Below are 57,671 nucleotides of genomic sequence, written 5' to 3' on the forward strand. Positions count from 1 at the left end.
ACGTGTATCGGATATGTCTGCATACCGTAAGCTGCTGGGTGAAACCCTGCTGCGCTTACCGGGTGTAAACGACACTCGTACATATGTTGTAATGGAAGAAGTGAAACAGACCAATAACCTGGTTATCAAAACGCGTTAATTGGCCCGGAGCCAGTCTGATTTCAATCAATACCAAGCGGCCTTGCGCCGCTTGTTTCGTTTTTGTGGCAGTCATACCGTTTTTTGTCTCAATTGCTGAAAAAGTCAGCATCCCATCATCTATTTGACATTGGGATGAATTATTTGTGTTATCAACCAACTACAATTACAGCTTGTTTGGTGGGGCCAAGCGTGCAGCGGGAGCGCGCAAAGTGAGTGAAAGTGTCAACGGGCGTGCATTCTGTGTTGTTCACATCGTTTTCCTACTTTGCTCCCACATTTTCTCAGGCAGGTAACATTACCTGTTAAGTGGTATAAAATAGGCCACAATGCCCAAGCCCCTTAAAGCGGCCTGGGTGATATATCAAACGCACATTCAGCTGGGTCACCCACAGGACGTTGATTACCCCCGGCTTACAGCCAGTATTAGCAAGACCGGAGAGAGTTTTTGAGGAAAGTTAGAGGCAAAACTCAGCCTATACGCCTGTCAGGCGGACAGCGCCTGCTGGAAAGTTTTTTGATCATCGGCATTCTTGCCGCTGTGTATCTCATGGTTGCCCTGGTCAGTTTTAATCCGGCCGATCCGTCCTGGTCACAAACGGCCTGGCAGGGTACGGTGCAAAATAAAGCCGGTGCATTTGGTGCCATGGTGGCCGACACCGCCTTTTTCACTTTTGGCTCGCTGGCGTACCCTTTACCGCTTGTTATGCTGGGAGTGACCTGGATCATGTTCCGTCGTCGCGGCGAACGGGAAGCGGCGGACTACATGATATACGGCACCCGCCTGTTAGGCTTGCTGTTACTGTTTCTGACCAGTTGTGGCCTTGCCGATCTGAACTTTGATGATATCTGGTATTTCTCCTCCGGCGGTGTTATCGGCGATGTGGTCGCCAACCTGACTCTGCCGCTGTTTAGCCTGCTTGGCACGACGCTGGTTCTGATGTTTTTATGGGCGGTAGGGTTTACCCTGCTGACCGGTATTTCCTGGCTGCGCGTGGTGGACGGCATCGGTGAGACAACCTTAGGGATGCTGGGCTGGCTGCTCAACAGAATCCGCGGCGAACAGCCACAGACACTGACGCCTTTTGCTGCTGATATTCCCGACGAAAGCCAGACGGCTTACGCCGCCAGGCTGGCGCACAATCCGAACGAGACAGACATAGACGAGGATGACGTATTACTGCGTCGTTCAGAACGTATTGCCTATACCCCAACGCCGCTGGCTGACACTCAGGTTTCGGATACGGCTGCTGAGAAACCCGCCCGGATCAACCCGGCTCGCCCTGAAGTTAAACCGCCGCCGGTACACGCGCCTGTGCGGTCAGAGCCAGCCATTGTGATGCCAGAGCGCAACAAGCCCGCTGCTGCCTCCGCCAGTCAGCCGCTGGGATCCAATCCCGATATCGCTGGCGTGACGATTGCGGATTTGCAGTCCCAGCTGGCTGAAAATGATGATTACAGCGTGTATGCCGCCGAGTCGGATGACACTCAGGCCGACACTCTTGCAGACAGTTATGAACAGCCTGGCCAGAACCAACTGAGCCAGCAGGACCCGTCCACTCATGACAGGGTGGATGAACCCGTTATCGGCGATCTGTCTCTGGTCGGGGAAGCGCCGGTGATGTCTGAGTACCAATCTGCGCCGGAGCAGGAGTACGCGGTCGCTGAATCTGATGACGATATGCCCTGGCAAGACGAACCCGTGCCGGATGCGGATATTGAGATCGGTGTCCACGATGGCATGTCTGAGCTGGAACGTGCTGGCATAGCCTCAGAAACTGAGGGCGAGGCCGATGACGCTGATGACCAAGAGTCTGATGAAGACGCTTTCCAGCGCAAGATCCGCGAAGCGCAGCAGGCACAGCAGCAGCAGGCCTACGCGGCGGGACTGGATAATCCGTTCCTGGTGAAAAAAGATGTCGATTTGCCTAAACCGACTTCACCGATGCCGACTTTGGATCTCCTGCAGCCGCCGACGCAAAATGTGCAGCCAACCAGCGAAGAAGAATTAAAGAATACCGCCCGTTTGGTGGAATCTAAGCTGGCGGATTACAAAATTAAAGCCAAGGTGGTCGGGATTTATCCCGGCCCGGTGATCACGCGCTATGAGCTGGATTTGGCACCCGGTGTCAAAGTGAGCCGCATCTCAGGGCTGGCGAAAGATCTGGCCCGTGCCTTGTCTGCCTATGCGGTGCGCGTGGTGGAAGTGATCCCGGGTAAGCCTTATATCGGTCTGGAATTGCCGAACGAGAGCCGCGAAACGGTTTATATGTCTGAAGTGCTGGGCAGTGAGCGCTTTATGAACATGCGCGGCCCGCTTCCTATCGTGCTGGGCTATGACATTGCCGGTGAGGCGGTTGCCGCTGATTTAAGTAAAATGCCTCACTTACTGGTGGCCGGTACCACAGGCTCTGGTAAATCTGTGGGGGTCAACGTGATGATCCTCAGCTTGCTGTACAAATGTAAGCCAGAGGATTGCCGTTTCATCATGATCGACCCGAAAATGTTGGAATTGTCTATTTACGAGGGCATTCCGCATCTGCTGACCGAAGTCGTCACTGACATGAAAGATGCCGGGAATGCGCTTCGCTGGTGTGTAGGGGAAATGGAACGCCGCTACAAACTGATGGCCGCGGTAGGGGTGCGAAACCTGGCCGGTTACAACGCCAAGCTGAAAGAAGCGGCTGCCGCTGGGCACCCTATTCACGATCCGCTGTGGAAACCCGGCGATAGTATGGACGAACATCCACCGCTGTTGGAGAAAATGCCAAGTATTGTGGTCATAGTGGATGAGTTTGCCGATCTCATGATGGTGGTCGGCAAGAAAGTGGAAGAGCTGATCGCTCGTCTGGCGCAGAAAGCGCGAGCCTCAGGTATTCACCTGGTGCTGGCGACTCAGCGTCCGTCGGTGGATGTGATTACCGGTCTGATCAAGGCCAATATTCCAAGCCGTATGGCGTTTACCGTTTCAACCAAGACAGATTCGCGGACTATTCTGGATCAGGGTGGGGCAGAATCGCTGCTGGGTATGGGTGACATGTTGTACCTGCCGGCAGGTCAGAGTCACACCATACGTGTTCACGGTGCCTTTGCATCCGATGATGATGTCCATAATGTGGTGAACGACTGGAAAGCCCGGGGTAAACCCCAGTATATCGACGGAATTCTGAACTCTGATCAGGGCTCGGAAGCCATGTTGCCAGGGGAAACCTCATCCGGCGGTGAGGATGATCTTGATCAGCTCTTTGACCAGGTCGCTGCCTTCGTGGCAGAGAGTCGTCGCGGATCCGTTTCTGGCGTACAACGCCGTTTCAAAATTGGCTATAACCGCGCCGCCCGTATTGTAGAACAGCTGGAAGCACACGGTATTGTCAGTCCTCCGGGCCATAATGGTAACCGCGAAGTGCTGGCGCCGGCTCCGGCAGGAGATTGATGTATGATGAAAAATCAGCAAATAACCAAAACCATTCAGGGCCTTGTTCTGGCCGCGGCACTTTTGCCCTCACTGGCCTTTGCCAGTGCCCAGCAGGAGTTGAGCCAGCGCCTGAATAAAGTCGATGCCTTCAGCGCCACATTCACTCAGAAGGTCACCAGCCCTGAAGGGGATTTGCTGGTTGAGGGGCAGGGTAATGTCTCGGTTCAGCGCCCGAATCTGTTCAGATGGCATGCCGACACGCCGGATGAAAATCTGCTGGTGTCTGACGGCCGCACACTCTGGTATTACACCCCTATGGTGGAGCAGGTGACGGCGATGAGACTGGACGATGCCACCGCGCAGACGCCTTTTGTTTTACTGATTCGCAACCAGAATCAGGATTGGGCGAAATACAACGTAGCCCAGACGGCGGATACGTTTACGCTGACGCCGAAAGACAGCGCCGCAGTGACCGGGAAGTTTGTGGTCACAGTCGGCCGGGATGGTCAGGTTCGTGGGTTTTCCGTGGAAGAGCAGGACGGCCAGCTCAGCCAGTTTCGCTTTGCCCAGTTTGCTCGTGGCAAGCAAGACAGTAAGCAATACAGTTTCACGCCACCTTCGGGCGTAGAGCTGGACGATAAGCGCTGATTGCGTTAAAAACGAGAAAGTCTTATTCAGGCGGTAGAGATACCGCCTTTTTCAGTAATGGATGGTCAGCGTGGATAATCTCAGCCTAAATTTTTCCTCGGATTTTCGCCCTCTGGCTGCGCGCATGCGTCCGCGTACGGTAGAGGAGTACATTGGCCAGCAACATATACTCGGTCAGGGCAAGCCGTTACGAAGAGCGCTGGAAGCCGGCCATCTTCACTCCATGATTCTCTGGGGGCCGCCCGGCACCGGTAAAACGACGCTGGCGGAAGTTGCGGCCCACTATGCCAATGCTGAAGTGGAGCGTGTGTCGGCGGTGACCTCGGGCGTCAAAGATATTCGTGCCGCCATAGATAAAGCGCGTCAGAATCAGCACGCCGGCCGGCGCACCATTTTGTTTGTCGATGAGGTGCACCGTTTCAATAAAAGCCAGCAGGATGCATTTTTGCCGCATATTGAAGATGGCACTGTGACCTTCATTGGCGCGACCACTGAAAATCCGTCTTTCGAGCTCAACAATGCACTGTTATCCCGCGCCCGGGTTTATAAGCTCAAATCCCTGACGACAGACGACATACTGACAGTCATCAGTCAGGCGATGGATGACGCAGAACGCGGCATCAGGGACGACAGCCTGACCTTTGCCCCGGATGTGAAAGAAAGCCTGGCGGCACTGGTTAATGGCGATGCGCGTATGGCGCTGAACTACCTGGAGCTGCTGGCGGATATGGCAGAGGCGCATCAGGGCAGTAAAGTCATCACCTTAGCGCTGCTGGCTGAAGTCGCCGGTGAGAAGATCACCCGTTTTGATAACAAAGGCGATCTCTGGTACGACATGATTTCCGCCGTTCATAAGTCAATTCGCGGATCCAGTCCGGATGGCGCCTTATACTGGTATGCCCGTATGCTGCAGGCAGGTTGTGATCCTCTTTATGTTGCCCGTCGTTTACTGGCCATCGCGTCTGAGGATGTCGGCAATGCCGACCCTCGTGGCATGCAAGTTGCGATTGCTGCCTGGGATTGTTTCACCCGTGTAGGCGCTTATGAAGGCGAAAGAGCGATAGCACAAGCCATTGTGTATCTCGCTTCTGCACCCAAAAGTAATGCGGTCTACACTGCATTTAATCAGGCAAAAGCGGATGCGGCCAATCTGCCCGACTACGAAGTCCCTCCGCATCTGAGAAATGCGCCAACCACACTGATGAAAGATCTGGGTTACGGTGCGGAGTACAGATATGCCCATGATGAACCTGGCGCTTATGCGGCAGGGGAGTGCTATCTGCCCCCTGAGCTACAGAGCAGGAAGTACTATCAGCCCTCTGAGCGTGGTTTAGAGAGTAAAATTGCTGAGAAGCTGGAATATCTGGCTTCCTTGGATGCAAAAAGCCCGCAGAAACGCTATCAATAATCAGGCTTTTTGGGTATCGTTTATCAACTTGCGTTAGTGATTCTAACGTATTCAGATTTCAACTTATTTAACCCGCGAACGGGTTAAATTTTGTGCAACATTCTATGACGAGCACAGGATTAGCATGCTAGATTCAAAACTTCTTCGAACTGAGCTGGACGCGACAGCAGAAAAATTAGCGCACCGTGGGTTTACCCTTGATGTAGAAACCCTTCGTTCCCTGGAAGAACAACGTAAGTCCATTCAGGTGAAAACGGAAGAACTGCAGTCCTTGCGTAATTCCCGCTCGAAGTTAATTGGTCAGCTGAAAGGCAAGGGCGAGCACGAAGAAGCCGATAAAGTCATGGCAGAAGTTGCCGGCCTGGGCTCTGAGCTGGATGAGGCCAAAAAAGCGCTGGCTGAAATTCAGTCTCAGCTCAGCGATATTGAACTGTCTATTCCTAACATCGCGGATGAGTCGGCGCCAATCGGAAAAGACGAAGACGAGAACGTCGAAATTTCACGCTGGGGCGAACCTAAGACTTACGATTTTGCTGTGAAAGATCACGTTGATCTGGGCGAGATGGCTGAAGGTCTGGACTTTGCCAGCGCGGTAAAACTCTCTGGCTCCCGTTTCATCGTAATGAAGGGCCAGTTCGCCCGTCTGCACCGTGCATTGGCGCAGTTCATGCTCGATCTCCACACCCAGGAGCATGGCTATACCGAAATGTATGTCCCTTACCTGGTCAATCAAGACAGCCTGTACGGTACGGGCCAGCTGCCGAAATTCGGCGAAGATCTGTTCAATACAAAGCCTGCGACCGAAGAAGGCGTGGGTATGTCGCTGATCCCGACCGCGGAAGTGCCGCTGACCAATATGGTTCGCGATACCATAGTTGACGAAGCTGAACTGCCAATCAAGATGACGGCGCATACGCCTTGCTTCCGCTCTGAAGCCGGTTCTTATGGTCGTGATACCCGCGGCCTGATTCGTATGCACCAGTTCGATAAAGTGGAACTGGTTCAGATCACCCGTCCGGAAGATTCCATGGCGGCGCTGGAAGAGCTGACCGGCCAGGCAGAGAAAGTGCTGCAACTGCTGGAACTGCCTTACCGTAAAGTGATTCTGTGTACTGGTGATATGGGCTTTGGCGCGATGAAGACGTACGATCTGGAAGTCTGGCTGCCGGCGCAGAATACTTACCGTGAGATCTCTTCCTGCTCTAATGTGGGCGATTTCCAGGCACGCCGGATGCAGGCACGTTTCCGCCGTAAAGGCGAGAAGAAGCCTGAGCTGGTACACACCCTGAACGGATCGGGTCTGGCCGTTGGCCGCACCATGGTCGCGGTGCTGGAAAACTACCAGCAGGCCGATGGCCGCATTGAGATCCCTGAAGTGCTGCGTCAGTACATGGGCGGCCTGACTCACATCGGTTAATCGCTGTGATGACAGTCAAAATGAAAAACCCAGCCTGAGCTGGGTTTTTTTATGTCTTTATCTGCCTTGACCGCGACCTGCCTTGAGCGCGGGATGGCACCTGTGTCAGAGGAAGGCGGGCGCATCGCTATCAAGCCTGAAGCTTGAGTTCGGTCTGACCGGCAGCTTCTGATTCAGCCTGTGCCAGCAAGGGCTGCAAACTGGCACTGATATCCAGCGGGAAATCTTCTATCGCCAGCGCATGGGCAATCTCGGTCAACTTGGCATCAAACAGATAGAAAATGTTATCCGACAAGCTGAGTGAGAACTTATACAGTGCCAGCCGGCATGCTTTGCTTGCACTGGCCGATTGCAGCAAAGTGGTCAGGTCATTCTCAAGCTGATCGGCCATTAATGACGGGCCGGGTATTTTGAGCATCAGGTTCATTTGTCCCAATCGGCGTTGCAGCAAATGCAGATGCCTGCGCAGTAATACTTCCTGCTTGCTGTTACCGGGATGAAACACCGCCACCGTTGAGCGGAACTGGGCCAGGGTATCCAATGCGTTCAGTGTGACCGGCCAGAATTGCTGATACTGCTCGAACAGGGTGCTTTTGTCTGCAATGAGCAGGCTGGTGGTTAAGTGGTCATCAATCAGATACATAACATGGCGAATGTTTTTGCCATGATTGGCCTGGTTACGTGACATAGAATACTGCGGCCACTCAGTGCTTAACTGCTGTAAATGCTGAGTCAGAATCCGGTACATGGGTTTTTGTTCAAGCCCGGCCTGACTGAGCAGAGTGTGACTCAGACTCAGGATGGCATTCTGCTCGGGGAAAACCGGCAGGGTTTCGCCACGACTTTTCATAAGATGGCTATGGGACAGGCGCCTGTGCTGACGCAGCAGCTGGATAAGCTGCCGAAGGCCAAGGATCTGGTCGAAGTGTGCTTCAGTCTGTGCCTGTTGCTGTTTGTTGTAGAAATACCAAGCCGTGAGTGCCAGCACAGTCAGTGTTAAACCGAGAATAATCCACATATCGACTCCCTAAATGCCAGTGAATGGCATGAATAAACTTTGTTGATCCTCTTTGACGTTTTGATTCTGTTTCTGAGTCAGCTTGCTTAAGCCTGGGTTGCAGTTTCTTAACGACCTAGCCATAACGCAAAAAGCGAGCCAGATTTGTTCTGGATTGATGTGTGAATCTATAACTGTATCTTCATGATAAATAAGGTTTATTTTTTCATGTTCAATCGGTTCTGTGCACCAGTTTGGTGCGTGATGATGATTTTGGTGCAAGCGAGGGTGCAAATGAAGCGGCAAGCAAAGGTGCGAGAGCAGTCAAGCTAATCCGGGCCGGATGAAGGATGTCAGCACAGTTGCGTCGCATGCTGGGTTTCGATCCGGAGCGATGTAAAGTGCAGACAAGAGTCGAAAAGAGTAAAAAGGCCAGCACACTGAGTGGCTGGCCTTTTATTGATATCTCACGCCACCGCCATAGGCGGTAAACAGAGTCAGATGGTTAGACTGTTAGTTTCTCGGTACCCGGGCATCAAGGGCCTCAAGTTTTTTCAAGGCATCCTGCGTCATCAGGGTCTGATAACTGATGTTGCTCGCACTGAGGCTTGAACCTTGCTGGAATGGATATTCCGGAATGGTTTTCAGGAATTCCATGACTTTTTGCTGTACTGGTACAAACAGCCACATGGTGTTTTCTGCATACCACTTCAGGTACATACCGGACTCCAGTGCCCCTTTCTGGTATGGGTCAGCCCGCAGGTTGATCACCAGAGGCCAGGCCGGTGTTTCGCGAACGGCGGTATTAATACCACCGGAAAGCGTGGCGAAGTGGATTTTCCAGTCTTGCCAGCGAACCGCATTCAGCTCACCGGTTGCACCAAAGTAGTAGATACTGTCACGCGGACCTTGCTCTGCTTTGCCTTCGAAGTAAGGCATAAAGTTATAGCCGTCAGCGTGAATTTTGAACTCTTTACCATTGGCGTTGTACCCTTTTTTCAACTTCTCGACCACGTCGGGTTCACCGGCAGCTGCCAGAAAGGTCGGCATCCAGTCTTCATGAGAGAAGATATCGTTATAAATCGTACCCGGCTTAATGACATTCGGCCATCTCACCACCAGTGGTACTCGCATACCGCCTTCCCAGGTGGTTCCTTTTTCACCATGGAAGGGGGTGGTACCGCCATCTGGCCAGGAAATGGTCTCGGCGCCATTATCGGTTGAGTACACAACGATAGTGTTGTCAGCAATCTTCAGCTCATCAAGCTTGTCCAGCAGCGTACCGACGGACTTGTCATGTTCAACCATGCCATCAGGGTACAGACCAATCCCCGTCGTGCCGACAGACTCAGGTTTTAAGTGCGTCCATACGTGCATACGCGTGGTGTTAAACCACATGAAGAAGGGCTTATCGCTCTTCACGGCGCGTTCCATGAAATCCAGACCAGCAGACATAAACTCTTCATCTGCAGTTTCCATCCGCTTACGGGTCAGCGGACCGGTATCTTCGACTTTACCGTCAGCGGTGGATTTTAAGACGCCGCGCGGGCCGTATTTTTTGCGAAACTCAGGATCTTTCGGATAGTAATAACCTTCAGGTTCTTCTTCCGCATTCAGGTGGTACAGGTTACCAAAAAATTCATCAAAACCGTGATTAGTAGGCAGGTGTTTGTCCTGATCACCCAGGTGGTTTTTACCAAACTGGCCGCTGACATATCCCTGTTCATGTAATAAATCAGCAATGGTTGGCGACCAGTCCGGAATACCGTGATCTGAACCCGGCATACCTATAGTTAATAAGCCGGTACGGAACGGGTGCTGCCCCAGAATAAATGACGCCCGACCGGCTGTACAAGACTGCTGGCCATAGGCATCGGTAAACATCGCGCCTTCTTTCGCGATGCGGTCAATATTCGGGGTTTTGTATCCCATAATACCGTGGTTATAGGCACTGATATTATGAACGCCAATATCATCTCCCCAAATCACGAGTATGTTGGGTTTTTCTGCTGCACTAACACTGGTTGCACAAAATGCAACCCCGAAAACAACCATAAGCTTTGTTATTTTTGACTTAAGAGAAATCAAAATAACCTCCTTTGTACGGCAAATGCCACGGGTTCAGAAACTTGGTTTATGTTTATATCGCAGTAAGTGTTGTTCTTTTGATGAAGGCTGATGTCCTAACGGTAACTTGTTGTGAATAATAAGTTTAATTGCTATACAGATATTAACCAGTCGAAAGTAAGTATTTTTTAATGAAGCAATGTTTTGTCACAAGCGCGCTTTTTTTTCTGAGCATACTGATGCTCTCTTTTGATGCTGTATCTCAGAATAATCTAGACACTCAGTGTGTAAATTGTCACAAAAAAGAAGTGCAACAATGGAAAGAGTCGCATCACTTTCATGCTATGGCTCAAGCAAATGCTGCTGATGTTTTGGCTGAATTTGACGGTATAACTTTTCAAAAAAATGAAACCGTTTTTCAATTGCGGCAAAGGGAAAAAGAATATCTGATTGATATTATTGAACCTTCAGGGCAGCGGGCCGAATATAAAGTGGCATACACTTTTGGCTATTATCCACTTCAGCAATATGCGTTTTCAGTTGGGGATGGGAAATTGCAGTTTTTACCTTTTGCCTGGGATAGCCGAGAGAAAGAACAAGGCGGGCAGCGTTGGTTTGACCTGCACCCGGACCAGCAAGCCAATGACCCGTTTCACTGGACGCAAATGGGGCAGAACTGGAACCAAATGTGCGCGGACTGCCATACGACGAATTTCGAAAAGCGCTTTGATGAACAAACAAAAACCTATCAGTCGACCTACAGTGCCGTGAATGTCAGTTGTCAGGCATGCCATGGCGAGCCTCAGCAACATCTTGCCTGGGCGGCAGGAAACACCGACATCAGCCATAAAGGCTTTGAGCAGTCTATAGGGAAAAGAACACCGCTCTTTTATCAGCAGGCGGACGGCAGCATGCAGCCAGCTGCGCCTTTGCAAGCCAGCCAGCAAATTGAGGTATGTGCTTCCTGTCATGCAAGACGTACCCAGTTTGCAGACAGAACCGGGCCAATGGATTTTTCACAGCACTTCCAGGGGGCGCTGCTGACGCCAGAGCTTTATCATGCCGATGGACAGGTGTGGGACGAAAACTATGTCTGGGGATCTTTCCTGCAGAGCAAGATGTATCAGGCTGGGGTAACCTGCACCAACTGCCATAATCCCCATTCCGGTGAGCTGGTGTTACCGGCTAATCAAACCTGTACCCAATGTCATAACCCACAGAGTTACGATAAAACCGAACATCATAAACACGCGGCGAATGGTGCAGGCAGTCAGTGTGTGGATTGTCATATGCCTGCCACCACGTATATGCAGATTGACCCAAGGCGCGATCACAGCTTTCGGATCCCCCGGCCTGATCTGTCGCTGAAGACAGCCGCGCCGAATGCCTGTAATGCTTGCCATCAGGATCAGAGCGCAACCTGGGCGAAGAAGCAGGTGGAAAGCTGGTATCCGACATCCTCGCACCGAAACCCGGATCATTTCTCGCTGGCTTTCCGGGCCGCTGATCAGGGGGTGCCTTCAGCATCGGAACAGCTTACCCGCATCGCGCAGGACAATACATTACCGGATATCGTCCGGGCATCGGCCATTGAAAGAATGGCCAATTATCCGGACAGAAACTCGCTGGTGGCCATTGTTCGCGCCTTACGTGATGACGAGCCGCTGAAACGGCAGGCGACGATTGCAGCAACCGCGCAGTATCCTCTGGCGGATCGTTACCGCATGCTGTCTCCGTTACTGGCCGACAAGCATGCGCCAATCAGAGCCAATGCGGCGCGTGCTCTTGCACCTATGCTGACCTTACCTCATGTGGCTCAGCTCAGTGCCGGGCAAAAGACGCAGCTTGAGCAGGCGCTGGGCAGCTACCGGCAAATGCAGCGTTACAATGCCGATCGCGGCTTTGCCCATACCAACCTGGGAAATCTGGCATTGGCAATGGGGGATACCCAGGCCGCCGAACAGCATTTTAAAACCGCGATGGATGTTGAACCCATTTACACACCGGCCTATGTCAATTTGGCTGAAGTTTACCGTCGTGCCGGAAATGAACCCCAGGTGCGCGCCGTGCTTGAACAGGCCCTGGCGGTACAGCCGGAGGAAGCCAGCGTGCATTATGCGCTGGCAATGAGCTGGGTACGGAGCGGCAACAAGGGTAAGGCACTGCATTCGCTGAAACAAACCGTTGATAATGCGGGAGAAGAAATTAACTACCTCTATACTTACGGTTTACTGTTACAGGATCAGGGGCAGTATCAGGTGGCTTCAACTTACCTGCATCGGGCGCTGACACAATCACCGGCCAACCCGGATGTGCACTATACCCTGGTGCAGAATTATCTGATGCTCAAAGATTATGATAACGCGCTGTATTTTGCGCAGAAGCTGGTACAACTGCTGCCGGGCAACCCGCAGATCCAGCAACTGGTGCAGCAGATCGTAATGATGAAACGCGCGCAGCCCTGACCGGGCGCGGCTGCGGTAACTCTGTGTTGCCGTGTGATTACGCCAGAGCCAGAGCTGGATGCGATAAGCAATAACAAGTGACAGGAGTGACTCACGTGAATGCTGCACAACAGGCAATGAATTTACTGCTGGAAAAAATTGATCAATCCGTGATCGGACAAAGCCATGTTGCCCGTTCAATTGTCATCGGTTTGATCACCAATGGCCATATCTTGCTGGAAGGCTTACCGGGAACGGCAAAAACCCGTTCGGTGAAAGCGCTTGCCGGGATGATGGATGCCAGATTTGGCCGGGTGCAGTTCACACCGGATCTCTTACCCTCGGATGTGACTGGCACCGACATGTACCAGGAAGATGCCGACGGTAAACCGCAGCTGACTTTTCAGCCCGGCCCCATTTTTAACAACATCCTGCTGGCTGATGAAATTAACCGGGCGCCTGCCAAGGTGCAGGCAGCTTTGCTGGAAGCCATGGCAGAAGGCACAGTCACGGTCGGAGACAGCAGCCGAACGCTCCCTGAGCCTTTTATTGTGCTGGCGACTCAAAACCCGATCGAACAGGAGGGTACTTACCCGCTGCCGGAAGCCCAGGTGGACCGTTTCATGCTGAAAGTCACCGTCGACTACCCGGAAGATGACGCCGAGTTAGACATAGTCCGTTTGGTACGCGCAGAAGAAAAGTCGCAGGGCAAAATGGCAGCGGAGCAAACCTCTGCAGAGGAGCGGATCGACCCGCAGCTGGTGCTTGATGCCAGAAACCAGCTGGCTGATATTCATGTGTCTGAGGTTGTTGAGCGCTATATTGTTAATCTGGTGATGGCGACCCGCCACCCGGAGCGTTACCCCGACTCCAGGCTGAGTGAATGGATCGAAGTCGGTTCCAGCCCGCGAGCCTCGATTGCGCTGGACAAGTGTGCCCGTGCCTGTGCCTGGCTGGCCGGACGGGATCATGTTGAGCCGGACGATGTGCGGTTGATGGCGAAGCCGGTACTGGGACACAGGCTGAATCTGGGTTACAGCGCCGCGGCTGACGGAGTGACAAAGAACGATGTCATCCAGGTGTTACTCGATCATGTGCTGATCGGGTAGGAGTGAGGTTATGGCTGAGCTCTTGCTGGATTCACGCTTGTATTGTCAGCCTGCCAGGCTGGCGGCTTTGCAGGTGCAGGCTGCACAGTTGTCGTCGCCTTCATTGTTGAAAATCCACAGCATTTTGTCCGGGCGCCACAGCTCCAACTTTCGCGGCCGGGGCCTGAACTTTGAAGAGTTGCGCCACTATCGAAAAGGCGACGACATCCGTCAGCTGGACTGGCGGGTGACTTTGCGCACCGGTGAGCCCTATGTGCGGGTGTATACCGAAGAGAAAGATCATCATGTCACTTTGTGTGTTGATCAGCGCGCCACCATGTTTTTTTCTTCTGTCGATACCATGAAATCCGTTGTTGCGGCAGAAATCGCAGCTTTGATTGGCTGGTCTGTGGTCAAAAAGAACGATCGTGTCGGGCTGGCCATCTTCGGGGAAGATCAGCTAACAGACCCGCGGCCCACCCGCACGCAATCAGAGTTTCTGGCTCAGCTCCACCGGCTTTGTGAAGTCAACCAGTCGCTGAGTGTGGCTTCGTCTTCGTCAGAGCAAAACCAGCTTGATGCCATGCTCACGCGGCTGATGGAGCGAAAAGAGCGTAATGCGCTGGTGGTTATCCTCAGTGATTTCTACCAGTGCAATGCGGCCTGTATTCAAAAATTGCAGCATCTACAGCGGCGCGGGCATGTCCTGTGTATTGCGATTAGCGACCCGCTTGAGCAGTCATTTTCTTCTGGGCAAGCCTGGGTGGTGTCAGACGGAGATCTGCAGATGAACATTGAACCCGGCGAAAAAAGCCAGGCCGTCGACAGGCATCTTACTGCCTTGTATCAGGCAAGGAAGGAGACGCTGAGCAAAATCATGGCCATGAAGCACCTGCCATTTATTGAGCTGGATACCTCAGGCGGCCATATCCGCCAATTCCAGCAGGCACTGGAGAATGCATGATGACGCAGCCTGCGCCCCCTTCCTCTTATATTCTGAAAGATTTGACTGAAATCGCTCTGCCGGACGCAGTGAGCTGGTGGCCTCAGACGCTCGGCTGGCAGATATTGGGTGTTGTGCTAGTGGTATGCTTGCTGTTGTGGGCTGTCTACCGGTATCGCCTGTATCGCTTTAACCGTTACCGTCGCGAAGCCATGAGGGCGATTGCGGTGATAGAGCAGGGCACTGAGCAGGCTAGATCTCCGTCTGCCATGAGTGATTTATTCCTGGTGCTGAAAGTGACCGCGGCCCATGTTCAGCCCTCACTGGCTTCACACCTTGACCGGCAGTTTTTGCGCTATCTGGACACCAGTGCTTCGCTGACTGAAGGTTTTGATTCTCCGGCCGGGCAGTGCTGGCTGGACAGCCTGGTGCAGCCTGATGCCACTCTCAGTGATGACCAGGCGCAACAGCTATTGACCCTGGCCAACCGCTGGGTGAAGCACCACAGTAACCCCAATCAGCCCAGGCTGCTCTGGAGGCGAGATGAACATTGAGCTGACATATCCTTGGGCCTTGTTATTGCTGCCGCTGCCCCTGCTGGTGTACTGGCTGACGCCTGGCTACAAAACACGCCGGACGGCGATCAAGGTGCCATTTTTTGATGCCCTGGTTGAGGCGCTGGATGAAAAACCGGAGCGCGGCGCCAGCATTCTGCGGCCCGCTTTCTGGCAGCGGGCCTTGCTGACGGCCTCCTGGGTGCTGGTGGTCATCGCGTTGTCCAAGCCTATGTTGCTGGGCAAACCGCAACAACGTCAGGAATTTGGCCGTGATGTGATGGTGGCGGTAGACCTGTCCGATTCTATGAATACCGACGATTTCACCTCGGCCTCCGGCGACAAGCTGTCGCGCCTGGAAGCGGCTAAGCAAGTGCTTGCCAGCTTTGCCGAAAAACGTCAGGGAGACCGGCTGGGGCTGATTCTCTTTGGTGATGCCGCTTTCGTGCAGGCCCCCTTTACCGCCGATCATCAGGCTTGGCTGTCATTGCTCAATGAGGCACAAACGCCCATGGCCGGTTTGAGTACCCATATGGGGGATGCTATCGGGCTGGCGATTAAGGTTTTGCTTGAAGACAACCTGCAGCAAGGGGAGTCACCAAAAGAGAAGCTGGCAATTGTTCTGACGGATGGCAATGATACTGACAGCTATGTTGCCCCCGAGGATGCGGCCAAGCTGGCGAAAGCCCGTAGTGTGAAAATCCACATGATTGCGATGGGCGACCCGCAGACGGTCGGCGAAACTGCCATCGATATGGATACAATTAATAGCGTTGCGGCGACAACAGGCGGGAAGGCGTTTCAGGCACTGAACAGCCAGGAGCTGAACCAGGCTTACGACACCATCAATGAACTGGAACCTCAGTTATATCAAAGCACCTATTATCAGCCCAAGTCCTCGCTGCACCCTTATTTGCTGATGGTCGTCAGCCTGCTGTATCTGTTGGCCTTTAGTTTTGCTACCTGGCGGCGTAGCCGGACAGTGAGGGAGGCCGCATGATGGATATGTCAGACTTTGCACTTGTTCTGGCTCAGTTTCGTTTTATACGGCCGGCGTGGCTGTTGCTGTTTGTGCCGTTTGTCTGGCTCTTCTACGTCCAGTGGAAAAGCCAGGAAGCAGGCAGTCAGTGGCAGAGGACTCTGCCTGAACACTTACGAAAAGCCTTAACTGTCGGTGGGTCCGGCTGGCGCAGGCAATTACCGTTACTGATCCTGATGCTGACCACGGCACTGGTGATTCTGGTGTGTGCCGGGCCGACCTGGAAAAAGCAGCCGTCTCCTTTTCATGAAGATAAAACTCCGCTGATTGTTCTGATGGATACCAGCCAGGCCATGCTGGAGAAGGATGTCGCCCCGGACCGGCTCACCCGCGCCAAACAGAAAGTGGAAGATTTGCTGGCGATTCGGGCCGGGGGTGAGAATGCCTTGATTGCCTACGCTGCGACAGCCCATGTTGCGATGCCGCTGACGCGCGATATCGCTGTGTTCAAACCTATGCTGGAAGCCCTGTCACCGGACATCATGCCCAGGGAAGGGAAAAATGCGGCATCGGCCATTTCACTGATTGAACAGCAATTGCAGCGCCGTGATATTCCGGGCACTGTGTTACTGATCACCAATGATGTGTCGGCGCAGAGTATCAGCCAGCTCCATGACTATTTTTCCCAGCATGCGCATCAGTTGCTGGTATTAGCGGCAGGGGATGACACCCGCCCCAGCGATCTGCCGCTCAGCATGAATCACCTCAATGCGCTGGTTGATATCGGCAATGCAGATTTACATCCCCTGACGGTGGATAACACAGATGTGGAATGGATCAAGCGCAAGGTTGAAAATCATGCGGCACTGAATGCCAGCACCCATCAGCCCTGGCAGGATATGGGTTATTACCTTTTGATTCCTGTGCTCTTGCTTATATTGCTGTGGTTTCGCCGGGGCTGGCTGGTTCAGTGGAGCGTGGCTGCACTGGCCGTTGTTACTCTGTTGGCAGTACCTGAGCCGGCTTATGCTGAGAGTGTGCATCAGGTTAATCCGGCCAGCCAGAAGTCCGCTCCCCCGGCGCCTGATGCCGGAGAGCGGCTGAAGCAGTTCTGGCTGGATCTCTGGCTGACCCCGGATCAGCAGGGGCAGTGGTATTTTCGACGGGGTGACTATCTTAAGGCGGCTGAGCATTTTGCAGATCCGCTCTGGAAAGGGGTCGCGTATTATTATGCGTCTCAGTTTAATGCCGCGCATACTGTTTTCATGCAAAGCAGTGAAGAGGTGATGCAATTCAATGCCGCCAACGCGCTGGCCCATCAGCGCGAGTATGTAGCGGCGCGCAAGCTATTGCAGGAACTGATGAAGACTTACCCGGATAATACCGCTATGCAGCATAACCTGCAGGTGATTGAGGGGATTATCGAAGAGATTAACCAGTTCAGTGACAGTCAGTCCGGCGGTGAAAATGCTAACGAGGGTTCCGTTGAGCTGGGGGACGAACCTCAGACGTCGGATGGCGTGGATGAGCAGGTTAATGCTCAGGCGATTATTCAGGACAAACTGACCGCTGAGCAGCTGCTGGGTGATGAAGATATCGCCAACAAATGGCTGGAGCGGGTAGAGGCGGATCCGAAAATGTTTCTGCGCTCTAAATTTTCCATTCAGTATCAACAAAGTCAGGAGCGTTAAACTATGCGCCGCGCTTTAATGTTCGTCCTGCTGCCCCTGCTACTCACAGTGACTGCGCCGTGGGGACTGGCGGCAGAAGAAAGCAGTGACAGCCACCGTGTACTGATCAAAACCTGGTTAACGACCGCCAGTCAGAAAGACGCTCGTCAGGTGGCGGTGAATGAAATGGTTACCCTGCACATCGATCTGGCGACTTCGACCTGGTTTACTGCCGGTACCCGGATTGGCAAGATCACCGATCCCGGACTCATGACCTCGCAACGCAGCCTGAAAGCGGTGAACTATACTGAGCAGCAACAAGGGACAGCCTGGTCTCATCAAAGCTGGGAGATCCCGGTTTTTGTGACCCAGTCGGGTCAGTATGTCATACAGCCGATTCCAGTGACGGTCGAGGTTTCGCTGTCTCCAGGGCAAAATAAAGCGGCGACCTTAATGACGCCGGAACTTCGTTTCTCGGCATCATTACCCTCACCGGCGCTGACCGGCCAGCGGCCCTGGTTTGCGGCATCCGGGGCTTCGCTTGAGCAGACCTGGCAGCAGAGTGCCGATACCCTGCGCGCCGGTGACAGTATCACGCGGCGGATCACTCTCAAGGGAGAAAGTACGCTGGCCGTCATGCTGCCGAACCCGTCTCAGCCTTTGTTTGATGATGCCTACCAGACTTATGTCTCGCCCAGTGATCTGCAAGATAGCTATAACCGCGGTATGTATTCGGCCAGCAGAACTGAGCAGGAAACCTACGTGCTGCAGGCCGGCGGCGAGATAGGTTTCCCGCCGATTGAGGTGCAGTGGTGGGACAGCCAGAACCAGCAGCTCAATACCCTGACCCTTGAGGGCAAAACCTTTGCGGTGAAACATACGCTGCAGTCGTGGCTGAAGTATTACGCGCCCTGGCTGATTGCCGTGCTGGTGCTGTTTGCTCTGGCTTTGCTCGCCTTTCAGCTCGCCAAACGCTATTTTGCCAGCCGCCCGTTGCCATCGCGTTATCTGCTCTGGCGGGCTGCCCGACGTAAGGACTGGCCGCAATGCCGCCAGCTTATCTATCAAAGGCTCTATGAAAAGACGCATCTGACCGCGCTTGCTGATTTTGCTCAGGATGAGAAGTGGGCCGCAGACAGCCAAAGGCTGATGTCAGAGCAGATTGACAGCCGGCTCGTACGGTCGGTGTGGCGGCAAATCACGCACAGAGCAAAAGCGCAGAGCCAGTATCAGGTTCTGCAGCCGCTACGCCAGCTGGCACGCAGGTATCCGCCTCTGTAATGGACTGACTGAATTGCCGGCGCATGATCTAAGCTTACAGCGTCATATTAATGAGAATCTTTATATCACGTAAAACTCGCACACTGACTGTTAAGGGGATTTGTATGATTCGAGCGACAAGGTTTTTGCTTCTGCTATTGTTGAATGCCGTTATTATTCCTGCCGCCTCAGCGGCCGCCGATCCGCTTCCGTCCTGGAATGACACGGCAACCAAACAGCAGATGATGCAGTTTGTTGAACAGACCACAGACAGCAGCTCTGCGCAGTTTGTACCTGCCTCTGAGCGGATTGCTACTTTTGATAACGATGGCACTTTATGGGCAGAGCAACCGGCGTATTTTCAGCTGTTTTACGCGATTGACAGGGTAAAAGCCCTGGCAGACAAACACCCTGAGTGGAAAACGGAAGAACCTTTCGCTTCCATTCTCAAAGGCGATATGGAAGGGGTGAAAAAGTCAGGCATGGAAGGCTTGATGAAGCTGGTGATGGTGACTCATGCCAACATGACAACAGAGCAGTTTTCCCAGTCGGTTGAGCAATGGATGCAAACCGCGAAGCACCCGGTGACGAACAAGCCTTTCACCGACATGGTTTACCAGCCCATGCTGGAGTTGCTGAACTACCTGCGCAGCAACGGATACAAAACGTACATAGTTTCAGGCGGTGGTGTCGAATTTATGCGGAGCTGGGCACCTCAGGTATACGGTATTCCGCCTGAGCAGATTCTTGGTTCGAGCATTAAAACCGAATATAAACTCATTGATGGTAAGCCTGCGATAACACGCCTGCCTGAAATCGACTTTATTGATGATAAAGAAGGAAAACCGGTCAATATTCAGAAAATTATCGGCCGACGGCCCGTGATTGCCTTTGGCAACTCAGACGGCGACTTAGCTATGCTGCAATGGACCAAAGCGGGCAGTGGTCCGCGGATGTCACTCTTGTTGCATCATACCGACGCGGAACGGGAGTGGGCTTACGACAAAGAGTCATCCATCGGCCAGTTAGACAAAGCCTTGTCAGTGGCTGAAAAAGAGCAGTGGATTGTTGTCGATATGAAGCGGGACTGGAAGCAGGTTTTTCCGCAATAAGCCATTTTTCAGTGCCGCAGCAGAAATGAAATACGCCAGTCGTGGACTGGCGTATTGGCTGGACTGAGTGACTGTCAGAGCAGCGCATCAGGCTTTGTGCAGGTGCACTTCTTCGTCTTCTTCGCCTGCTTTTGGATCGTTAAAGCGGCTGATGTCCATTTCGTTTTCAGATTTACCGACAATACAGGTGACAACACTGTCGCCTGTGATGTTGACGGCAGTGCGAATCATGTCCAGCAGGCGGTCAACACCCATGATGATCGCAATCCCTTCTACCGGCAGACCGACCTGATTCAATACCATTGCCAGCATGATCAGCCCGACGCCTGGTACACCGGCGGTGCCGATTGAGGCCAGTGTTGCTGTCATGATCACGGCCATGTAATCGCCCATGGTCAGCTCGATATTGAATGCCTGGGCAATAAAGGCCGTGGCCACACCCTGCATGATGGCGGTGCCATCCATGTTGATGGTTGCGCCCAATGGTACAGTGAATGAGGCCACTTTATTGCTGACCCCCAGGCGCTTGGTCGCCGTTTCCATAGTCACCGGGATGGTGGCATTTGAAGAAGCGGTGGAGAAGGCGAACATGATCGCATCTTCCATCTTCTTGAAGAAAACGAACGGGCTCAGACCCGAGAACATTTTCAGCATCAGGCCGTATGTGAACACCGCATGCAGAATCAGGGTACAGCTCAGCACCAGGAAGTAGCCCATCAGGTTATAGATAGCATCCAGACCCAGGCCGGTGAACAGCTTGGCCATCAGGAAGAATACCCCGTATGGCGCGATGTGCATCAGCAATGCCACCAGCTTCATGATCACTTCGTTCAGATCGGCAAAGACGCCAGCAATGCGTTCGCCCGCTTTACCTGCTGCACTGATGGCAATACCGAACAGAATGGCAAAGACGATGATCTGCAGCGTATTGCCCTGCGCCATGGAATTGATAGGGTTGGTCGGGAACATGCCAATGATCACTTCACCCAGTGAAGGGGCTTCCTTGGCTGCAAATGAGGTCGCGGCCGCCAGATCTGCGCCTTCGCCAGGCTTAAACAGCGTGCCCATGGTCAGGGCAAGGGTAATGGCCACAGCCGTAGTGGTGAGATAGAAGGCCAGCGTTTTACCGCCAAGACGGCCAAGGGTGCTGATATCGCTCAGGGTGCTGGTACCGCACACCAGTGAGACGAAAACGAGGGGCACCACCAGCATTTTCAGGCTGGCAATAAAAATGGAGCCGCCTACTTCGAACAGGCCGTTAACTATGTAGTCTTGAACAAATGCCGTGTCAGCGAAAAGCGAGCGGATGATAAATCCAGTCAAAATACCCAGCACCATACCGAGAATGACTCGGGCGGTCAGGGACAGTTTTTTGTTTTGGGTTTTCATGAAAGAACACTCCTTATTATATGTGGCTCTGTTACTGATCCTCAGAGCGCGGAGCAGATTACCAGTTCCGGTTACAAACCCGCGATGTAAAATCAATGTCATGATTTAAAGCTTGTATGAGATCACACTTTATTGAGTGAATTGTTAGAGAAAGCTTATATTCATTAACAATTAAGAAACCGTTTGATTGCTTTATATACTGATATAGCAAGCATTTTTTAGTTATATCGTCTGCTCTTTGCGATTTTGATGAAATCAATCGCTGAGTGTGCGGGTCGTGTGTGCCGCTGAGAAGAGCATGATTGTGAGAGAGTTGCCGGTGGGGAAGCCTGCGGAACCAGGGGAAATAAGGATAAAAAAAAGGAGCGACCGCTCCTTTTTAAGATGTTTATCGTGAATCCATTTTACATCACACGCATGCCAGGCTGGGCACCGTCATGAGGCTCCAGCAGCCACAGATCTTTGCCACCAGGGCCGGCAGCCAGAATCATGCCTTCTGACATACCAAACTTCATTTTACGTGGTTTGAGGTTGGCAACGACAACCGTCAGCTTGCCGACCAGATCTTCCGGGTTATAGGCAGACTTAATGCCAGAGAAAACCTGACGGGTTTCGCCGCCGATATCGAGCTGGAACTTCAGCAATTTGTCCGCTTTTGGCACAGACTCACAGCTGATGATTTTCGCGATACGCAGATCCACTTTGGCAAAGTCATCGAACTCGATTTCATCCGCAATAGGTTCTTCAACCAAAGGTCCGGCAGCAGGTTTGGCAACCGCGGCTTTTTCAGCGGCGGCATCTTCTTTAGATGCCTCAACCATCGCTTCAATGTGTTTGCTGTCGATTCGGTTGAACAGGGCTTTGAACTTGGCAATCTCATGGCCTGTCAGTGGCTGTGCGATACCCTCCCAGGTCAGGGTTTCATTGAGGAAGCCTTCAACGCGCTCTGCCAGTTTTGGCATCACAGGTTTGAGGTAAGTCATCAGCACGCGGAACAGGTTAATACCGACAGAGCAGATTGACTGCAGCTCGGCATCTTTGCCTTCTTCTTTGGCCACAACCCAAGGTGCTTTCTCATCGACGTACTGGTTGGCTTTGTCAGCCAGGGCAGTGATCTCGCGGATGGCACGACCAAATTCACGGTTCTCGTACAACTCGGCAATACGGTCAGACGCCGCCACAAATTCCTGGTACAGCGCCGGTTCTGCGAAGGTGTCGGCCAGTTTGCCGTCGAAGCGTTTGGTAATGAAACCTGCGTTACGGGAAGCCAGGTTGACAATCTTGTTCACGACATCGCTGTTGACGCGTTGTGAGAAGTCTTCCAGGTTCAGGTCGAGATCATCAATACGGTTGTTCAGTTTGGCGGCGTAGTAGTAGCGCAGGCACTCAGGATCCAGATGTTCCAGATAGGTGCTGGCTTTGACGAATGTCCCCTTAGACTTGGACATTTTGGCACCGTTGACCGTGACATAGCCGTGAACAAAGACATTGCTCGGTTTGCGCAGACCGGCACCGTCCAGCATGGCTGGCCAGAACAGGCTGTGGAAATACACTATGTCTTTACCGATGAAATGGTAAAGCTCAGTGGAGCTGTCTTTGTTCCAGAACTCATCAAAGTTCAGATCGTCACGCTTGTCACACAGGTTTTTGAATGACCCCATGTAACCGATAGGCGCGTCCAGCCAGACGTAGAAATACTTGCCGGTTTCGCCCGGGATCTCAAAGCCGAAGTATGGCGCATCACGGGAAATATCCCATTGCTGCAGTCCGCCATCGAACCATTCCTGCATTTTATTGGATGTTTCTTCCTGCAGTGCGCCGGACTTGGTCCACGCTTTTAACATGCTTTCAAACTGAGGCAGGTCGAAGAAGAAGTGCACTGAGTCTTTCATTACCGGGGTGGCACCAGAGACAGCTGATTTCGGATTGATCAGATCCGTCGGGCTGTAGGTCTCACCACAGTTGTCACAGTTATCACCGTACTGATCGTCCGCTTTACATTTCGGGCAGGTGCCTTTGACGAAACGGTCCGGCAGAAACATTTCTTTCTCTGGATCGAACAGCTGAGAAATGGTGCGGCTGGTAATAAAGCCGTTTTTCTTGAGTTCGTTATAGATGAAAGAAGACAGCTCGCGGTTCTCTTCAGAATGCGTGCTGTGGTAGTTATCAAAGCTGATATCGAAGCCAGCAAAATCCGCCTGGTGCTCTTTGCTCACTTCGGCAATCATTTGCTCAGGCTCCATCCCCATCTGTTGGGCCTTAAGCATAATTGGCGTACCGTGCGCGTCGTCTGCACAGATGAAATGAACTTCGTTGCCGCGAAGGCGCTGATAGCGCACCCAGATATCCGCCTGGATATGCTCAAGCATGTGGCCAAGGTGGATAGAACCGTTAGCGTACGGCAGGGCGCAGGTCACCAGAATTTTTCTTGGGTTTGCAGCCATATTTCTCTATTCGCTCATGATGGGTAAAAAAGATAATAAGCCTTGAATAGTACCCCAAGGCAGGCCTGATTCATAGCCGTAATCACTGACAATTAGAGCGGTTTCAGGCGCAAAGTGATAGGATAAAAACAGCGTATTACAACGAATAAAGCAGGTCTTTCTCATGGTGAATAATCCCAACAGTCCTTTTGCCGATAAAGCGGCATTGTGTGACTGGTTAAATCAGTTTACACATCCCTGGCTGGTGCATGAGTGGGCGGATACTTCCGGCCTCGTCCACTGGCAAGGTGATCAGGAAGTGCACATCACGCTGCCTTTTGCCGCTTCGTCTGTGGCCGATGCTTTAACAGACTGGATTGCTGAACAGCAGGCTCAGCAGATTGCCACTGATCTGAACGTCAGTGTCAAAGTGCGGGTCGCGCCTTTGGCCGCCAATGACAAGCCGCTATTGAAAGGCGTTAAGAATCTGCTGGTCGTCAGTTCGGCCAAAGGCGGCGTAGGCAAGTCGACGACAGCCGTGAATCTGGCGCTGGGATTACAGGCGCTGGGCGCCCGGGTCGGACTGCTGGATGCCGATATTTATGGGCCATCTGTGCCTATGATGCTGGGCGCGGCAGATGAAAAACCGTCCTCACCGGACGGAAAAATGATGTCCCCGGTGCTGGCGCATGGCCTGTATACCAATTCTGTCGGCTACCTGGTGCCGGCCGATAATGCCACTGTGTGGCGCGGCCCGATGGCTTCGAAAGCCCTGTCGCAGATTATGAATGAAACCCTGTGGCCGGAGCTGGATTATCTGGTGGTGGATATGCCGCCCGGCACGGGAGATATCCAGCTGACCATGGCGCAACAGATGCCTGTCACCGGGGCTGTGGTGATCACCACCCCGCAGGATCTGGCCCTGGCTGATGCCATCAAGGGGGTAAATATGTTCAGTAAAGTGCATGTGCCCGTACTCGGCGTGGTGGAAAACATGAGCTACCACATCTGCAGCGCCTGCGGTCACCATGAGGCGATTTTTGGTGCCGGAGGGGCGGAGAGAATGGCGCGGGACTACGCGATTCCTTTGCTGGCTCAGGTGCCACTGCATATTCAGATTCGTCAGGATATTGACCAAGGCACACCGACAGTGGCGTCATCACCTGACAGTGAGCAGGCTCAGGCTTATATAGAGTTAGCCGGGCGCGTAGCCAGTCGACTCTATTGGCATGGGCAACCTGTGGCAGAGCAGATCAGTATTAAAACTCTATAATTGCAGTCAATGTAACTGTTCCAGCCTTGTTTGCCGTTGCATTTGCATAATGTTTTGAGCGCAAGATCGCATTTGCTCTGGTATCCAAGGCGTCAACTCCTTATAATCGTGCGGTTTAATTTTTACCTGCAGTATAGTGCTGTGCCGCTGAGTAGGGCCGGTTACTGAATTTGGGTAATAACCCGCTAGATATTCTTACAGGTGCTTTCTGATATGTCTGAACATTCACACCAATGCGTAATTATCGGGATTGCAGGCGCGTCTGCTTCCGGTAAAAGTTTGATTGCCAGAACGGTTTACAACGAACTTAGAGAAAAAGTTGGCGATCAACAGATCGGTGTTATTACGGAAGATTGTTACTATAACGATCAAAGTCACCTGAGTATGGATGAACGGGTAAAGACCAATTATGACCATCCCAATGCCCTTGACCATGATTTGCTTTGTGATCATCTCGAAACCCTGATGCGTGGTGAAGCGGTGGAAGTACCGCAGTACAGCTATAGCGAGCACACCCGTATGACGGAAACCACCTCGCTGACACCCAAAAAGGTGATCATTCTGGAAGGTATCCTGCTGCTGACGGATCCCCGTTTACGTGATCTGATGCACGCGACTGTGTTTATGGATACCCCGCTGGATATCTGCCTGTTGCGCCGTTTGCAGCGTGATGTGGCAGAACGCGGCCGGACAATGTCATCGGTACTGCAGCAATACCAGAAAACCGTTCGCCCTATGTTTATGCAGTTCATTGAACCGTCCAAACAGTATGCCGATATTATTGTGCCGCGAGGTGGCAAGAACCGCATTGCGATCGATGTATTAAAAGCGCATATTGCCCGCTTACTCAAAGCGTAAAGGTATGGCAAAGGCTGGCTCAGGTCAGCCTTTTTTGTCTCCTGAACCCTGCGTTGTAATAAAAAGACGTGACGACATGTCACGCAAGCGGCTGCAAAGATAGACCTGCTGCGAGCAGGTCGTTATAGTGGCGGCAAACATTTCTGATAGTCTTTTTTGATTTTTTGCCCTGGAGATAACCCGCACCATGAGACTTTGTGACAAGGACATCAAGGCCTATCTTGATGAAGGTAAGATCAGTATTGAGCCGCGCCCGTCAAATGATGTGATCAGCGGTCTGACAATCGATGTCACCTTAGGTAATAATTTCCGTATTTTTACCGACCACGGTGCCCCGTTTATCGATCTCTCCGGCAAAAAAGAAGATGTTGCGGCACAGCTCGAAAAAGTCATGAGTGATGAGATTGAGGTCACTGATGGTGATGCCTTTTTCCTCCATCCGGGACAACTGGCGCTGGCGGTGACGCACGAATCTGTCACCTTACCGGATAACATTGTCGGCTGGCTGGATGGACGCTCTTCGCTGGCCCGCCTGGGTTTGATGGTGCACGTCACAGCGCACCGTATCGATCCGGGCTGGTCTGGCAGAATCGTATTGGAATTTTATAACAGTGGCCGGCTGCCGCTGGCACTGCGCCCGCATATGCCGATTGGCGCCCTGAGCTTTGAGGTGCTGTCAGGCTCTGCGGAGAAGCCTTATAACAAGCGCGCCAATGCGAAATATCACAATCAGCAGGGTGCGGTTGCCAGCCGAATCAATGAAGATGAGAAGAAACAGCGCTGATTATTGTCAGAAGCGCATTAAATTGTAGTCAGAATGATAAGGTCACCTTAACGGTGGCCTTATTTTTTGCTTTAATAAATCAGGTATTTTGACATTTTTTGTTGGCATTTTTAGTGTGTCACAGGTCAATAAATGTTGTTCAATATGGCACACACTCCGAGGACAGAATGAAAAAAATTCTCTATGTACTGCTGGCGATCGTGCTGGTTGTGGTGGTGGCGATTGGCGTTCTGGTGACGCTGGTCGACCCGAACCAATTTAAGCCTTTGATTGCGGAACAGGTGAAGAAGGCCACCGGCCGTGATTTGGTTATTGAAGGCGATATCGGCTGGCGTTTTTTCCCGAGCGTGGGCTTCGCGATTGGCCGGACCGAATTTCGTAATCCGGCAGGTTTTGATGAAACCAACCTGGTTCAGTTCAATGAAGCGGGTGTGTCTGTGTCTGTACTGCCGCTGCTGTCTAACCGGCTGGAAATTGGCCAGGTCACGCTCAAAGATGCCCGTGTGTTTATTCAGACGCGCAAAGATGGCGTCAGTAACCTCGATGGCTTAGGTGGCGATAAACCGGCCGCAGACAGGGCGTCTGACTCCCGGGAAACTGAGGTACAGCCGACAGCATCAGGTGAGGGTGAAGTGGTGGCTGAAGGCGAAACGGCAACCGGTGAGAAGTGGGTGATCAGTCTGGCAGGTATAGCACTTGAAAATGCCAGTGTCAGCCTGCGGGACGATCAGGCAGGCACCGTCACTGCGCTGGACTCGCTGAACATGAATCTGAGCCAGTTTGCGCCGGGTGAATGGGCGGATCTGAATTTTGATCTGGCGGGCCAAAACGGTGCGATGCGCTTCTCTGCCCAGGGCAAAACCAGCCTGCAGTTGGCGGAAACTCTGGATAACGCGGCGCTGAAAAACACCGAGCTCTCCGCCAGCATGACAGAAGCCGGCACTCAGCTGGATAATGTTACGGTGAAACTGGATGCCTTTAATCTGGGCGAGTGGAGCGACGTGACGCTGTCAGCCAAAGGGCAGATCCCCGATCTTGCCTTCAATGCTGAGGGTAAAACCCGGATTAGGGTCAGCCAGGATAAGGCGAACATTTCGCTGCAGGCGCTGGATCTGAAATCAGATCTCGAAGGTGCCGCTCTGCCCCGGCCGACGATGAAAGTGGCCGTGTCTGGCGATGCTGAATACGATCTCAAAGCCGCGCTGGCGACCCTGAGCGGGTTGACAGTGAAGGCGGATGAACTGGCGTTGAACGGCGACGCCTCTTTCAAACAGGCCGATATTCCGGTGATCCGTTTTGCGCTCAGCAGTGAGGAGATCAATGTCGACAACTGGACCGGTGGCGACACAGAGGCTGCAGCCAGTGAGGAGGCCAAGCCGTCAGAGACCGCAAACACGGCATCTGCACCGGCTGGCAGTACGTCGGTCAGCGAACAGGAGCCTGATCTGTCGGTCTTGAAACAGTTCGATGTCGACGGCACTGTGACGGTGAAGCGCTTTGTGGCGGCCAACGCCAGGCTGAGCAATGTTGATCTGGCGATAGCGATTAAAAATGGGGTGTTTTCTCTCAACAAGTTTGCCGCCCAGCTGTACGACGGGACAATATCCGCCACAGCCAGACTGGATGCCAACGGTGCTTTGCCGGTGTACCAGATCAGCAATACCATCAAAGGGGTACAGGTACAGCCTTTGCTGGTCGATGTCGCCGAGAATGATATTCTGGCGGGCACGGGTAACATTGATGTTGAAGTGGCAGGCAAAGGTCTGGCAGAGTCGCGGCTCAAGAAGAACCTGGACGGGACAATCGCCATCAATTTTGCTGATGGTGCGGTCAACGGGATCAATATTGCCAAGATGATCCGTGAAGCCAAGGCCAAGCTGAAAGGTCAGTCTGATACGGTACAGAACGAGCCGAAAAAGACAGATTTCTCTGCGCTGACGGCGACCTTTATGCTGAAAGACGGCAAAGCGGCGACCAATAATATGCATCTGGCTTCGCCTCTGCTGCGTGTTGATGGCAAAGGGAATACGGATCTGACCGAGCAGTCACTGGCGTTTCAGATTGATACCTCTGTGGTGGCCACCAGTAAAGGACAGGGCGGTAAATCGGTAGACGAAGTCGCGGATATCACAGTGCCGCTTGATATTACCGGCACCTGGCTGGCGCCAGATTATGCCATCAACTTTAAAGAGCTGGTGAAGCGGAACAGCGAGCTGGATAAGCGGGCGAAAGAGCTGGAAGCAAAAGCCAAAAAAGAAGCCGACAGGCTGGAAGAAAAGGCCAACAAGGAAGTGCAACGCGGGCTGGATAAATTGCTGGGCGATAAAGCCGGTGACGATAAAGTCAAAGAAGCAACGGATAAGTTGCTGAAAGGACTGTTTAATTAACGCGCAGTTTGCGATTAAACCAATGAGATCAGGGCCAGCCGGGTAAACCGCTGGCCCTTTTTATGCCAGCCGCTATTTTGTTACTGATAATGTAGTTGGGCTATCTCTGACTGAACGGTTTGGTACAATCAGCAAAAAATTATGGAGAGTGACCTTGGATTCAGTGACACAGGCGGCGTTGGGCGCTGCTGTTGCCGGCATGATAGCCGGCCGAAAAGCCTCACCCAAAGTGCTGGTGGCCGGTGCCATGCTGGGGACCTTGCCGGATCTTGATGTGTTAATCGATTATGGCGATCCCGTATCGGATATGGTGAAGCATCGCGGCTTCAGCCACTCTCTTTTTGTGCTGTTTCCGCTTTCGTTGTTGCTGGCGTGGTGCTGGCACCGATGGCGGCCAGCCAGCTCATTCAGTTTCCTGCGGTTGTGGGGCCTGGTGGCGGCCTGCCTGATCACCCATCCCATTCTGGATGCCTTTACCGCTTACGGTACTCAGCTTCTGTGGCCTTTGCCTGTCAGTGTGGCGGTGTCCAGTATCTTCATCATTGACCCGCTTTATACCCTGCCGCTGTTAGTGACGCTACTGGCCGCGCTACTGTGGCGAGATCGTATTGCCAGCCTGTGCAAAGCCGGTGTTATCCTGTCCAGTCTGTACCTGATCTGGTCGGTAGTGGCGATGCACATGATTGAGCAGAGAGTGGAAAACCAGGTGGCAGGAACGCCACTGGAAGGCAAGCCGGTTTTTGTCTCGCCAACGCCTTTTAATACCGTGCTATGGCGAATTGTGGTGTTAGGCGAGGACAGCTACTGGGAAGGGTTGTCATCACTGCTGGATGAGTCAGACACTGTGGACTTTCTTGAGAAAGACCGCGGCCGCTGGCCACTGAACGACAAGCCTTCAACCTTGCAGGCGCTTGAACGTTTTACCCGTCAATTCATTCGCTATGAAGATAACGGCAGCCAGATCATCGCCACAGATCTGCGTCTGGGCATGGTGGATTATCTGCCGTTCCGGTTTGTGTTTGCCAGCCGGGAGAAGCATGCAGACTGGCAATTCCCGCTGCCGGTCCAGTTGAACAGCCCAGCGGTGCGGATCAAACATTTACCTTCTTTGTGGCTGCGCTTGTTAGGCAATCAGGATATTGATGCAGACCTCTGCCACGCGTCTGAGGCCTGTCATCATTCGGCGCTGCCGTCGTCCTGATTACCAGTCTACGCCTTTGCGGGCTTTGATACCGCTCTCAAAGGCGTGTTTGATGTTGCGAACTTCTGAAACGGTATCGGCCATGTCAGTCAGGCGACGGTGAGCCGCACGGCCTGTTACCACCACGGATTGCTCCGGTGGGCGCTGTGCGATAGTGTCCAGCATTTCATCGATATCCAGATAGCCGTAAGTCAGCATGTAAGTCAGCTCGTCGAGCAATACCACGTCATAGCTGGCGTCTGTCAGCATCTTTTTACATTCGGTCCAGGTGGTCTGCGCCGCGAGTGTATCGGCTTCTTTGTCTTGCGTGTCCCAGGTAAATCCTGTGCCCATGACAGCGAAAGTGACGCCGTGCTGTTCGAGCAGGTTCCGCTCGCCATTGTCCCAGGTGCCTTTGATAAACTGACCGACACCGCATTTCTGACCATGGCCGACCGCGCGGGCAATAGTGCCGAAACCAGAGGTGGATTTACCTTTACCGTTACCGGTAATGACCAGCAAGATGCCTTTTTCTGTCTGAGCGGCAGCCACTCGGGCATCGACTTCATCTTTGACTTTTTGCTGCCGGGTTTTGTAACGATCCTGCTTATTGTGTTCGTCTGCCATAACTGCCTCTTTATGTTGGCGTTCCTGCGGAAAAGAAAAGAGGTGATTGTGTTCGAGCAGAGCACAAGACGCAAGTGGGATTGGCGGTTTAATGACGTCCTGACTCTCTCATTCCTTAGTCAATGGAAGAAAATAGGGATTGCTATACTTCTAGCGTGAACCCTTAGCAGGTAAAGAAGGTGAAGTTGTGAAATACGTCCTTTTCGTCTTTTTCATTGCGGTGCTGGCAGTGAGTGGCTGTGCAAGAAATCCTTACGGTGATAGCTATGGCCGATCTCAGGCCCAGCAGATCCAGCAAGTGAAATACGGCACTATTGTTCAGATTGATCCTGTGACCTTAGAAGGTGAGCAGAATGTGATTGGCACCATAGCAGGTGCAGCCGTGGGCGGGATACTGGGCTCGAAAATCGGTGGCGGCAGCGGTTCAGACATTGCTGCCATCGGGGGCGGTTTACTGGGTGGTTATGCCGGGAGCAAAGCCTCACAGAATCTGTCGGAAAGTAACGGGGTGAACCTGACGATTAAACTCGATTCAGGCGAAACCATTGCTATCGTCCAGGCTGTTGATCCTAATATGCTTTTTCGGGTGGGACAGAAAGTCCGGATTAATGTCACTGGCAGAACCGCACGGGTAGTGCCTCAGTAATCCATTCTTTAACGCTGTGGTTTCAATAGTAAACAAGGCGTGTTTCGCTTGCTCAGATCCGGATTGGACAGCCAGACCGCTAGGTTGCGGCCTGGCTGATGTGTCGGATGACAGGAGTTGGCCGGTGCTTATGCCTTAGCGACCAGCTCAGTCATTCTTTGCAATTCCGTCAGCAAACCTATGAGACCTTTCTTCATTGCGTCATTGGCTTCCAGCACGCCTTGGTCATTAATGTATTGATTATAAAAGGCAATAGGTACAGAAGCCGACAGGGTTAGCGTGCCGACGCCAGAGAGCAGCAGCCGTAAGGCCTGAGTTGAACGCAGCCCGCCGGACACCCCGCCATAACTGACAATACCGGCTGGCTTTCCAGCCCATTCTTTGGCCAGAAATTGAATCGCGTTGACTAATGCGGCAGGCGGAAAGTAGTCGTATTCCGGGGTCACAAAGAGAATGGCATCCGCTGCGGTAACGGTTTGGCTCCACTGCTTAGTATGTGCTTGGGTGTATTTTTGCTGAGCAGGGTGATCAGGCTCGTCCAGTAAGGGCAGGTTCACTGCTTTCAGATCAGCAAATGCCACTTCAAACTGTTCTGCACTTTCTGCTTCCTGTACTACCCACTCAGCAACCGGTAAACCACCACGGTTAGGCCGGGTACTGCCGAAGATGATTAATAGTTTTTTCATACTTTTTCCTTGAATACTGACACAGGCTAGTGACGTCAATGTTCAAGTGTAGTGGTGATTCGCCGTCAATGATGAAGGGCTAAGTATTTTCTATGTCGTTGCAGGAAAACTTGAGGTAAGACGGGCAGTAAGGACTGACAGTGACGCATCAGCCTTACCGGATAAAAATATCTATATATGCAAATATCTATATCTAAATATCTATGTATGCCTTGGGGCAAACATGATGATGCACATACCCGTAATGGCGACAGACGCACCGAGCAAATCCCAAAACGTAGGGCGGATACCATCTACCAACCATAGCCAGAAGATGGCAGCGAAGATATAAACCCCGCCGTAGGCAGCGTATACCCGGCCGGACGCTGTGGGGTGCAAAGACAAAAGCCAGGCGAACAGCGCCAGGCAAATAGCGGCAGGAAACAGCAGCCAAACCGATTTGCCTTCCCTCAGCCATAAATAGGGAAGGTAGCAGCCGAGAATTTCTGCCAGTGCGGTGCATAAAAACAGCATCAGGGTTTTCAGTTCTGTCATGGGGCGTATTGTCATTGCTAGTGGGATTTCAGGCGCTATTTAACCATAACAGCATCTGCGACGGTGTATTTACTGAGATCGCTGCTGGTTTTTTCAATATTTGGCTGAGCTTGCGCCTGATCCCGAACATATTGGATAAAAAGGCATTTCTATTGACTAGGTTGAAAGGAGTGAATAGGATCACACTTTTACACGCCGTGGAGAGACAGATGTCAATTACGCCGCCTTAGCCGACAAGCCACCTCCTAATCTTTCTAACCTCTTGTTTACACAATCTTTTGAGAAATTTTATGATAGAAACGATAAAGCGTGATTGGTTATCCAATGTGCGTGGTGATGTATTGTCCGGGCTTGTAGTTGCACTGGCTCTTATTCCAGAGGCGATTGCTTTTTCCATTATTGCCGGGGTTGATCCAAAAATCGGCCTGTATGCCTCATTCAGTATCGCGGTCATTATTGCGTTTACCGGCGGCCGCTCTGGCATGATTTCAGCGGCAACCGGTGCCATGGCGCTGCTGATGGTGACTCTGGTCAAAGAGCATGGTTTGCAGTATTTGCTGGCAGCCACAGTATTAACCGGTATCTTGCAAATCGCGGCCGGGTATCTGAAATTGGGTGATTTGATGCGCTTCGTTTCCCGTTCGGTCGTCACGGGATTTGTGAACGCATTAGCCATTTTGATCTTTATGGCCCAGTTACCTGAACTGACCAATGTCACCTGGCACGTTTATGCTCTGACGGCGGCCGGTTTGGGTATTATCTACCTGTTCCCTTACGTCCCTTTCGTCGGAAAAATGCTGCCATCGCCACTGGTGTGTATTCTGGTTATTACTGCCGTCACATTGACCTTTGGTATTGATATTCGCACGGTTGGCGACATGGGGCAATTGCCTGATACCTTACCTGTTTTTCTGTGGCCGGATGTGCCGCTGAATCTGGAAACCTTATGGATTATCCTGCCTTATTCAGTCGGCCTGGCCATAGTAGGTTTGCTGGAATCCATGATGACAGCCACAATCGTCGATGATCTCACCGACACCAGCAGCGACAAAAACCGGGAGTGTAAAGGTCAGGGGATTGCAAATATCGCCACCGGCTTTCTGGGTGGGATGGCTGGTTGTGCCATGATTGGTCAGTCGGTTATCAACATCAAATCCGGTGGCCGGGGCAGGCTATCAACCTTTATCGCAGGTTTGTTCCTGCTGATCATGGTGGTTTTTCTCAGTGACTGGATCAAGCAGATCCCAATGGCGGCACTGGTTGCTGTCATGATTATGGTGTCTATTGGCACTTTCTCCTGGTCTTCGATTAAAGATCTGAAGTCACACCCGCTGTCGACCAATATTGTGATGGTCACCACCGTTGCTGTGGTCGTGGCCACACACAACCTTGCTATTGGTGTGTTTGTCGGTGTTCTGCTGGCGGCCCTGTTCTTTGCCAACAAGATCGGCCACTTTATGGTGGTGAAGAGTGATCTGGAACAAAACGGCGAAGCAAGAACCTATCGTGTTGTGGGACAAGTCTTTTTTGCCTCTTCAGATCAATTTCTCGCCGCCTTTGACTACAAGGAAGTGCTGGAGCGTGTCACTATTGACCTGTCATCAGCCCACTTCTGGGATATCACAGCCGTCTCATCGCTGGACAAAGCCGTTCTTAAGTTCCGCCGTGAAGGTACCCAAGTCAATATTATCGGCATGAATGAAGCAACTGCGACCATAGTTGATAAATTTGGTGTTCATGACAAGCCGGAAGAAGTTGAAAAACTGATGGGCGGCCATTAAGGAGATATCATGACGCAATATATTACTGCATGTATAGACGGCCAGCATTACTCGAAAGCCGTGGTGGAACTGGCAGCCTGGACAGCCAGGCGTTTGGATACACCGCTAAAACTGCTGCACGTGCTGGATAAAGACAGGTATCAGGCTGATTCTCAGCTGTCCGGGACAATTGGTCTGGGCAGCCGTGAAGCGTTACTGAAAGAGCTCAGCGAGCTGGATGAGAAACGCTCCAAACTGGAAATACAGCACAGCAAAGCTTTGCTCAATGATCTGGAATCTCTGGTCACTGACACTGGTGTCCCTGCTGTGGTCAAGCAGCAATTGCATGGGCATCTTGTCGAGACGTTACTGGAGCTGGAACCTGAAATTCGGGTACTGGTGCTGGGTAAATCTGGTGAGTTACATCAGCAGGATGCCAAGGCGATTGGCTCGCAGCTGGAAAGTGTGGTGCGGGCATTTTCGACCCACACTCTGATTGCTAACGGCGATTTCAGTGAACCGGCTGAGTATCTGCTGGCGTTTGATGGCAGCGAAACCAGCCAGAAGCTGGTGCAGAAGGCCATTGATACCCCGTTACTGAAAGGGATGACGTGCCACTTAGTAATGGTGGAAGATGCTGACAACAAACGCGACGCCTTTGAGTCTGCGGCCGAGACCCTGAGCAATGCAGGTATTACCGTCACTAAAGTGTGCCTGACGGGAGCAGTCGGCAGTGCAATTTTGCAATATCAGCAGGAAAAATCGATTGGCATGATAGTGATGGGGGCGTACGGCCACTCTAAGCTGCGCCAGTTCTTTGTCGGCAGTAATACTACCCGGCTTCTGGTGGATGCCACTGTCCCTATGCTGTTAATCAGATAACGCAAAGAATATCAGAGACTCAGACCAAGGGAGCGATTTCGCTCCCTTTTTTGATCGTTGTGTTCTGTAAGCTGTGGTGCATCTGGCACCTCAGCGCAAGCAACCAAGGGTAAGGCGCAGGCAGGTTTGTGTATGCCCGACAGTTGCAATGATTGTCCAGGGGGGCGTAGTCTTGTATCAAGAGTCAATCTAATCTGATGATGAGGACAATTGATGCCAGAGAAGAGAAAACCATCCGTGCTGTTAGTCTGCATGGGCAATATTTGCCGCTCGCCAACCGCAGAAGCGGTGTTACGTGCTAAGGCTGTGAAAGCGGGTGTTGAGGTTGAGATCGATTCTGCAGGAACGATTGGATTTCACGAAGGAAAGCGGCCGGACAGTCGATCACGTGCTGCCGGGGAAGCCAGAGGATACAGCTTTGAGGGGATTCGTGCCCGTCAGATAGCTGTCGGTGATTTCGATAAGTTTGATTTAATTCTGGTCGCTGACAGGCAAAATTTATCAGATCTGACAGCTATCTGTCCGGCAGAGCACCTGTCTAAACTGTCCTTGTTGCTCAACTTTGCCGATGCTGATGAAGATGAAGTACCTGACCCCTATTATGGTGGTGAGGACGGTTTTGAGCGTGTGCTGGATTTAATCGAAGCTGCTGCGGACAGGATAGTTGCCGGTCTGAAACAAAGATGATTTGGCGTGAGCTGTGTGTGGCTCTGAGTTAAGAGGCCAGGTTGGCGATGTAGGCTAATACGAAACACAGAAAGTAAAAAAGCCATGCAAACGCATGGCTTTTTGTCTTTATTGCGGTATCAGAATTACTCTTGTGTCTCTGAGGCCGCTTTGGTCATTGGCGCTGAAGCAACGCTCGTTGCTGTCTGGCTGCCTGCTTGACGGGCTTGAATCAGACTGGCACGTAACGGTGCAATCGCTACCGGTGTCGTATCCAGCACTTGCTGCGGAGCAGGGGCCTTAGTCATCGGAGACACGCTGTGAATCCCGCGAGGTGCGCTTGCCGTCACTTGCTGCTTAACGGCTGCTGTCACTTGGGCCACAACTGGCGACTCAATCGCCTCTTGCGGACTGGCTTCTTCTGCCTGCTTTTCCGTAACCGTTTCGGCGACAGCTTCAGTGACAGTTTCTGCTACCAGAGGCTCGGAAACGTCAGCGTCGATAGCCGGGCTTTCAGAAACCTGGGTGGTTTCCGGTGCTTCAGCCACAGTTGCAGGTGCGGTTTCAGCTTGCTCAACGCGGGTTTGTGCTGGCTCGCTTTGCGCTGCAGGCTGACGAAGTGGCATGACTTTAGCCATTGCCAGTTCCGGCATGGCCACACCGCTCAGTGATGCAGCCTGTGCCTCGGCGGATTGCTCAGCCTGTACCGCTGCTGCAAGGGTTTCAGTTGCTTCAGCGCTATCTTCTGCGGCGGTATCTTCTGCATGGACAGCAGGCTTGTCGTGACGAGGCCAGACTTTACCCATTGCCATTTCAGGAGACGCCACACCTGTAGTTGGACGACGCTTAGGACGCTCAACAATGGAGACCACGTTTTCCATTTCGCCCAGGCTGTCAGACACTTCTTCTACCGCATGGGTAATGGCATCAGAGACAGCCTGATCGACCTGGTCTTCATCCTGTTGAGGACGCGTATCGCGGATGCGGCGACGACGCTGACCGCTGGCACGCAGGTGTCGTGGTGAGCGGCGGTTACGGCGTTGACCTTCCTGACTTTCCTGTGCATCTGTTTCCGACTGTACATCGGCAGATTCAAGCTCAGCGGCAGAGTTGGCTTCTTTGGCCATTTCGATACCGACGTTCTTAACACGGCTTGGCGTGTTATCGCTGACCGCAGCAGGTGCTTGCTCTGTGTCACCGGCTGGCTGCAGTTCTGCAGATTCCAGGCGGATCTTCTTATGCAACTGGCGACGTTGACGGCGTTGTTTTACCTTCTCGGTCTTTGGTTGCTCAACGTTGTCGGTGATCGCTTCCGCTGTTGTGTCAATGACCTCTGCCGTTTCAGCTTGTTGCTGTTTTTCCTTACGGCGTTGCTTTTGCACTTCATCGCGGCGTTGGCGTTTTTGCTCTTTGATTTCTTCATCAGCTATTGTGCGCGGTGCCGCCGCTTTCGCTGGCTTTTCAGCCTGAGCGTTACGGTCTTGCTTAGGACGCTCATTGCGACGACGTTGCGGACGCTGACCTTTTTCGCCAGCTTTGGCATCGCGTGAATCGCGATCATCATCCTGACGGTTACGGCTCTGGCCCTGACGGCTGCCGTCTTTGCCACGGCGGTTATCACGACGGTTGTCACGTCGGTTATCCTGGCGTACGGCAGGTGTTGTCTCTTGCTTCTCTGCCGGCTTCTCTTCAGACGTGCTGCTAAAGAGGCTGGCAAGAGCGCTGAACAGACGCTGGAACAGACCAGGCTTGCTTTCTGCTTTGACCGTCGGCTCAGAGACTGCGGCAGGGGCAGGCTTAACAACCGGCGCTGGTGCTTTTGGCGCAGTGAATCCTTGCAGAACGGGCTCTTCACGCTTCTTGGTTGCACGCTCTGGCGCCGCTTCCGCGGCTTCTGTCTCACGTGTGGCTTCCAGCACTTGCGGAATGTGGTAAGACAAGGTGTCTTTTTCTTCGCCGGTACGCACACGCAGCACTTCAAAATGCGGTGTTTCAATATCAGCGTTAGGAACGATCACTACTCTTACATCGTGATATTTTTCGATGTGTTGTACAGAGCGACGTTTTTCGTTCAGCAGGTAGGACGCGACAGCAACCGGTACGATAGCCTGTACCTGAGAGCTGTTGTCTTTGAGTGCTTCTTCTTCAATTAAGCGAAGAATAGACAGAGACAGCGACTCGTTATCACGTACCACACCTGTACCTGTACAGCGTGGGCAGACATGGTGGCTGGCTTCAGCCAGAGAAGGACTCAAACGCTGACGCGACATTTCCAGCAGGCCGAAGCGGGAGATACGGCCGATTTGCACGCGGGCACGGTCCATTCGCACGGCTTCACGCAGGCGGTTTTCCACTTCACGCTGGTGACGAACCGGGGTCATATCGATGAAGTCGATAACCACCAGGCCGCCTAAGTCGCGCAAACGCAGTTGACGGGCGATCTCGTCGGCCGCTTCCAGGTTGGTCTGCAGCGCGGTTTCTTCGATATCACCGCCTTTCGTGGCGCGGGCTGAGTTGATATCGATAGAAGTCAGGGCTTCTGTCGGGTCGATAACCACAGAACCGCCGGAAGGCAGACGCACTTCACGCTGGAAAGCCGATTCAATCTGGCTTTCAATCTGATAGTGGCTGAACAGCGGCACTTCGCCTTCGTAACGTTTTACTTTAGGCAGAAAATCAGGACGGATCAGCTTGATGTGATCACGGGCGCGGTCGAAGATTTTCGGGCTGTCGATCAAAATCTCGCCAATATCACGGCGCAGATAGTCACGAATAGCACGGGCAATCACATTACTTTCCTGATGGATCAGGAAAGGGGCAGGGTGGGCATCGGCGGCTTCTTTCACTGCGCTCCAGTGATTGAGCAGTACGTTTAAATCCCACTCCAGCTCTTCAGCGGATTTGCCCACGCCAGCAGTGCGTACAATCAGGCCCATGCCATCAGGTAGCTGCAGGGTGCTCAGTGCGGCTTTCAGTTGGGTGCGTTCTTCCCCTTCGATTCGGCGCGAGATACCGCCGGCACGAGGGTTGTTTGGCATCAGTACCAGGTAACTTCCCGCCAGGGAGATAAAGGTTGTCAGCGCAGCCCCTTTGTTGCCGCGTTCTTCTTTATCCACTTGAACGATAACTTCCTGACCTTCTTTCAGCACTTCCTTGATATTAGGACGACCCTGATAGGTGTAGTTGGCTGGGAAGTAGTCGCGTGCAATTTCTTTCAGAGGGAGGAAACCGTGACGCTCGGCACCATAGTCGACGAAAGCTGCTTCAAGACTAGGTTCGATACGGGTAATGCGGCCTTTGTAGATATTTGCTTTCTTAGATTCGTGTCCTGGGCTTTCGATATCAAGATCGAATAGCTTTTGACCGTCCACTAATGCGACGCGCAACTCTTCCTTCTGAGTTGCGTTGATCAACATTCTTTTCATTCTGTGTACTCATTTATTGTCGTTGTTTTAGTGAGCCAATATTGGATTTTCTACCGATGCTGCCTGACCCCAAGTCTGATTTACGGTTGCAACCTCACGGTTGGATGTTTCAGGAGTGCTCTATGGCTACACGTATCTGCCAGCTGTACTTAAAGATGGTATAAGACCATTAAAAGTGGCTTTAAGACCCTACGGTACTCAGCCGGTAACACCGCGTCATCGCGGTTGTATCTCTAACACCGATAAAAAATCTGCAATCGGAACACTAATAATGACTCTGCATGACTTATCGTCTTACGCCTATTGCAGCGACGCCAAGCAGAGCAGGATAAAAAACATTCATCATGACGAAAATATGACCGTCATGGCACGGAAAGTGGGAAATTCCCCTGTTCCAGACTGCAATCATAGCAGGGTGACTTTTTTGCGGCAATCTGCTTTATAGCCGTGATAGAATCTTGGGCTATGAAAGATGACAAACCAAAAGTGCAATTCATCGCTATTGCTGATGATTTTGCCGGGCAAAGGATTGATAATTTTCTCCGTGCCCGACTGAAAAACGTGCCCAAAAGTATGATTTACCGGATTTTGCGTAAGGGTGAGGTGCGAGTAAACAAAAAACGGATAAAACCGGAGTACAAACTTCAGGAAGGGGATCTGGTGAGAGTACCGCCTGTGACCTTGCCAGAGAAAGAAGCAGCGGCGCCTGTCAGTACCAAACTGGACAAAGTCGCTGAGCTGGAAAATTGCATCATTTACGAAGATGAGCACATGCTTATCCTCAATAAACCGTCAGGTACCGCTGTGCACGGTGGCAGCGGTCTGAAATTTGGTGCCATCGAAGCGCTGCGGGCGTTGCGCCCGGATGCCCGTTTTCTGGAGTTAGTACACAGGATAGACAGAGATACTTCAGGCATTTTGCTGGTAGCAAAGAAACGTTCAGCCCTGCGTAAACTTCAGGAACAGTTCAGGCAGAAAACGGTTCAGAAATATTATTTTGCGTTAGTCATGGGGCAGTGGCCGAAAGAGTGCCGTAAAGTCACCGCTCCGCTGCTGAAAAACGAAGTCAACAGTATTGTTCGGGTCAATCCGAACGGCAAAGCGTCTGATACACGTTTTAAAGTATTGGAAAGTTTTAAAGAGGCGACGCTGGTGCAGGCCAGTCCGGTCACAGGCCGTACGCATCAGATCCGTGTGCACTGTCAGTACACAGGTCACCCCATTGCCTGGGATGACAGATACGGTGACCCGCGTTTTGATGCGTATACCAAGACGGCCGGGCTGAACCGTCTCTTTTTACATGCAGCGAATATCCAGTTTGAACACCCGCACTCGGGTGAGAAAGTGGAATTCAATGCACCCATGGATGCCATGCTCAACAGAACGCTGGAGGCGCTTCGCCAGCGTTAATGCACTCAGTTAATGCATTCAAAGGACCTCAATACCCTGTCGGGACAGCATCTCCCGTAAACTGATGAGAGGCAAACCGATCAGGGTATTGGGATCCCGGCCTTCAAGGCGGTCAAACAAAGCGATACCCAAGCCTTCGCTTTTGAAGCTGCCGGCGCACTGTAAAGGTTGTTCACGTTCAATATAACGTTGGATCTCAGCCAGCGTCAGAGTGCGAAAATGCACGTGAAAGGGTTCACAGATGACGTCGCTGTTGTCAGTCTGAGCGTTATAGACGCACAGACCAGTATAAAAAGTGACTGTCTGACCGCTGGCGGCGGCGAGCTGGGCACAGGCCTGCTCTGCGGTATGAGGTTTACCCACTATCTTGCCGTTAATGACGCAGACCTGATCCGAGCCGATGATGATATGGGACGGGTGTTCTGCCCGGCATGCACGGGCTTTGGCTGCAGCCAGCCGTTTTACCAGTGTTTCAGCCGATTCATCAGGAAATGGTGTTTCATCGATATTGGGTGATGCGCAGTCGAACGGTAAACCGAACTTCTCCAGCAGACTGCGACGGAAGGGAGAAGTAGAAGCCAGAAGTAGCGGTTGTTTCATGGTTTGACTCAATGTGTGTAGGTGTGTTCAGTGCGTTTTTGCCCCCAGTCATTGGGTGAGCAATAAGCTGAAATCTACGCTAGTTTTAACTCAGAACCAACCTTATTATACCTGCCGTACCATGGACTTGGACGGGCAATGAAAACCCCCTGGGGGGAAATGGTCAAAAGCTGGGATTTCGGACACATTTCCTTTGACTCAAACCAATTAGAAGGCTAATATTCGCGCCCTATGCAAAAGGTAAAATTGCCGCTGACGGTAGATCCGGTCCGCGCTGCTCAAAAAAAGCTCGACTATGATGGCATCATCAAAGCCGAGCTTTTAGAGCGTCTGGCTGAATCGGCTTCCAGCGTTTTAAGTGATGCAAACGTCATCTTATCATTTGACTTTGACCAGCGTCATATCGCATTCATGCGTGGGCATGCTGATGTCGATGTGATGTTAACCTGCCAGCGATGTCAGGAAGAATTCCAACACCATTACAGTGTGGATTTCTGTTATAGTCCGCTCCTCAGACCCGAGGAAGCAGATGAGTTTCCGGAAGCTTATGAGCCGGCTGAAGTCGACGAAAATGGTGAGATCAATCTGCTTCAACTCATCGAAGATGAGCTGATTCTGGAGTTACCGCAAGTGCCAATGCATGATGAAGCTGACTGTTCAGTCACTGCATCAGGTATGAGCTTCGGTGAGATCCCTGTTGCTGATGAGCGTCCGAATCCGTTTGCAGTATTAAAAAACTTGAGTAAAAGTAATAAGGAGTAGGGTTAATGGCCGTACAAAAGAGCAAAAAATCACGTTCAGCACGTGGTATGCGTCGTTCACACGATGCACTGACTAGCGCTGCTGTATCTGTCGATCAGAACAGCGGTGAAACCCATCTGCGTCACCACGTGACTGCTGACGGTTTTTACCGTGGCCGCAAGGTTATCAACAAATAAGGTTGAACCTTGACTGGTCTAACCGTTGCACTTGATGCAATGGGTGGGGATTTCGGTCCTCAGGTAACAGTGCCTGCCGCCGTGCAGGCACTGTTACAATACCCGTCGCTAAATCTGCTTCTCTTCGGTGATCAAAGTGCAATCACCGCTCAACTCTCATCGCTCAATTCTACTCATCATCCCCGTCTGACTGTTGTCCACTGCGATCGTGCCATCGCTGATCACACTCGTCCGTCTCAGGCATTACGCCAAAGCCAGGGTTCGTCTATGCGCCGGGCATTGGATGCGGTGGCAGAAGGTGACGCGGATGCCTGCGTCAGTGCAGGGAACACCGGCGCGCTTATGGCATTGGCTCGTTATACGTTGAAGCAATTACCCGGTGTGGAGCGCCCTGCTTTGGTGTCCGCGATCCCCAGCCGCCGCGGCGGAAAAACCTGGTTGCTGGATTTGGGTGCCAATGTATCTTGTGATGCTGATACTTTGTTTCAGTTTGCTGTGATGGGATCGGTGCTGGCCGAGCAGGAAATGACGGGCAGGCCGCCCAAAGTGGCCCTGCTCAATATCGGCTCTGAAGAAATAAAAGGCAACGATCTCGTTAAACGCTGTGCATCTATGCTAAGCCGTTCACCGGATGTGCATTACATAGGCTATGTTGAAGGCAATGAATTGTACGACGGTAAAGCCGACGTGGTTGTCTGTGATGGTTTTGTCGGCAATGTCAGCCTGAAAACCAGCGAAGGGGTTGCTAATCTCTTTATAGAGAGCTTTAAACAGGCGGTCAGCCAGCATCCTATCAAGCGATTGATCGCTAAGTGGCTGTTTAGTGACCTGTTCCGTCAGATACAAAGCCTGAACCCCGACCAGTACAATGGTGCAAGTCTGTTAGGATTGCGCGGTATTGTCGTTAAAAGCCATGGAAGTGCTGACATTGCTGCTTTTACCAATGCGATTGGTGAAGCAGTACATGAAATTAAACGGAAGATACCGGCAAAAATCAGTGACCGTTTGGAACACGTACTACTTGAGAGGCATTTTTAGTCTTCATGTATAGCAGAATATTAGGCACTGGCAGCTATCTGCCAGAGCAGGTTCGTACCAATGCGGATCTGGAGAAAATGGTGGATACCAGCGATGAGTGGATTGTCGCTCGCACCGGTATCCGTGAGCGTCGCATCGCGGCAGAAGACGAAACCGTTGCCGTCATGGGGTATCACGCTGCAAGCCGTGCGATGGAAATGGCTGGTGTTGCGGCTGACGAGATTGATTTAATTATCGTTGCGACAACTTCCGCCAGCCATGCTTTTCCGTCTGCAGCCTGTCAGGTACAGGGTATGCTTGGCGTCAAAGGGTGCCCGGCATTTGATCTTGCCGCGGCCTGTTCCGGTTTTGTCTATGCCTTGAGTGTGGCGGATCAACACATCAAAACCGGCATGGCGAACAAGGTTCTGGTTATCGGTGCGGATGCGCTGTCCCATAAGTGCGACCCGCAAGACCGCTCCACCATCATTTTGTTTGGTGATGGTGCAGGGGCCGTTGTGCTGGGCGCCAGTGAAGAAGCCGGTATCATTTCGACCCATTTACATGCAGATGGCCATTTTGGCGGTTTGCTCAGTTTGGCTGTGCCTGAACACGGCGAGACATTTGATTGTAATAAATGGCTCTACATGGCAGGCAACGAAGTGTTCAAAGTGGCCGTCACTCAGTTGTCGAATCTGGTGACGGATACACTGGCAGCCAACAATATGGAAAAGTCCGATTTGGACTGGCTGGTGCCGCATCAGGCCAATCTACGTATTATTACGGCGACGGCGAAAAAGCTGTCAATGTCGATGGATCAGGTTGTCGTGACTCTGGATAAACAAGGGAACACGTCAGCGGCAACGGTGCCAGCGGCACTGGATGAAGCTGTACGAGACGGCCGCATCCAGCGGGGACAGACACTGTTGCTGGAAGCCTTTGGGGGGGGATTCACCTGGGGCTCAGCACTGGTGAAATTCTGATAGCACCGCACGTTTTTTACTATGAGGCACAGGCGGAATTAATCAATCATCGCCTGATTACCGCATCAATGATGGCATCTTGGATGCCATTTCTCTTTGTATAAGGATTCTCGAATGTCTAAGTTCGCGATTGTTTTCCCTGGTCAGGGGTCTCAGGCTGTTGGCATGCTGGCTGAACTGGCTGAGCAGTATGAAAGCGTACAGCAAACTTTTGCACAAGCATCTGATGCTTTGGGTTATGACCTGTGGGCGCTGGTTCAGAATGGCCCGGCCGAAGATCTGAATCAGACTCACCGTACTCAGCCTGCTCTTCTGGCGGCCTCGGTGGCTATCTGGCGTGTCTGGCAGCAAGAAGGGGGCGCACAGCCTGCTGTTCTGGCCGGCCATAGTCTGGGCGAATATTCTGCACTGGTTTGTGCCGGTGTACTGGATTTTAGCGATGCCATTAAGCTGGTTGAGCTGCGCGGTCAACTGATGCAAGAAGCGGTACCGGCCGGAGTGGGCGCCATGTCGGCTATCATTGGCCTGGACAATGACGCTATCGCTAAAGCGTGCGAAGAAGCGGCACAGGGCGAAGTGGTTGCACCGGTTAACTTTAATTCACCGGGTCAGGTTGTTATTGCCGGACATAAAGCGGCAGTGGAACGTGCGAACGAGCTGTGTAAAGCCGCCGGTGCGAAACGCGCACTGCCGCTGCCCGTGTCGGTACCGTCTCATTGTGCGTTAATGAAACCTGCTGCCGATAAACTGGCTGTGGCGCTTGAGTCGGTCACTTTCAATACACCGGTTATTCCGGTGATTAACAATGCGGACGTCGCGACTGAAACCGATCCGGCCGCGATCAAGCTGGCGTTGGTCAAACAGCTTTATGGCCCGGTACGCTGGACAGAATCTGTCGAGCGCATGGCCGCTGAAGGTATTGAACTGCTGTTGGAAGTGGGGCCGGGCAAAGTGCTGACAGGTCTGACTAAGCGCATTGATAAATCGCTTAATGGTGCTGCTGTGAATGATCCAGCCAGCCTGGCAGCGGCTAAATAATCTGACGTTGTCGCGCTAGCTGCTGGACAGTACGCGGCAAACCGAATAATCAGCCTGTAAACAATGACAGGCTATATAAAGAGGAAAAAACATGAGCCTGGAAGGTAAAGTTGCTCTGGTCACCGGCGCAAGCCGTGGTATCGGCCGTGCGATCGCAGAAATCCTGGTTGAACGTGGTGCTACCGTTGTCGGCACGGCCACTTCTGAAAGTGGTGCGGAAGCGATTAGCGCCTACCTGGGTGATAAAGGCAAAGGCCTGGCACTGAATGTCACCTCGCAAGAGTCTATCGACGCAGTACTGAAGCAGATCAAAGAAGAGTTTGGTGATGTTGATATTCTGGTGAACAACGCCGGTATTACGCGCGATAACCTGCTGATGCGAATGAAAGATGACGAATGGCAGGATATCATCAACACCAACCTGACCTCGATTTTCCGTCTGTCTAAAGCTGTGCTACGTTCAATGATGAAAAAGCGTTATGGACGTATTATCAGCATTGGTTCTGTGGTCGGTACTATGGGTAATGCGGGTCAGGCGAACTATTCAGCGGCAAAAGCCGGTGTGATCGGTTTCACGAAATCCATGGCACGCGAAGTGGCTTCACGGGGTATCACAGTGAACGCTGTGGCACCTGGTTTCATTGAAACGGATATGACCAAAGCCCTGAATGATGAGCAACGTGCTTCTACTTTGTCTGCCGTGCCTGCGGGACGTTTAGGCGAGCCGCGTGAAATTGCAGCAGCTGTTGCATTTCTGGCTTCTGACGATGCTGGTTACGTTACAGGCGAAACCCTGCACGTTAACGGCGGCATGTACATGATTTAAGCAAAAAAGTTGAAATCTTTTTGGATGCAGGTCAAACTCACGTAGATTTGACGCAGAATCGTGGTTTGACCAGCACCCTGAGTGTTGCAACTTTTACAGTAATGAATAAACTACAGCAAATCGCAATAGCGAACTCTTGTTAAGGAAATAGATTAGTATGAGCAACATCGAAGAACGCGTAAAAAAAATCATCGTTGAGCAGCTGGGCGTAGATGAGTCTGAAGTAAAGAACGAAGCTTCTTTTGTTGACGATCTGGGTGCTGACTCTCTGGATACTGTTGAGCTGGTAATGGCTCTGGAAGAAGAATTCGACACAGAAATTCCAGATGAAGAAGCTGAGAAAATTACTACAGTTCAGGCAGCTATCGACTACGTTGTAAGCGCTTCTGCTGAGTAATCTCAAGAACACTTCCAGGCGGTCTCCATGACCGCCTGATTTTCATTTGTAAATCCTTATTTAATACTTCAGTTCCCGGAGAATAAATCGTGTCTAAGCGTCGCGTAGTTGTAACTGGCATGGGTATGCTGTCGCCGGTTGGCAATACTGTCGAATCTTCATGGAAAGCCTTGTTGGCAGGCCAGAGTGGTATCAGCAATATTGAGCACTTCGATACGAGTGATTTTGCAACCCGTTTTGCTGGCATGGTCAAAGACTTCAATTGCGAAGATTACATGTCAAAGAAAGATGCCCGCAAAATGGATCTGTTCATCCAGTATGGCGTGGCTGCTGGTATTCAGGCGCTGAAAGACTCTGGTATTGAAGTCAGCGAAGACAACGCCAATCGCTTTGGTGTTGCTATCGGTTCAGGTATTGGTGGTATTGGTCTGATTGAAGTCAACCACCAGGCTATGCTTGAAAAGGGTCCGCGTAAAATCAGCCCATTCTTTGTACCATCCACTATTGTCAACATGATTGCCGGTCACTTGTCTATCATGTACGGCCTGCGCGGTCCAAACATTGCAATTTCTACTGCCTGTACGACTGGCCTGCACAACATTGGTCACGCCGCCCGTATGATTGTATACGGTGATGCGGACATGATGCTGGCGGGTGGTGCAGAAAAAGCATCAACACCGCTGGGTATGGGAGGCTTTGCTGCGGCGAAAGCTTTGTCTACCCGTAACGATGATCCTCAGGGCGCGTCTCGTCCTTGGGACAAAGATCGTGACGGTTTCGTTCTGGGTGACGGTGCCGGCATGATGGTGTTGGAAGAGTATGAGCACGCGAAAGCGCGCGGTGCCAAGATTTATGCTGAGCTGGTTGGCTTTGGTATGAGTGGTGATGCTTATCACATGACCTCGCCAAGTGCTGATGGTTCTGGCGGTGCCCTGGCCATGGAAGCGGCTATCCGTGATGCCGCGATTTCGCAAGATCAGATTGGCTATGTGAATGCACACGGTACCTCTACACCGGCTGGTGACGTTGCTGAAACGCTGGGCATTAAACGTGCCTTGGGTGCAGCGGCAAACAAGGTGCTTGTGTCTTCCACTAAGTCAATGACAGGTCACTTGCTGGGCGCAGCAGGTTCTGTGGAATCCATTATTACTGTTATGTCTCTGGTTGATCAGGCGGTACCGCCAACCATCAACCTGGAGAATCCAGACGAAGGTTGCGACCTGGACTATGTACCGGGTGAAGCCCGTCAGGTTTCGATGGAGTACGCATTGTGCAACTCCTTCGGATTCGGCGGCACGAATGGCTCTTTGCTGTTCAAGAAAATCTAAGTCGATTCTGTTATGCTAGACGGCCCGGTCATCTAACCGGGCCGTTTTTTTATGGGGGTCGCAATGGTGTGGATCAACGGTGTTGTTAAGGGCTATGTGGAACAAGACAGGGTTGAGGTGGCTGACCGTGCTTTGCAGTACGGCGACGGTTGTTTTACGACTGTGCTGGTTGAACACTGTGAACCCAGGCTTTGGCATCTGCACCTTGAACGCCTGCAAACGACCTTGAAAAGACTGGACATTGATGCTCCAGACTGGTCGCCCCTAACAGATAAGGTGATGTCTCTTGCCAAGGGATACCCTGATAAAGGCGTTGTAAAAATACTCATCAGCCGGGGTGCCGGAGGCAGAGGCTACAGTCCTGCAGGCTGTCATCAGACTCAGATCATTATTTCCGACTTTGCCTGGCCATCCTTTTACGAGAAATGGCAACAGGAAGGTATCGAGTTAGGCGTCTGTCAGCAGCGGCTCGGGCTTTCTCCCATGTTAGCCGGCTTAAAGCACCTGAACCGTTTGGAGCAGGTGTTGCTGAAGCAGGAAATCGAACGCAATGGCTGGCTTGATGCTGTAGTGCTGGATGCGAATGGCCATGTGGCAGAAACCAGTGCCTCCAATATTTTCTGGCGTTGTGGCAATAGGTTGTACACGCCGGCTTTGGATCTGGCTGGGGTGCATGGCTTAATGCGGGCGCATGTTTGTCAGCAGGCAAGCGCTTTGGGCTATTGTCTTGAGTTTGTCAAAAGCCCGCTCGACACCTTGCTTTGCGCTGATGAAGTCTTTATTACTAATGCGTTGATGGCCCTGGTGCCGGTCACGAAAATCCAAATGAAAACGTACACTGAACACAGTGCGTTCAAAGCGATAACGAAGAGGTTGTACACGTGCTAAAGAAACTGGCATTGGTGTTTGTACTGTTGGGGGCCATCCTGGCAGGCGGTGCAGGTTGGACGTATGTGCAGGTAAGAGCAAGTATTGACCAGCCGTTGTTAAAAAATACTGAGCCATATCTCACGGTCAGACAGGGCTCCACCTTCCGAGGCTTGCTTTACCAGCTGACTCAGATGGGGTTGATCGCCGATTCTCCCTGGACGCGCTGGATCGGGCGGATCGAACCGCAACTGGCGCAAATTAAAGCGGGCACGTATTCCATTGAGCAGGCACATACCCTGCGCGATGTCCTGAGGACAGTGGCCTCGGGCAAAGAACACCAGTTTGCGATCACCTTGCTGGAGGGTGGCCGTTTTTCCGATTGGCTGGCTGAGCTGGAAAATGCCCCGATGCTGAAGAACGACACTTCCCAGATGACAGAGTTGGATATCGCCAAAGCGATCGGCGCCGATGTTGATAAGCTGGAAGGGTATTTATTACCTGAAACCTATCACTATACAGCGGGTACCTCTGATCTGGCTTTGCTTAAACGCGCTTATAAGCATATGACAGAACTGCTTGATAATGCCTGGAAAGACAGAGACGATTCGATCCCGCTCAATAATCCGTATGAAGTCTTGATTATGGCTTCCATTATCGAGAAAGAAACGGCGGTTGATGAAGAGCGGGCTAAGGTGTCATCTGTCTTTATGAACCGTCTGCACAAAGGGATGCGTCTTCAGACGGATCCGACGGTGATTTATGGCTTAGGGGAGAAATTTGACGGCAATATTCGCAGAAAAGATTTGCGAACCCCGACGCCCTATAACACCTATACCATAGACGGCTTACCACCCACACCCATTGCCATGCCGAGTGCGGCCTCTGTGATTGCCGCGGTGAAACCTGCCCGGACAGGCTACTACTATTTTGTGGCCGACGGAAAAGGTGGCCATACTTTCTCAACAACATTAAGCGAGCATAATCGTGCTGTTCGCCATTATCTAAAGATATTAAAACAATAAATGAACGGAAAATTTATCGTCATCGAAGGCCTGGAAGGGGCGGGTAAAAGTACCGCGATTGCAACTGTGCTGGACACGCTCGCGGCACGGGGGATCACCGGCATTCAGTCTACCCGTGAACCAGGCGGGACTCCCCTGGCAGAACAAATGCGGGCGCTGGTGAAAGAAGGGCACCCGGAAGAGCCATTAACAGATATGGCTGAGCTCTTGTTACTGTATGCAGCGCGCAGCCAGCTGGTTGAAAATGTCATTAAGCCTGCTCTGCACGCTGGTCACTGGGTCGTGGGTGATCGTCATGATATGTCATCGCAGGCTTACCAGGGCGGCGGCAGGGGATTTGACCCTGAGCTGATGTCTGGGATTAAAACCATGGTGCTTGGCGATTTCGAACCGGATCTGACGATTTACATGGACATTGACCCTGAGCTGGGTCTGTCGCGGGCTCGGGGACGCGGGGCTTTGGACCGCATCGAAAAAATGGACTTGTCTTTCTTCGAACGAACCCGGGAGCGGTTTTTAGCGCTGTCACGTCATAATCCCAAAGTGGTGATTATTGATGCGTCCCAATCGCTGGAAGCTGTGACGTCGGATATCCGCCAGCAGTTGAATGCCTGGCTGGCTCAGCAGGAGTCAGCATGAGTTACCCCTGGCTGACAACGGTCTGGCAGCAATGGCAGCAGCTTTTGAGCCAGGATCGTCTGCATCACGCCATGCTGTTGATTTCACCCGCCGGGTGCGCCGGGGACGTGCTGATTCGCCAGCTGGCAAAAGCCGTGCTCTGTCAGAACGGTGTCGAAGAACCCTGTGGGATCTGCCACAGCTGCCAGCTCTTTGAAGCCGGTACCCACCCAGATTGCCACAGTATCAGTCCGCAGGATGGCAAAGCCATCGGCGTTGATATGGTTCGTCAGTGTCATCACTGGGCGTGGGAAACCTCCCAGCTCGGCGGTAAGCGTGTGGTACTGATTGAGCAGTCAGAGCATATGGGCGAGGCAGCGGCGAATGCCTTGCTGAAAACACTGGAAGAGCCGCCGGCAAACTGCCAGTTCATTTTAACTGCCACTGAGCTGGATCGCTTACTGCCAACGATTAACAGCCGCTGTAACAAGTGGCGCCTGCCTCTGCCGCCTGAGCAGGATGTTAAGCGCTGGGTTGAAAATAAACTGATGCAGTCAGTCAAACTGGAGGCGGTAAGGCTGAACGGCAATGCGCCCCTGGCGGCCTTAGCATTTATTGAACAGGGACAGGATATCCGCCATCAGCATTTGCTGGCCGGCTTTCATCAATTTTTGTCTCCACCCCATAGTGGCCTGTTCAGTGTGGCTGACAGCTGCATGAAAGATGGTCACTCAAGCCTGAAATGGCTGAGCTATTTTCTGGTTGACTGCCTGAAAGTACAGCAAGGCGCTGAGCAGCACTTGATTCATTGTGAATCAGCTCCTTTGGTCAGGCAGGTCGCGGGGCAGCTGACCACCGCCACATTGCTGGCGCAGATAAAAGGGCTCAATGCCCTGATTCGGGAACTGGAAAGCCATCCCGGTCTGAATGATGAGTTGTTGATCTCTGACTGGTTGTCTGGCTTTATCAGTGCAACATAAATACACCGAAACGCGAGAGGATATTCAGGTGCTAGTAGATTCCCATTGCCACCTCGATAAATTGAATTACAACGAACTGCATACTGATGTTGCAGACGTACTGGCAAAAGCACAGGCTCGGGGGGTAGAGTATTTTCTGTCTGTCGGTGTCACCCTGAACAGTTTCCCTGCCATGATGGAAATGATCGCCCCTTTCGATCATGTGTTTGCATCTTGTGGGGTGCATCCGCTGGATATTGAAGCTGGCTTTGATTACGACCAACTGAGGCAATATGCCAGTGATGATAAAGTCGTCGCTATCGGTGAAACCGGGTTGGATTACCACTACCAACCTGAACTGGCCGAACAGCAACAGGATATTTTCCGTCAGCATATCCGTTTGGCGATTGAGCTGAACAAGCCGTTGATCATTCACACCCGCATGGCGCGTGAAGATACCATTCGTATTTTGCGTGAAGAAGGCGCTGAGCGCTGTGGCGGTGTACTCCATTGCTTTACTGAAAGTCTGGAAATGGCAGAAGCGGCGATTGAGCTGGGCTTCTATATTTCGATCTCCGGGATTGTGACCTTTAATAAAGCCGCTGAGCTGAAAGATGTGGTGAGCCGTTTGCCTCTGGAGCGGCTATTGGTGGAAACCGATTCACCCTACTTAGCGCCTGTCCCTTATCGCGGTAAAGAAAATCAGCCTGCTTATGTCAAAGAAGTTGCAGAGTATATAGGCCTGCTGAAAGGGGTTTCTGCCGCTGAGGTTGCCAGATTGTCGAGTGAAAACTTTTTCCGACTTTTTTCGCAGGCAAAACGCTAAAACAGGAAAAAAAGGAGCTCAGGCTCCTTTTTTTCTATTAATCCAATATGTTTTATCCATTTATTTTAATTCCCTTCTGTTTATTCATGCTTTTCTCAACTTTTATCAGTTATTTCATGAAATCTTTGTTCGTTACATGAAGAAACATGGGATACAAAAGTGAAATATAATTACATGTAGGTGTCGCGCTGAATATTGATGTTAACTGTATGTATTTTATCAGTATTTTTTGTTTTGTTTGTGTTTTTTGAGTCAATTGTTAATTGTGATCTATGCGTCAAACTGAAACTTACTTTCATGTTCGGTTGGCAATATTGATTGATGTCACGTTATATTTAGCGCCGCATTTTATACTTATGCCGAACAATAAAAATGAGCGGTGCTAGCATTATGACTACGGGGGTAGGTCGCTGGAAACCGCTGAAACAAAACAAACATCTCACTCAGGAGCACAATATGTTTAAGAACTTTTTTGCTAACCTGCAGAAGGTCGGTAAGGCGCTGATGCTGCCTGTATCGGTTCTGCCGGTAGCGGGTATTCTGTTAGGTGTGGGGGCTGCTAACTTCAGCTGGTTACCTGCAGTGGTATCTCATTTGATGGAACAGGCCGGTGGCTCAGTATTCGGTCAGATGGCACTGCTGTTTGCCGTTGGTGTGGCGCTGGGCTTTACGAAAAACGACGGTGTTGCCGGTCTGTCTGCCATCGTCGGTTACGGCATTATGGTTGCCACCCTGAAGGTGATGGGTGATGTCATGGGTGTCGCGAAAATTGAGACCGGTGTACTGGGCGGCATCCTGGCTGGTGGTGTGGCAGCCTGGGCGTTCAACCGCTTCTTTAAGATCCAGTTGCCGGAATACCTGGGCTTTTTTGCCGGTAAGCGTGCAGTACCTATCATTACAGGTTTTCTGTCTATTGCGTTGGGTGTTGTGCTGTCGTTCATCTGGCCGCCAATCGGTTCAGCGATTGCCACATTCTCTGACTGGGCTGCCAACCAGAACCCTGTACTGGCGTTCGGTATCTACGGTGTCGTTGAGCGCTCTCTGATCCCATTTGGCCTGCATCACATCTGGAACGTTCCATTCTTCTATGAAGCGGGTTCTTGTGTGACCAATGCCGGTGAAGCAGCCCGTGGTATCATGACTTGTTTCCTGACAGCGGATGATGCTTCCCGTGTCGCAGGCAACGGTTTTGGTCAGCTTGCGGGTGGTTACCTGTTTAAGATGTTCGGTTTGCCTGCAGCAGCGTTTGCGATTGCTCACTGTGCTAAACCTGAAAACCGCGCCAAGGTGATGGGTATCATGGCATCTGCTGCCCTGACCTCTTTCCTGACCGGTATTACGGAACCGATTGAGTTCTCATTCCTGTTCATCGCGCCAGTCCTGTACGGGATTCATGCTTTGCTGGCTGGTCTGGCATATGTACTGACCAATGCGCTGGGTGTTGTACACGGTCATACCTTCTCAAACGGTTTCATCGACTTCATCGTTCAGATGCCTCGTGCAGAGAACGTGTGGACACTGGTGATTCTGGGTCTGTGTTATGCCGTGCTGTACTACGTGGTATTCACTTTTGTTATCCGCGCCCTGAACCTGAAAACACCGGGCCGTGAAGATGAAACGGCAGAGGTTGAAACAGCAACGGGCTCTGAGCTGGCCGGTGAACTGGTTGAAGCCTTCGGCGGCAAAGCGAACATCACTAACCTTGATGCCTGTATTACACGTCTGCGTGTCAGCGTGGCTGATACCGAAATCGTTGATCAGGACAAACTGAAGCGTCTGGGCGCAGCCGGTGTGGTTGTAGTCTCTGGCGGTGTGCAGGCTATCTTCGGTACTAAGTCTGATAACTTGCGTACAGAAATGGATGAGTGGATTCGCAATCACGCTTAATTTGCGGTGACAGTTTTCCTTTAACCATAATCAAAGCCTGGCAGTTGCCAGGCTTTTTGTTGTCACTTCTAATCCACCGCCGATGGCGGCGGATTGTTACTATGGTTTAAAGCGACAGAAAAAACAGCATCAGCACCGGCACCAACAGGCTGAGAATGAATCCGCTGACGATCGCAATCGGCACACAGCGAATGCCGCCGCAGTTCTGGATAATCGGTAAAGTGAAGTCCATTGCTGTGGCGCCGGCATAGCCGATGGCTGTGTTGGGAAAGCGTGAAATCACCGCAGGTATCATGGTTAACGCAACCAGCTCCCGCAGCAGCTCATTTAAAAATGATGCGCCACCGTAAACAGGTCCGAGACCATCTCCCATCAAAATACCTGCCAGCGAATACCAGCCGAATCCGGAAGCCATCGCCAGCCCGTGATTGAGCGGAATACCCAACAGCCAGGCGGCGAGCAACCCGCCAGGTAAAGAGGTCGCAATAATCACTAAAGCGATCAGCATGCCTTGCTTGTTGAGCAGGATCTGTCGCAGCGTCATGCCACTGTTACGTAGCTGGATACCGATTAAAAACAGCAGCAGTAACAGAATAATCTCACTGGCCCGGTCAACCCAGCTCAAATCCATGTTCAGCAACAGGCCAACAATCAGTCCGGCGGCGACGACCAATATCAGTTTGGCTGACTCCAGCAACATTTTTGCTTTGGGAAGCTGCTGGTGGCCATGCTCTGTTTTCAGTGGATAGCGTTTATCAAGCAGTGGCAGTACCAGCAGGTTAGATGCACTGATACAGAGGAAGAAGGTGATTGTGTATAACAGGATCTGACTGAGATTTTCGCCCAGATTGTCCAGACCGGCCAAGCTCAGCCCCATCAGCGACAGAATCACCAGCACCAGGCGTGATGTCTGCGCGTGAATAAACTGAAGTACTGAGTCTTTCCTGACCGGTATGAGGTAGCCAACGATAAGTGGCAGGAAAATAAAAAGCATTCCTGAAAACATGAGTATCCTTACAATACGTTGCCTGTTCTGGCGAAAAGAAGCACCCGGATACTGCATTGGTGGTGCAGTCCTGACAATGAACTTTTTTGTCAATGGGCTGTTAATGAAATCAGAAGCTTATCAGGCTGCTGAAGATAGGGTCAATAGAGCGCTGTGTCTACAGCGCTTAAGTGGAGGAGATCAGGCTGGAATGGGCTTACTGACAGATTAAAAACCACTGCTGAGCAACACGTGATTGATTTGGCTGTTAAATTCGTCATCGGGCAGATTGGTCAGGGTAAACATAACTTCTGCGCCGGCCAGATCCAGTTCAACCTCATGTTCGTCGATGGCGTCATCATCGTTTTTAAACAGTAACAAATGGTTAGCCATGCGGGCGACATCCAGATAAGTGATGTCATCTTCTTTTTTGTGATCAGGAAAAAAACGCTTATTACAGGCGACTTCAAGATAATCCTCATCGAAGCCCCAGTGTTTGAGGATATCCAGGCTGGATTTATTACAACAATGTTCAAAGACATACTTGGCAAAATTGATATCCAGAAAATTCCCGCTATCAAGGTAGCTTTGGTATTCATGTATCAGGCTGAATAAACCGATGTCGGCAAATAACCCGGCCAGCAGGGCTTTCTCCGGCTCAATTTTCAGCTCTGGACGGTATTGCAGCAGGTTCTGGGTAATTAATGCCATAGAGCCCGCCAACTGCCTGGAGCGGGTGGCGCTGTTTGATAACAGAGATTTGCATTCAATATCAAAGCTGCTGTGCAGTTTAATGTCCAAGACTGTTTTTGCTGTAATGATATCTCTGACACGGAAAATACCGAGCCGGCTGACAGCGGTTTGAATATCGTGACAGACAATATTACGGCGATTAAACATCATGGTATTAGAGGTTTTTATCACAGTTGCGGCCATACCCGGGTCATTCAGCAGTATGGTGGCTGCATCACGAACGGTGGAGTCGTCTCTGTTACACAAGGTCTGCAGTTCTGTCAGGACGTCGGGAATAGGCGGTAGCTTCAGACGATTTTCTTTGATCGCGTCCTTCACTAACGCGTGAAACTCTGATTGCAGGCCTGTCAAAATTTTGTCGTTTTCAGGTTTTAACCAGAAAAAAGATACATGCGGCATGAGGGAACGTTAACCTATGAGATTTTGCTTATTTTATCTTGGTCAGATGAGTTGAGTACACCAGACCAGGTGATTTTTGAGAACAATGTAAGGGTTAGTTGATATCGTCATCAAATAACTGGTTATTATCGAGAAGCTTGAGTAAAAAACGCGCAGTGAGGGCGGGGGAATCCTGAGCAATTAATAGCTGTTTATAGTGAACTTCGAGCGGTAGTGATTCAATCCAGCGCTGACAGACCCAGCTTAAGTCATCGAACTCACTGATTGGATATAAGGCGCCGATTTCCGGCATAGTGGCGAAAAAGAGTTTCAGCTTGTCCACTAAGCACTGGTGTTTGTCTGTTAAAGGTGTTGGCGGCCAAGCTCTGAATGGCAGGTAGTCAGCAATCAGCAGGCGATCACTCTCATGCCTTACTGATAAAATCCGTATTTTGGTTTTACCTTCAACGACTATGCTGAGCAAGCCATTTGTTAACGCGTTAAAGTCCACCACCCGGACTTTGGTTGCGATAGCGGGAATACGGGTAATGGTTTCGTCGTTGTCCTCTTCTTCACTGCGCATGCATAATGCAAAATCCCGTTGTCCTTCAATCGACTCTTTCAGCATTCGCTGGTAACGATGTTCAGCAATGGTAATTTCCAGTTTGCCTTCAGGTAACACATGGTTGGCAGAAGGAAACAGGGCAATATCAGGCATATTTCTTTATTCCTTTCTCCCGTTACTCTCTTAACCTTAGTCGCTATCACAGTGTAAAACGATCTGCCGCAGTGGAAAATGACACCGAATTCGCCATTAATCTCTATTGATAGAACACTTTTATTGCCTGAAATTGCATTCATTTTTTCTTAATAATTTGCTCTGAATCTCACTTTCATCTGTACTTTGTTTCATATGTGGAATTTGCAATTTCAGTGTGACATCGTTGCATATGATAGTTGGCGTTGGTTTTAGATCGACAAAGAAGAATAAATTTAGGAATTATGTTATGTCGATTACAAAAGAAACATTCATAAATTACCTGGATACCTTTGTACCGAATGAACAGCGTTCTATGTTTGGCGGGACAGGTATCTTCGTTCAGGGGGCCATGTATGCTCTGCTGTCGAATGAAAAGCTTTATATTCGTGGCGGAGAGATGCTGGATCAGCAACTGC

The 57,671-nt window shown here is 51.7% G+C and carries 50 protein-coding genes (2 of these 50 cut by a window edge); 38 read left to right on the forward strand and 12 right to left on the reverse strand.

The genetic code is table 11. From position 1 onward, the window contains the following. The 5 genes from lrp to serS form a co-directional block, all read left to right on the forward strand. Positions 1–139, forward strand: the final stretch of a protein-coding gene (gene lrp / locus P0Y67_RS00270) for a leucine-responsive transcriptional regulator Lrp (protein WP_027252761.1). Its footprint begins 356 nt before the window's first position; the window shows 139 of its 495 coding nt (coding positions 357–495); its start codon lies off the left edge, out of view; it ends in the stop codon at positions 137–139. Positions 140–586: 447 nt separating this feature from the next. Continuing rightward, positions 587–3,571 (forward strand): DNA translocase FtsK, encoded by a 2,985-nt coding sequence (locus tag P0Y67_RS00275; protein WP_342390247.1) that lies wholly within the window; start codon positions 587–589, stop codon positions 3,569–3,571. Positions 3,572–3,604: 33 nt separating this feature from the next. Beyond that, positions 3,605–4,201 carry an outer membrane lipoprotein chaperone LolA gene (gene lolA / locus P0Y67_RS00280; protein WP_446728783.1) on the forward strand — a complete coding sequence of 199 codons (597 nt, stop codon included), beginning with the start codon at positions 3,605–3,607 and terminating at the stop codon, positions 4,199–4,201. A gap of 70 nt (positions 4,202–4,271) precedes the next feature. Continuing rightward, on the forward strand, positions 4,272–5,609 hold the full coding sequence (locus tag P0Y67_RS00285) for a replication-associated recombination protein A (protein WP_342390249.1): 1,338 nt from the start codon (positions 4,272–4,274) through the stop codon (positions 5,607–5,609). A 124-nt stretch (positions 5,610–5,733) separates the two neighbouring features. Beyond that, positions 5,734–7,026 carry a serine--tRNA ligase gene (serS, locus tag P0Y67_RS00290; RefSeq protein WP_342390250.1) on the forward strand — a complete coding sequence of 431 codons (1,293 nt, stop codon included), beginning with the start codon at positions 5,734–5,736 and terminating at the stop codon, positions 7,024–7,026. Positions 7,027–7,156: 130 nt separating this feature from the next. Here the strand turns inward: serS and P0Y67_RS00295 are convergent, their stop codons facing one another. Beyond that, positions 7,157–8,044: a hypothetical protein gene (locus P0Y67_RS00295; protein WP_342390251.1), complete on the reverse strand. Its 888-nt coding sequence runs from the start codon at positions 8,042–8,044 to the stop codon at positions 7,157–7,159. A gap of 492 nt (positions 8,045–8,536) precedes the next feature. Continuing rightward, the gene (locus tag P0Y67_RS00300; protein WP_342390332.1) at positions 8,537–10,078 is read right to left on the reverse strand and encodes an arylsulfatase; all 1,542 of its coding nucleotides are present in this window, start codon (positions 10,076–10,078) and stop codon (positions 8,537–8,539) included. Positions 10,079–10,329: 251 nt separating this feature from the next. On the opposite strand from P0Y67_RS00300, the gene P0Y67_RS00305 reads away from it, so the two are divergent. The 8 genes from P0Y67_RS00305 to P0Y67_RS00340 all read left to right on the forward strand — a co-directional run bounded on the left by P0Y67_RS00305 (position 10,330) and on the right by P0Y67_RS00340 (position 20,140). Then, positions 10,330–12,555, forward strand: a complete 2,226-nt coding sequence (locus P0Y67_RS00305) for a tetratricopeptide repeat protein (RefSeq protein WP_446728779.1) — start codon at positions 10,330–10,332, stop codon at positions 12,553–12,555. A gap of 95 nt (positions 12,556–12,650) precedes the next feature. Beyond that, complete coding sequence (locus P0Y67_RS00310) at positions 12,651–13,643, forward strand: AAA family ATPase (RefSeq protein ID WP_342390253.1); 993 nt, start codon at positions 12,651–12,653, stop codon at positions 13,641–13,643. Between the two features lie 10 nt (positions 13,644–13,653). Beyond that, complete coding sequence (locus P0Y67_RS00315; RefSeq protein ID WP_027252754.1) at positions 13,654–14,586, forward strand: DUF58 domain-containing protein; 933 nt, start codon at positions 13,654–13,656, stop codon at positions 14,584–14,586. Continuing rightward, positions 14,583–15,119 carry a DUF4381 domain-containing protein gene (locus P0Y67_RS00320; RefSeq protein ID WP_027252753.1) on the forward strand — a complete coding sequence of 179 codons (537 nt, stop codon included), beginning with the start codon at positions 14,583–14,585 and terminating at the stop codon, positions 15,117–15,119. Before P0Y67_RS00315 ends, P0Y67_RS00320 begins: the two co-directional genes overlap by 4 nt. Then, positions 15,109–16,119 (forward strand): vWA domain-containing protein, encoded by a 1,011-nt coding sequence (locus tag P0Y67_RS00325; protein ID WP_342390254.1) that lies wholly within the window; start codon positions 15,109–15,111, stop codon positions 16,117–16,119. Before P0Y67_RS00320 ends, P0Y67_RS00325 begins: the two co-directional genes overlap by 11 nt. Continuing rightward, on the forward strand, positions 16,116–17,789 hold the full coding sequence (locus tag P0Y67_RS00330) for a vWA domain-containing protein (RefSeq protein WP_342390255.1): 1,674 nt from the start codon (positions 16,116–16,118) through the stop codon (positions 17,787–17,789). The genes P0Y67_RS00325 and P0Y67_RS00330 overlap by 4 nt, the downstream gene beginning before the upstream one ends. 3 nt (positions 17,790–17,792) lie before the next feature. After that, entirely contained in the window at positions 17,793–19,049 is a 1,257-nt protein-coding gene (locus tag P0Y67_RS00335) for a hypothetical protein (RefSeq protein WP_342390256.1), read from the forward strand. Positions 19,050–19,153: 104 nt separating this feature from the next. Next, complete coding sequence (locus P0Y67_RS00340) at positions 19,154–20,140, forward strand: HAD family hydrolase (protein WP_342390257.1); 987 nt, start codon at positions 19,154–19,156, stop codon at positions 20,138–20,140. A gap of 87 nt (positions 20,141–20,227) precedes the next feature. Here P0Y67_RS00340 and P0Y67_RS00345 read toward each other — a convergent pair whose 3' ends face one another. Both P0Y67_RS00345 and metG read right to left on the reverse strand, forming a co-directional pair. Further along, positions 20,228–21,529 carry a dicarboxylate/amino acid:cation symporter gene (locus tag P0Y67_RS00345; RefSeq protein ID WP_342390258.1) on the reverse strand — a complete coding sequence of 434 codons (1,302 nt, stop codon included), beginning with the start codon at positions 21,527–21,529 and terminating at the stop codon, positions 20,228–20,230. Positions 21,530–21,933: 404 nt separating this feature from the next. Next, positions 21,934–23,973 carry a methionine--tRNA ligase gene (metG, locus tag P0Y67_RS00350; RefSeq protein WP_342390259.1) on the reverse strand — a complete coding sequence of 680 codons (2,040 nt, stop codon included), beginning with the start codon at positions 23,971–23,973 and terminating at the stop codon, positions 21,934–21,936. A 163-nt stretch (positions 23,974–24,136) separates the two neighbouring features. Between metG and apbC the strand changes: the two genes are divergently transcribed. The 5 genes from apbC (at position 24,137) to P0Y67_RS00375 (ending at position 30,455) form a co-directional block, all read left to right on the forward strand. After that, on the forward strand, positions 24,137–25,225 hold the full coding sequence (gene apbC, locus P0Y67_RS00355) for an iron-sulfur cluster carrier protein ApbC (RefSeq protein WP_342390260.1): 1,089 nt from the start codon (positions 24,137–24,139) through the stop codon (positions 25,223–25,225). Positions 25,226–25,438: 213 nt separating this feature from the next. Further along, complete coding sequence (gene udk / locus P0Y67_RS00360; RefSeq protein WP_027252745.1) at positions 25,439–26,083, forward strand: uridine kinase; 645 nt, start codon at positions 25,439–25,441, stop codon at positions 26,081–26,083. A gap of 187 nt (positions 26,084–26,270) precedes the next feature. Beyond that, a complete protein-coding gene (gene dcd, locus P0Y67_RS00365) occupies positions 26,271–26,867 on the forward strand; it encodes a dCTP deaminase (RefSeq protein ID WP_342390261.1) in 597 nt (198 codons plus the stop codon). 167 nt (positions 26,868–27,034) lie between these two features. Further along, entirely contained in the window at positions 27,035–29,254 is a 2,220-nt protein-coding gene (locus P0Y67_RS00370) for an AsmA family protein (RefSeq protein WP_342390262.1), read from the forward strand. A 154-nt stretch (positions 29,255–29,408) separates the two neighbouring features. Next, on the forward strand, positions 29,409–30,455 hold the full coding sequence (locus P0Y67_RS00375) for a metal-dependent hydrolase (RefSeq protein WP_027252742.1): 1,047 nt from the start codon (positions 29,409–29,411) through the stop codon (positions 30,453–30,455). Here the strand turns inward: P0Y67_RS00375 and cobO are convergent, their stop codons facing one another. Beyond that, complete coding sequence (gene cobO / locus P0Y67_RS00380) at positions 30,456–31,061, reverse strand: cob(I)yrinic acid a,c-diamide adenosyltransferase (RefSeq protein ID WP_342390263.1); 606 nt, start codon at positions 31,059–31,061, stop codon at positions 30,456–30,458. Positions 31,062–31,248: 187 nt separating this feature from the next. Between cobO and P0Y67_RS00385 the strand changes: the two genes are divergently transcribed. After that, the gene (locus tag P0Y67_RS00385; protein WP_027252740.1) at positions 31,249–31,707 is read left to right on the forward strand and encodes a glycine zipper 2TM domain-containing protein; all 459 of its coding nucleotides are present in this window, start codon (positions 31,249–31,251) and stop codon (positions 31,705–31,707) included. 128 nt (positions 31,708–31,835) lie between these two features. On the opposite strand, the gene P0Y67_RS00390 is transcribed toward P0Y67_RS00385, so the two are convergent. Together P0Y67_RS00390 and P0Y67_RS00395 are read right to left on the reverse strand one after the other, a co-directional pair. Beyond that, the gene (locus P0Y67_RS00390; RefSeq protein WP_027252739.1) at positions 31,836–32,393 is read right to left on the reverse strand and encodes an NADPH-dependent FMN reductase; all 558 of its coding nucleotides are present in this window, start codon (positions 32,391–32,393) and stop codon (positions 31,836–31,838) included. A 201-nt stretch (positions 32,394–32,594) separates the two neighbouring features. Continuing rightward, positions 32,595–32,927 (reverse strand): YnfA family protein, encoded by a 333-nt coding sequence (locus P0Y67_RS00395; RefSeq protein WP_342390264.1) that lies wholly within the window; start codon positions 32,925–32,927, stop codon positions 32,595–32,597. A gap of 290 nt (positions 32,928–33,217) precedes the next feature. Here P0Y67_RS00395 and P0Y67_RS00400 point away from each other — a divergent pair, with 290 nt between their 5' ends. The 3 genes from P0Y67_RS00400 (at position 33,218) to P0Y67_RS00410 (ending at position 36,256) form a co-directional block, all read left to right on the forward strand. After that, positions 33,218–34,708: a SulP family inorganic anion transporter gene (locus P0Y67_RS00400; RefSeq protein ID WP_342390265.1), complete on the forward strand. Its 1,491-nt coding sequence runs from the start codon at positions 33,218–33,220 to the stop codon at positions 34,706–34,708. Between the two features lie 9 nt (positions 34,709–34,717). Continuing rightward, positions 34,718–35,569, forward strand: coding sequence for a universal stress protein (locus P0Y67_RS00405; RefSeq protein WP_027252736.1), 852 nt, complete (start codon positions 34,718–34,720; stop codon positions 35,567–35,569). A 213-nt stretch (positions 35,570–35,782) separates the two neighbouring features. Next, positions 35,783–36,256, forward strand: coding sequence for a low molecular weight protein-tyrosine-phosphatase (locus P0Y67_RS00410; RefSeq protein WP_342390266.1), 474 nt, complete (start codon positions 35,783–35,785; stop codon positions 36,254–36,256). A 125-nt stretch (positions 36,257–36,381) separates the two neighbouring features. Here the strand turns inward: P0Y67_RS00410 and rne are convergent, their stop codons facing one another. After that, positions 36,382–39,660 (reverse strand): ribonuclease E, encoded by a 3,279-nt coding sequence (gene rne, locus P0Y67_RS00415; RefSeq protein WP_342390267.1) that lies wholly within the window; start codon positions 39,658–39,660, stop codon positions 36,382–36,384. Between the two features lie 465 nt (positions 39,661–40,125). Here rne and rluC point away from each other — a divergent pair, with 465 nt between their 5' ends. Then, the gene (gene rluC / locus P0Y67_RS00420; RefSeq protein WP_027253515.1) at positions 40,126–41,070 is read left to right on the forward strand and encodes a 23S rRNA pseudouridine(955/2504/2580) synthase RluC; all 945 of its coding nucleotides are present in this window, start codon (positions 40,126–40,128) and stop codon (positions 41,068–41,070) included. A gap of 18 nt (positions 41,071–41,088) precedes the next feature. Here the strand turns inward: rluC and P0Y67_RS00425 are convergent, their stop codons facing one another. Then, positions 41,089–41,670, reverse strand: a complete 582-nt coding sequence (locus P0Y67_RS00425; RefSeq protein WP_342390268.1) for a Maf family protein — start codon at positions 41,668–41,670, stop codon at positions 41,089–41,091. Between the two features lie 231 nt (positions 41,671–41,901). Between P0Y67_RS00425 and yceD the strand changes: the two genes are divergently transcribed. From yceD to ptsG, 14 genes are all read left to right on the forward strand, one after another. Beyond that, positions 41,902–42,432, forward strand: a complete 531-nt coding sequence (gene yceD, locus P0Y67_RS00430; RefSeq protein WP_027253513.1) for a 23S rRNA accumulation protein YceD — start codon at positions 41,902–41,904, stop codon at positions 42,430–42,432. A 5-nt stretch (positions 42,433–42,437) separates the two neighbouring features. Then, positions 42,438–42,608 (forward strand): 50S ribosomal protein L32, encoded by a 171-nt coding sequence (gene rpmF, locus P0Y67_RS00435; RefSeq protein WP_027253512.1) that lies wholly within the window; start codon positions 42,438–42,440, stop codon positions 42,606–42,608. A 9-nt stretch (positions 42,609–42,617) separates the two neighbouring features. Further along, positions 42,618–43,646: a phosphate acyltransferase PlsX gene (gene plsX / locus P0Y67_RS00440; protein ID WP_192015196.1), complete on the forward strand. Its 1,029-nt coding sequence runs from the start codon at positions 42,618–42,620 to the stop codon at positions 43,644–43,646. Positions 43,647–43,651: 5 nt separating this feature from the next. Beyond that, on the forward strand, positions 43,652–44,608 hold the full coding sequence (locus P0Y67_RS00445) for a beta-ketoacyl-ACP synthase III (RefSeq protein ID WP_027253510.1): 957 nt from the start codon (positions 43,652–43,654) through the stop codon (positions 44,606–44,608). Positions 44,609–44,722: 114 nt separating this feature from the next. After that, entirely contained in the window at positions 44,723–45,646 is a 924-nt protein-coding gene (gene fabD / locus P0Y67_RS00450) for an ACP S-malonyltransferase (RefSeq protein WP_337113942.1), read from the forward strand. A gap of 91 nt (positions 45,647–45,737) precedes the next feature. Continuing rightward, positions 45,738–46,472, forward strand: coding sequence for a 3-oxoacyl-ACP reductase FabG (gene fabG / locus P0Y67_RS00455; RefSeq protein ID WP_027253508.1), 735 nt, complete (start codon positions 45,738–45,740; stop codon positions 46,470–46,472). A gap of 157 nt (positions 46,473–46,629) precedes the next feature. After that, a complete protein-coding gene (gene acpP / locus P0Y67_RS00460; protein WP_027253507.1) occupies positions 46,630–46,869 on the forward strand; it encodes an acyl carrier protein in 240 nt (79 codons plus the stop codon). Positions 46,870–46,958: 89 nt separating this feature from the next. Next, positions 46,959–48,197: a beta-ketoacyl-ACP synthase II gene (gene fabF, locus P0Y67_RS00465; RefSeq protein ID WP_342390269.1), complete on the forward strand. Its 1,239-nt coding sequence runs from the start codon at positions 46,959–46,961 to the stop codon at positions 48,195–48,197. Positions 48,198–48,260: 63 nt separating this feature from the next. Next, positions 48,261–49,085 carry an aminodeoxychorismate lyase gene (pabC, locus tag P0Y67_RS00470; protein WP_342390270.1) on the forward strand — a complete coding sequence of 275 codons (825 nt, stop codon included), beginning with the start codon at positions 48,261–48,263 and terminating at the stop codon, positions 49,083–49,085. After that, positions 49,079–50,089 carry an endolytic transglycosylase MltG gene (mltG, locus tag P0Y67_RS00475; protein ID WP_342390271.1) on the forward strand — a complete coding sequence of 337 codons (1,011 nt, stop codon included), beginning with the start codon at positions 49,079–49,081 and terminating at the stop codon, positions 50,087–50,089. Before pabC ends, mltG begins: the two co-directional genes overlap by 7 nt. Continuing rightward, positions 50,090–50,728: a dTMP kinase gene (gene tmk, locus P0Y67_RS00480; RefSeq protein ID WP_342390272.1), complete on the forward strand. Its 639-nt coding sequence runs from the start codon at positions 50,090–50,092 to the stop codon at positions 50,726–50,728. Then, on the forward strand, positions 50,725–51,687 hold the full coding sequence (gene holB / locus P0Y67_RS00485) for a DNA polymerase III subunit delta' (protein ID WP_342390273.1): 963 nt from the start codon (positions 50,725–50,727) through the stop codon (positions 51,685–51,687). The genes tmk and holB overlap by 4 nt, the downstream gene beginning before the upstream one ends. Positions 51,688–51,715: 28 nt before the next feature. Next, positions 51,716–52,492, forward strand: a complete 777-nt coding sequence (locus P0Y67_RS00490; RefSeq protein WP_342390274.1) for a TatD family hydrolase — start codon at positions 51,716–51,718, stop codon at positions 52,490–52,492. Positions 52,493–52,948: 456 nt separating this feature from the next. After that, positions 52,949–54,379: a PTS glucose transporter subunit IIBC gene (ptsG, locus tag P0Y67_RS00495; protein WP_342390275.1), complete on the forward strand. Its 1,431-nt coding sequence runs from the start codon at positions 52,949–52,951 to the stop codon at positions 54,377–54,379. 106 nt (positions 54,380–54,485) lie between these two features. Here the strand turns inward: ptsG and P0Y67_RS00500 are convergent, their stop codons facing one another. From P0Y67_RS00500 to P0Y67_RS00510, 3 genes are all read right to left on the reverse strand, one after another. Next, positions 54,486–55,385, reverse strand: a complete 900-nt coding sequence (locus P0Y67_RS00500; RefSeq protein WP_342390276.1) for a lysine exporter LysO family protein — start codon at positions 55,383–55,385, stop codon at positions 54,486–54,488. A gap of 207 nt (positions 55,386–55,592) precedes the next feature. Next, a complete protein-coding gene (locus P0Y67_RS00505; RefSeq protein ID WP_342390277.1) occupies positions 55,593–56,468 on the reverse strand; it encodes an HDOD domain-containing protein in 876 nt (291 codons plus the stop codon). Positions 56,469–56,610: 142 nt separating this feature from the next. Next, positions 56,611–57,213, reverse strand: coding sequence for an LON peptidase substrate-binding domain-containing protein (locus tag P0Y67_RS00510; RefSeq protein WP_342390278.1), 603 nt, complete (start codon positions 57,211–57,213; stop codon positions 56,611–56,613). A gap of 289 nt (positions 57,214–57,502) precedes the next feature. Between P0Y67_RS00510 and P0Y67_RS00515 the strand changes: the two genes are divergently transcribed. Beyond that, positions 57,503–57,671: the 5' end (the start) of a TfoX/Sxy family DNA transformation protein gene (locus tag P0Y67_RS00515; RefSeq protein ID WP_342390279.1), read on the forward strand. The gene runs 479 nt beyond the window's last position; the window shows 169 of its 648 coding nt (coding positions 1–169); its start codon is at positions 57,503–57,505; its stop codon lies off the right edge, out of view.

Origin of the sequence: Photobacterium sp. SP02 (assembly GCF_038519165.1) — a bacterium.
Taxonomy (GTDB): domain Bacteria; phylum Pseudomonadota; class Gammaproteobacteria; order Enterobacterales; family Vibrionaceae; genus Photobacterium; species Photobacterium halotolerans.

Coding starts and splice junctions, on each gene's coding strand:
- fabG (WP_027253508.1), top strand. CDS start 45,738: ATGAGCCTGGAAGGTAAAGTTGCTCTGGTCACCGGCGCAAGCCGTGGT.
- dcd (WP_342390261.1), top strand. CDS start 26,271: ATGAGACTTTGTGACAAGGACATCAAGGCCTATCTTGATGAAGGTAAG.
- P0Y67_RS00330 (WP_342390255.1), top strand. CDS start 16,116: ATGATGGATATGTCAGACTTTGCACTTGTTCTGGCTCAGTTTCGTTTT.
- P0Y67_RS00300 (WP_342390332.1), bottom strand. CDS start 10,078: ATGGTTGTTTTCGGGGTTGCATTTTGTGCAACCAGTGTTAGTGCAGCA.
- P0Y67_RS00425 (WP_342390268.1), bottom strand. CDS start 41,670: ATGAAACAACCGCTACTTCTGGCTTCTACTTCTCCCTTCCGTCGCAGT.
- P0Y67_RS00345 (WP_342390258.1), bottom strand. CDS start 21,529: ATGAAAACCCAAAACAAAAAACTGTCCCTGACCGCCCGAGTCATTCTC.
- ptsG (WP_342390275.1), top strand. CDS start 52,949: ATGTTTAAGAACTTTTTTGCTAACCTGCAGAAGGTCGGTAAGGCGCTG.
- serS (WP_342390250.1), top strand. CDS start 5,734: ATGCTAGATTCAAAACTTCTTCGAACTGAGCTGGACGCGACAGCAGAA.
- fabD (WP_337113942.1), top strand. CDS start 44,723: ATGTCTAAGTTCGCGATTGTTTTCCCTGGTCAGGGGTCTCAGGCTGTT.
- apbC (WP_342390260.1), top strand. CDS start 24,137: ATGGTGAATAATCCCAACAGTCCTTTTGCCGATAAAGCGGCATTGTGT.
- P0Y67_RS00305 (WP_446728779.1), top strand. CDS start 10,330: ATGCTCTCTTTTGATGCTGTATCTCAGAATAATCTAGACACTCAGTGT.
- P0Y67_RS00295 (WP_342390251.1), bottom strand. CDS start 8,044: ATGTGGATTATTCTCGGTTTAACACTGACTGTGCTGGCACTCACGGCT.
- rne (WP_342390267.1), bottom strand. CDS start 39,660: ATGAAAAGAATGTTGATCAACGCAACTCAGAAGGAAGAGTTGCGCGTC.
- udk (WP_027252745.1), top strand. CDS start 25,439: ATGTCTGAACATTCACACCAATGCGTAATTATCGGGATTGCAGGCGCG.
- holB (WP_342390273.1), top strand. CDS start 50,725: ATGAGTTACCCCTGGCTGACAACGGTCTGGCAGCAATGGCAGCAGCTT.
- cobO (WP_342390263.1), bottom strand. CDS start 31,061: ATGGCAGACGAACACAATAAGCAGGATCGTTACAAAACCCGGCAGCAA.
- pabC (WP_342390270.1), top strand. CDS start 48,261: ATGGTGTGGATCAACGGTGTTGTTAAGGGCTATGTGGAACAAGACAGG.
- P0Y67_RS00325 (WP_342390254.1), top strand. CDS start 15,109: ATGAACATTGAGCTGACATATCCTTGGGCCTTGTTATTGCTGCCGCTG.
- P0Y67_RS00315 (WP_027252754.1), top strand. CDS start 13,654: ATGGCTGAGCTCTTGCTGGATTCACGCTTGTATTGTCAGCCTGCCAGG.
- P0Y67_RS00410 (WP_342390266.1), top strand. CDS start 35,783: ATGCCAGAGAAGAGAAAACCATCCGTGCTGTTAGTCTGCATGGGCAAT.
- rluC (WP_027253515.1), top strand. CDS start 40,126: ATGAAAGATGACAAACCAAAAGTGCAATTCATCGCTATTGCTGATGAT.
- P0Y67_RS00510 (WP_342390278.1), bottom strand. CDS start 57,213: ATGCCTGATATTGCCCTGTTTCCTTCTGCCAACCATGTGTTACCTGAA.
- P0Y67_RS00390 (WP_027252739.1), bottom strand. CDS start 32,393: ATGAAAAAACTATTAATCATCTTCGGCAGTACCCGGCCTAACCGTGGT.
- yceD (WP_027253513.1), top strand. CDS start 41,902: ATGCAAAAGGTAAAATTGCCGCTGACGGTAGATCCGGTCCGCGCTGCT.
- P0Y67_RS00445 (WP_027253510.1), top strand. CDS start 43,652: ATGTATAGCAGAATATTAGGCACTGGCAGCTATCTGCCAGAGCAGGTT.
- rpmF (WP_027253512.1), top strand. CDS start 42,438: ATGGCCGTACAAAAGAGCAAAAAATCACGTTCAGCACGTGGTATGCGT.
- P0Y67_RS00500 (WP_342390276.1), bottom strand. CDS start 55,385: ATGTTTTCAGGAATGCTTTTTATTTTCCTGCCACTTATCGTTGGCTAC.
- P0Y67_RS00400 (WP_342390265.1), top strand. CDS start 33,218: ATGATAGAAACGATAAAGCGTGATTGGTTATCCAATGTGCGTGGTGAT.
- metG (WP_342390259.1), bottom strand. CDS start 23,973: ATGGCTGCAAACCCAAGAAAAATTCTGGTGACCTGCGCCCTGCCGTAC.
- P0Y67_RS00370 (WP_342390262.1), top strand. CDS start 27,035: ATGAAAAAAATTCTCTATGTACTGCTGGCGATCGTGCTGGTTGTGGTG.
- tmk (WP_342390272.1), top strand. CDS start 50,090: ATGAACGGAAAATTTATCGTCATCGAAGGCCTGGAAGGGGCGGGTAAA.
- P0Y67_RS00395 (WP_342390264.1), bottom strand. CDS start 32,927: ATGACAGAACTGAAAACCCTGATGCTGTTTTTATGCACCGCACTGGCA.
- P0Y67_RS00405 (WP_027252736.1), top strand. CDS start 34,718: ATGACGCAATATATTACTGCATGTATAGACGGCCAGCATTACTCGAAA.
- acpP (WP_027253507.1), top strand. CDS start 46,630: ATGAGCAACATCGAAGAACGCGTAAAAAAAATCATCGTTGAGCAGCTG.
- P0Y67_RS00320 (WP_027252753.1), top strand. CDS start 14,583: ATGATGACGCAGCCTGCGCCCCCTTCCTCTTATATTCTGAAAGATTTG.
- P0Y67_RS00335 (WP_342390256.1), top strand. CDS start 17,793: ATGCGCCGCGCTTTAATGTTCGTCCTGCTGCCCCTGCTACTCACAGTG.
- P0Y67_RS00340 (WP_342390257.1), top strand. CDS start 19,154: ATGATTCGAGCGACAAGGTTTTTGCTTCTGCTATTGTTGAATGCCGTT.